Below are 42,964 nucleotides of genomic sequence, written 5' to 3' on the forward strand. Positions count from 1 at the left end.
TGGTCTTGCCCACGCCGAAGCCGCCCGCCACCACGATCTTCGCGGAGGTGGTGGAGCGAGCCGCTCCGCCGTTAGAGCTTGCGAAGTCCACTGAGAACCCTCTCGAGCAGCGTTACATCCGGCGTGCCGCCGGCCTCTCCATTGCCCGGCTGGTGGATGGCCACCATTCCGGCCTCGGCCAGGTCGGCCACGAGGATCCGGGCGACGCCGAGCGGCATCGACAGCAGTGCCGAGACCTCGGCGACCGACTTGACCTCGCGGCACAGCGTGCAGATGCGCTGGTGCTCGGGGAGCAGGCCCGACAGGTGCATCGGATCGGCCGTGGTGCTGACCAGCGCCTCGATGGCGAGCTGGTAGCGCGGCCGGGTCCGGCCACCGGTCATCGCGTAGGGACGGACCAGCGGCTGGTCGCCTTCCGCGTACGACGAATCTCCGTACGAATCGGGGTAGGCGGGGGGCGGGGTCATGAATCCTCCGGGCTGGACAGCAGTGGTCAGCGTGCCGTCTGACGGGGCCGGTGGGGGGAAGAGATGACGGCCTGGTGGTGGTACTTGGCTCCCGGGGCCAGGGGCCCGGGTCTTCCGGCCGGCAGTACCGGCCGGCCGGAAGATGGCGGTCAGATGAGCAGGCTGCCCTGCAGTTCCGCGCGCAGGTCCGGGGTGAGGACACTGCCCGCGCGGTCCACGAGGAGGGCCATCTCGTAGCCCACGAGGCCGATGTCGCATTCGGGGTGCGCGAGCACGGCCAGCGAGGACCCGTCGGAGACGGACATCAGGAACAGGAATCCCCGGTCCATCTCGACCACGGTCTGGTTGACGGCGCCGCCCTCGAAGATGCGGGAGGCTCCGGCGGTCAGCGAGGTCAGTCCGGAGGCCACGGCCGCCAGCTGATCCGCGCGGTCACGCGGGAAACCTTCGGACATCGCCAGAAGGAGGCCGTCGGCGGAGACCACCACGGTGTGGGACACCCCAGGGGTGTTGTCCACGAAGTTGGTGATCAACCAGTTCAGGTTCTGTGCCGCCTGGCTCATCGAACTCAACTATCGCTCCTGCTGGTAAGTGGGGTCGATCTGGTAACTGCCGGTCGCGGGCCCGCTGTTGCCGGCCTGGCGTCCCTGCTGGATACCCCGTCGGAGGTTGGTCAGACGGCCGCGGACGTCGTCCGGGGCACGGGAGACCTGCGGGCCGGACTGGGCGTCGGCCTGCTGCTGCGCCGTACCGGCCACGAGGTTCGCTCGCGGGACCCGGCGGGGCAGCCCCGAGGTCGTGATGCCGCCCGCGGCGGGCTGGCGCACGCGCTCGGCCTGGCGCATCAGCTCGTCGTTGGGCGAGGAGCGCCAGCTCACCGTCGGCGTGGCACCGGTGGCCTGGGTCGCGGGCTCGGCCGCGCGCTCCTGGCCGCGCTGCGGCATCATCGGCGGCTGCTGACGCTGCGGCGGCTGGGCCGTCGGCGCCTGCTGCGGCTGCTGGGGCACGCGCTGGCCACCGTCCTGGCGGGACCAGTTGGACTCCAGCGTGTCGAAGATCGGGCTGCGGGCCTCCGAGGAGCTCGGGGCCGGCGGCAGCGCCTCCGGCTGGTGGCCCTGCGGCAGCCGCGGCGTCTCCGGCCGCGCCGGTACGGGTGCCTGCGGGGCGCCCTGGCCCTGCTGGCCGTACGCACCGACACCCGGACCGCCCGGCCGCGGCGCGCCGAAGTCGGGGCGGGCGAACTGACCGGTGGACGCCGGGTCCAGCCCGCCGCGCACGTCGGTGTGCTCGAACTGGCCGGTGGTGCTGTTGCTCTGCGGGTACGGGGCGTTGAAGTCCGGGCGGGCGAACTCGGCCGTCGAACCGGGGCCCGTCAGCTCGTCGTGACCGCGCGGAACGTCCTGGCCGCCCTGGCCCGGGGCGGCACCCCAGCTGGTGGTCTGCGGCTGGCCGGCCGGAGCGCCGCCGGCGCCCGGGAGCTCCGGACGCGGCGCGCCACCGCGCGGGGGCAGCTGCGCCCGCGGGCCGCGGCCCTGCGGAGCGGCGGGCGCGGACGGCGTGGCCGGCATCGGGGGCGCCGGCTGGGGCCGCTCGAAGCCGCCCGTGCCCTGGGGGAACCCGGCCGGACCGGCCGGGGCCGACGGCGCGGGAGCCGGACGCTGCTGCGGGCCACCGGTCAGCGGCCCGGCGGGCGAGGACGCGGCCGGGCCACGGCCCGGACCGGCCGGAGCGCCGGCGCCGAAGGAGTTCTGGGTGGGACCCGCGGGCGCGCCCGGACCACGCTGCTGGCCGCGCTGCTGACCGGAGCCGTCGCGGCCCGGCAGGGCGGCACGCTGGGCGCCGCCGGGAACCTGGCCGCGCTGCGGGCCCGCGCCGACCGGCTGACGGGCACCCGGAGCGGCCATGGAGTTCTGGGCGCCGGCCTGCTGGCCGCCGGGACCGCCCGGGGTGCCGGGCGCGCCGCCCGGACCGCCCTGGCCGGGCATCGGGCCGGGCTTGCGGCCGCCCTGGGCAACGTCGACCGGGAGCATGACGAGCGCCGTCGTACCGCCCGAGTCGGAGGGACGCAGCTGGATGCGGATGCCGTGTCGCAGGGACAGGCGGCCGACCACGAACAGACCCATGCGTCGGGAGACCGACACGTCCACGGTGGGCGGCGACGCGAGCCGCTCGTTGATCGCGGCGAGGTCCTCGGGGGACAGACCGATACCGGTGTCGTGGATCTCGACCAGCACGCGGCCGTCGGGCAGCGCGTGACCGGTCACCTTGACCTTGGTCTGCGGCGAGGAGAACGAGGTCGCGTTCTCGAGCAGCTCGGCGAGGAGGTGCACGAGGTCGTTGACGACGCGCCCGGCCACATCGGTCGAGGGGACCGAGGCCAGTTCGATGCGCTCGTACTGCTCCACCTCGGACGCGGCGGCACGGAGCACGTCGACGAGCGGGACGGGGCGGGTCCACCGGCGGCCCGGCTCCTCGCCCGCGAGGACGAGGAGGTTTTCGCCGTTACGGCGCATACGGGTCGCGAGGTGGTCGAGCTTGAAGAGCGAGGACAGCTGGTCCGGGTCGGCCTCGCGCGACTCCAGCTCGGAGATGAGCGAGAGCTGGCGCTGGATGAGGCCCTGCGAACGGCGCGAGAGGTTGGTGAACATCGCGTTGACGTTGCCCCGCAGGAGGGCCTGCTCGGCGGCGAGGCGGACGGCCTCGCGGTGCACGTCGTCGAAGGCCGCGGCCACCTGGCCGATCTCGTCGCGCGAGTGCACACCGACGGACTCCACGGACGTGTCCACGTCCTGCGGGTCGGTCTCGGACAGCTGCTTGACGAGCTCGGGCAGACGTTCCTGGGCGACCCTGGTCGCGGTGTCCTGGAGCCGGCGCAGCGAGCGGATCATGGACCGGGCCATGATGAACGCGCCGACGAGGGAGACGCCGAGGACGAGGAGGATCAGCGCACCGTTGATGATGGCGTCGCGCTGCGACTCGTTCTTGAGCTCGCGGGCCTTCTGCTCCATGTCCTCGAGCAGCGTGAGCTCGATGACCTTCATGGCGACGAGCTTGGTGTCGTCCGCGTCGTACCAGTCCATCCAGGACCGGTTCTTCTCCTTGCGGAGCTGATCCGGGTTGCTGAGCACGCGGCGGGCGTAGTGGTCGGCGGTGCCGACCTCGGCGTTGCCGTCGCCGAGCGACTGCAGGAGGTCCTCGGCCTTGCCCTGGTAGACGAGCTCGAAGGTCTTCCTCGCCTGGCCCTCGCCGCGGAGCGCGGACTGGCCGTACAGACGGTTGTTCTCGTCCATGAAGCCCGGCTTGTCGCCCGTCTCGGGGAGGGCGGCGGCGATGATCGCGCGCTGGATCGAGGCGTACTCCTTGGCGGAGGAGAACGCGGCCAGGGCGCGCGTACGCTTGATCATCTCCGGGTTGGAGGTGGCCTGGGCCATGTCCTGGGAGAGCGAGAGCAGGGAGACGATCAGCGAGTTGTACTCGGTGATCGTCTGCTGGGCGCTGACCTGGTACGCCTTGTCGCGGATGGTTTCGAGGGTCTCGAGCTGGCGGGCGATCTGCAGGATGTTGTTGCGGATCGACTTGAGGGTCTCGTCGGTGTCGCTCTGGGTGTCGACCTTGTCCGTCGCGGCGTTGAAGGCCGCCACGGCCGAGTCGGTGGAGGCCTTGACGCCCTCGACGATGCTGTTGGGCTTGCCGGCCTTCTCGGGGTTGTTCTTGTCGACCGTCAGCGGACCCGCGGACTTGTCCCGCTCCTCCTGGAGCATGGCGGCCAGGTTGGTGGCCTGCCGGGTCATCGTCGTCAGGAGCTGCATGTGCTCCAGCTGATCGATGTCGTTGAGCGAGTCGTTGATACGGAAGCCACCCAGCGTGGTGGCCGCGACGACGGGCAGGGTCAGCAGCGACACCAGTCGCGTGCTGATGCGCCAGTTCTGCATGGCCAGACGGGAACCGGACCCACTGGGGGCCTTGGGTATCGCCTGGTCCTGCTCGACGGCCTCGTCCGGCGGCGTGGTGGTGCCGCGGCCCTTGCCCTTGTTCCGGCCCCTGCCCGCCTTCACGGGGGTGGGGGAGGAGGTGTCGGGGGCGCCTTGACCGGCAGCCGGCCCGCGGTTCTGGGCGTGCTGGGGCGAGGAGCCACGGTCGGTCCCGCCGCGCGGCTCCTGCTCCGCCGCAGCGCTGCCATCCCTCTTGAATCGTCCCTGCACTAGCGTCGCAACCTCTGGACCAGGCGTCCCTCCGGGTGACCGGTGGGACGGTGTCGAGTCGTGGGGCGCGAATGGCCCCATGGTGGTCGTAGGTGACCGGCGCGTCTCCCCTTCCTGCCCGCCGGGCTCGGCGCGTGGAAGCGCCCCCTGCGCGCCGGCTGATACCCGCGGCGGTCCCGCGAATTCCAGCACAGTGCTGGATCTCCAACAAGGTGCGAGGGCGACCCCGGAGCGCCGGTGACGTCGCGTGACGGCCGGGCTACGCGGCGTGGAAGCCCTTTCGGTAGGAATCGGACGTACAACACCCAAACGACGAGATCGTCAAGGTGTCCCAGTCGAGATGATCAGGAGCGGAATGGCGCATTCAGTGGCGCAATGTCCGTTTCTCCGGGTCGTTTTGACTGTCTGCAATGTCCATAATGCCCGGTCGCTGGTGAGCAAACTCACACAGCCGTGGCCATTACTTCCCGGTTCCCGCGGGGATGCCGATGTTTAGCCTGGGCCTTTACAGGGATGGCACATCCGACAACCGCCCCAGTGACCGAGGACCCGATACCCCGATGAAGACGACGATGATGTTCCGCAACATAGCCAACCCGCGCCGCACCACGCTCGCCCACCTCAAGGACGCCGAGGAGCTGCAGGCGCCGCAGGCCCCGGAGCACGCCGTCGAGCTGCCCACCCAGACCGCCAACCCGCGCCGCACCGTCCTGATGGACGCCCCGGCCACCGCCGCGCAGTAGCGGCGGGGCCCCCGCGCCGCCGCGCGAACAGCGCGGAGAGGCGCTGCCCACCGCGTTAGCCTGGAGTCCGCAGACTCCAGCCAGCGGAAACACAAGAGGGGCAGACGCAACACGTGCGCATCGCCAGGTTCTCGATCGACGGCAACGTCGCCTTCGGCGCGGTCGAGGGCGACGCCGCCCCCGGCGCCGAGGGCGAGCTCGTCCTCGACATCATCAAGGGCATCCCGTTCGCGGACTTCGAGCTCTCCGGCACGAAGGTCCCGCTGAGCAAGGTCCGCCTGCTGCCGCCCGTGCTCCCGAACAAGGTCGTGGCCATCGGCCGCAACTACGCGGAGCACGCGGCGGAGCTCGGCAACGAGGTCCCCGAGGCCCCGATCACCTTCTTCAAGCCCTCCACCTCCGTGGTGGGCCCGGGCGACCCGATCGCGTACCCCTCCTTCTCCCAGGACCTCCACCACGAGGCGGAGCTCGCCGTGGTGATCGGCCGGATGTGCCGCGAGGTCCCCCGCGAGCGGGTCAAGGACGTCATCCTCGGCTTCACCTGCGCCAACGACGTCACCGCGCGCGACGTCCAGCAGCGCGAGAAGCAGTGGGCCCGGGCCAAGGGCTTCGACAGCTCCTGCCCGCTGGGCCCCTGGATCGAGACGGACCTCGACCCGGCGGCGGTCGCCGCGGGCCTGGCCGTCCAGTGCACGGTCAACGGCGAACAGCGTCAGCTGGGCAGCACCAGCGACATGGTCCGCTCCGTCGAGGACCTGATCGTGCACATCACCGAGGCGATGACGCTGCTCCCCGGCGACGTCGTCCTCACGGGGACCCCGGCCGGAGTCGGCCCCCTCAACGTCGGCGACGAGGTCGCCGTCACCATCGAAGGCATCGGCACTCTCACCAACAAGGTGATCAAGCGTGGCTAACGGCTCCGTCCGCGTACGTTTCTGTCCCTCCCCGACCGGCAACCCCCACGTGGGCCTGGTCCGGACCGCCCTCTTCAACTGGGCGTTCGCCCGCCACCACGGTGGCACGTTCGTGTTCCGCATCGAGGACACCGACGCGGCGCGCGACTCCGAGGAGTCCTACGAGCAGCTGCTCGACTCCCTGAAGTGGCTCGGCTTCACCTGGGACGAGGGCCCCGAGGTGGGCGGCCCGCACGCCCCCTACCGCCAGTCCCAGCGGATGGACCTCTACGCGGACGTCGCCGCCAAGCTCATCGACGGCGGCTACGCGTACCACTGCTACTGCACCGCCGAGGAGCTCGACGAGCGCCGCGAGATCGCCCGCCGCGAGGGCCGCCCCTCCGGCTACGACGGCATGTGCCGCGTGGTCACCCCCGAGCAGAAGGCGGCGTACGAGGCCGAGGGCCGCACCTCGATCGTGCGCTTCCGGATGCCCGACGAGCCGATCACCTTCACCGACCTGGTGCGCGGCGAGCTGACCTTCACCCCGGAGAACGTGCCGGACTACGGCATCCTGCGGGCCAACGGCGCGCCGCTGTACACGCTGGTGAACCCGGTCGACGACGCGCTGATGGAGATCACGCACGTGCTGCGCGGCGAGGACCTGCTGTCCTCCACCCCGCGCCAGATCGCCCTCTACAAGGCGCTGATCGAGCTGGGCGTGGCCAAGGAGGTCCCGCAGTTCGGCCATCTGCCGTACGTCATGGGCGAGGGCAACAAGAAGCTCTCCAAGCGGGACCCGCAGGCCTCGCTGAACCTCTACCGCGAGCGCGGGTTCCTGCCCGCGGGCCTGCTCAACTACCTGTCGCTGCTCGGCTGGTCCTTCTCCAAGGACCAGGACATCTTCTCGATCGACGAGATGGTGGCGAAGTTCGACATCACGGACGTCAACGCCAACCCGGCGCGCTTCGACCTCAAGAAGTGCGAGTCGATCAACGGCGACCACATCCGCATGCTGGACCCGAAGGACTTCGCGGACGCCTGCGCCCCCTGGCTGCAGGCCCCGCACGCCCCCTGGGCGCCGGAGGACTTCGACCCGGCCGCCTGGGAGGCCATCGCGCCGCACGCCCAGACCCGGGTGACCGTCCTGTCCGACATCACGGACAACGTCGACTTCCTGTTCCTGAAGGAGCCGGCGTTCGACCAGGCCTCCTGGGACAAGGCGATGAAGGGCGAGCCGGCCGCGCTGCTCACCACGGCCCGCGCGCACCTGGAGGCGGCGGACTGGAGCGACCCCGAGTCGCTCAAGCAGGCCGTCCTGACCGCCGGCGAGGCCCACGGCCTCAAGCTCGGCAAGGCCCAGGCCCCGGTCCGCGTCGCCGTGACCGGCCGCACCATCGGCCTGCCGCTCTTCGAGTCCCTGGAGATCCTCGGGCAGGAGCGCACCCTGGCCCGCATCGACGCGGCCCTGGCCAAGCTCGCCGCATAGGCACCGGCGGTCGGCGCACACCCCGTCGCACCGCGTTCATCACCCGTACGTCCTGAAGCGCCCGGAAGGCCCCCCGCCGCCGGGCGCTTCGGCGTAAGGTCGGTCCCATGCCGATCCGCGCCGTGCTGTGGGACATCGACGACACGCTCTTCGACTACACGGGGGCGGACGCCGCGGGGCTGGCGCGCCACCTGGTGGACGAGGGGCTGGGGGAGAGCTACGGCACACCGCTCCAGGCGCTGGCCCGCTGGCGCGAGATCACCGACCGGAACTGGGCGCGCTTCGCCGCCGGCGAGGTGGGCTTCCAGGAGCAGCGGCGGGACCGGGTCCGGGACTTCCTGGAGCGGCCCGAGCTGGGCGACGAGGAGGCCGACGACTGGTTCGAGCGGTACGTCGCGCACTACAAGGCCGCCTGGGCGCTCTTCCCGGACGTCCTGCCGGTCCTGGGCGCCCTGGGCGCGGACTACCGCCACGGGGTGCTGTCCAACTCCAGCACGGCCAACCAGGACCCCAAGCTGCGTCACCTGGGGCTGCGCGACCGCTTCGAGGTGCTGGTGTGCGCCGCCGAGCTGGGAGTGAGCAAGCCCGAGGCCGCCGCGTTCCGGGCGGCGTGCGACGCGCTGGGGCTGCCGGCCGCCGACGTGGCGTACGTGGGGGACCAGCCGGAGATCGACGCCCGCGGCGCGCGGGACGCCGGGCTGGTCGCCGTATGGCTGGACCGGGACGGCGGACGCGGTCCCGGCCCGGACGGCGTGCACCGGATCAGGGGACTCGCCCAGCTCCCGGAGCTGCTGGCCGGGGATACCCGTTTTGGAGCACGGTCAGGCATCCGGTAATGTTCTTTCTGCGCCGCCGGAGCGGGCCGAAAGGCCGGACGGAGGCGCCACTCGAAAGAAAACCCCACAGGGGGTTGACTTTTGGTGGGGTATAGTGTAATTGGCAACACGAGGGTTTCTGGTTCCCTTATTCTAGGTTCGAGTCCTGGTACCCCAGCGCAGTGCAGTAGTAACGCAGTGCTTAGCCCCCGTTGTGTAGCGGCCTAGCACGCCGCCCTCTCAAGGCGGTAGCGCCGGTTCGAATCCGGTCGGGGGTACAGATCCTTCCCGCGAAGTCTCCTGGGTAGCTCCCGGACGCCTCGATGCAGGATCGCTAGGGCCCCCGTTGTGTAGCGGCCTAGCACGCCGCCCTCTCAAGGCGGTAGCGCCGGTTCGAATCCGGTCGGGGGTACTCGGTCTGGTATAGACCACTTTGGGCTATGGTGTAATTGGCAACACGAAGGTTTCTGGTTCCTTTGTTCTAGGTTCGAGTCCTGGTAGCCCAGCGCAGTGCAGCGCACGCTGTGATGCAGGCCCCCGTTGTGTAGCGGCCTAGCACGCCGCCCTCTCAAGGCGGTAGCGCCGGTTCGAATCCGGTCGGGGGTACGCACAGGAGAGGCCCTCCGCGATGATCGCGGAGGGCCTCTTCGTCGTTTCCGGAACGTACGCAGGGACCCGTCGGCGGGGCACAAGTGAGGGCCCGGGGGCGCGCGTTCGAACGTGTGCGGCGTCGTGCGCGCCCCGGGGCCCGGGGACGGAGGGAAGGCGGGGCGGGTCAGCCGGAGCGGCGCAGGGCCTCCGTGAGGCGGGCGGCGGCGTCGATGACCGCCTGCGCGTGCATCCGGCCCGGGTGGCGGGTCAGGCGCTCGATCGGCCCGGAGACCGACACGGCGGCCACCACGCGGTTCGAGGGCCCGCGCACCGGCGCCGAGACGGACGCCACACCGGGCTCCCGCTCGCCGATGGACTGGGCCCAGCCGCGGCGCCGTACGCCGGAGAGGGCCGTCGCCGTGAAGCGCGCCCCCTGCAGGCCGCGGTGCAGCCGCTCGGGCTCCTCCCAGGCCATCAGGATCTGGGCCGCCGAGCCGGCCTTCATCGGGAGCGTGGAGCCCACGGGCACGGTGTCCCGCAGGCCGGAGAGCCGCTCGGCGGCCGCCACGCAGATACGCATGTCGCCCTGCCGGCGGTAGAGCTGCGCGCTCTCGCCCGTCACGTCGCGCAGGTGCGTGAGCACCGGTCCCGCCGTGGCCAGCAGGCGGTCCTCGCCGGCCGCGGCGGCGAGCTCCGCCAGCCGCGGGCCGAGGATGAACCGGCCCTGCATGTCCCTCGCCACCATCCGGTGGTGTTCCAGTGCCACGGCAAGGCGATGTGCCGTGGGTCGTGCGAGCCCTGTCGCCGCGACCAGCCCGGCGAGGGTGGCCGGACCGGACTCCAGTGCGCTCAGTACCAGAGCTGCCTTGTCGAGAACGCCGACGCCGCTAGAGTTGTCCATGAAACGATATTCACGTCTCACACTGTGAAACGCAAGTTCAATTTCGCCAGGAACTTGCGAAGGTGGTTGTGCGGCCGTACAACGGCCCGCGAATCGGGCACCGAGAAGTGCCGGCGCAGCCGTCGGCCGGAGGGAAAGCGATGGGTAGGACACTCGCGGAGAAGGTCTGGGACGACCATGTCGTCCGGCGCGCAGAGGGCGAGCCCGACCTCCTCTTCATCGATCTGCACCTGCTGCACGAGGTGACCAGCCCCCAGGCCTTCGAAGGGCTGCGTCAGAACGGCCGCGCGGTCCGCCGCCTCGACCTCACCATCGCGACCGAGGACCACAACACCCCCACCCTCGACATCGACAAGCCCATCGCGGACCCGGTCTCCCGCGCGCAGCTGGAGACGCTGCGCAAGAACTGCGCCGAGTTCGGCGTACGGCTGCACCCGCTCGGCGACGTCGAGCAGGGCGTCGTCCACGTGGTGGGACCGCAGCTGGGCCTGACCCAGCCCGGCACCACCGTGGTCTGCGGCGACTCCCACACCTCCACGCACGGCGCCTTCGGCGCGCTGGCCTTCGGCATCGGCACCAGCCAGGTCGAGCACGTGCTGGCCACCCAGACGCTGCCGCTGGCCCGCCCCAAGACCATGGCGATCACGGTCACCGGCGAGCTGGCCGAGGGCGTCACCGCCAAGGACCTGATCCTGGCGATCATCGCCAAGATCGGTACCGGTGGCGGCCAGGGCTACGTCCTGGAGTACCGCGGCGAGGCCGTCGAGAAGCTCTCGATGGAAGCCCGCATGACCATCTGCAACATGTCGATCGAGGCCGGCGCCCGCGCGGGCATGATCGCCCCCGACCAGACCACCTTCGACTACCTCCAGGGGCGCGACCACGCCCCCACGGGCGAGGACTGGGATGCGGCGGTCGCGTACTGGAGGACCCTGCGCACCGACGAGGACGCGGTCTTCGACGCCGAGGTCGTCATCGACGGCGCCTCGCTCTCCCCGTTCGTCACCTGGGGCACCAACCCGGGCCAGGGCGCGCCGCTGTCCTCCCACGTCCCCGATCCGGCTTCGTACGAGGACGCTTCGGAGCGCCTGGCCGCCGAAAAGGCCCTGGAGTACATGGGGTTGACGGCCGGGCAGCCGCTGCGCGACATCAAGGTCGACACGGTCTTCGTAGGTTCGTGCACCAACGGCCGCATCGAGGACCTGCGCGCGGTCGCCGGGATCATCGAGGGCCGCAAAGTCGCCGACGGCGTACGGATGCTGGTCGTCCCCGGCTCCGTCCGGGTCGCCCTCCAGGCCGTCGAGGAGGGCCTGGACAAGGTCTTCAAGGAGGCCGGCGCCGAATGGCGGCACGCGGGCTGTTCGATGTGCCTGGGCATGAACCCCGACCAACTGGCCCCGGGCGAGCGTTCCGCCTCCACCTCCAACCGCAACTTCGAGGGCCGGCAGGGCAAGGGCGGCCGGACCCACCTGGTCTCCCCGCAGGTGGCCGCGGCCACCGCGGTCCTGGGTCACCTGGCCTCGCCCGCCGACCTGTCCGAGTCCTCCGCCGCTCCCGCCCCCTCCGGAGTCTGATCAGCCATGGAAGCCTTCACCACGCACACTGGCCGGGCCGTCCCACTGCGCCGCAGCAATGTCGACACCGACCAGATCATCCCGGCCCACTGGCTGAAGAAGATCACCCGTGACGGGTTCGAGGACGGGCTCTTCGAGGCCTGGCGCAAGGACCCCGAGTTCATCACGAACCGCCCGGAGCGCCAGGGCGCGACGGTGCTGGTCGCCGGCCCCGACTTCGGCACCGGTTCCTCCCGCGAGCACGCCGTCTGGGCCCTGCAGAACTTCGGCTTCAAGACCGTCATCTCCTCGCGGTTCGCCGACATCTTCCGCGGCAACTCCCTCAAGAACGGTCTGCTGACGGTGGTCCTGCCGCAGGCGACCGTCGACGCGCTGTGGGAGCTGACCGAGGCCGACCCCACCGCCGAGATCACCGTCGACCTGGTCGCGCGCCAGGTCCGCGCGACCGGCATCGAGGCCGAGTTCGAGCTGGACGACAACGCCCGCTGGCGTCTGCTGGAAGGCCTGGACGACATCTCGCTCACCCTTCAGAACGAAGCCGACATCGCGGCGTACGAAAGCGCCCGGCCGTCCTACAAGCCCCGCACGATGACGCTCTGATTCCGGCCTGATCAGCGCTTCTTCGCCCCTCGGGTGATCACTTCACCCGCACTGTGCCCCCCGCCCTCCGGCGGGGGGCACAGTCGTATGTTGAGGCCCCGTGAGGCGACAACTCGCCCCAGATGGCACAATCTGTGCATGGAACGCGACAGTCAACTCGAGCTCTACGAACTCGTCGCGGACCGGTTGAAAGAAGCACACGCAAGGGTGCGCTCACTGCAAGTCCCGGAGGGCGTAAGGATGGCGCTGTCCCGGAAGCTGTTGGTCGTCACAGCCGCGGCGAAGCACGATCTCGCCGATGCGGCAAGGCGCCTGGACAGGTTGATGAAGGACCTCGACGAGGGTCGATTCCCTGAAGGCGACTGATGCGAAGGAACTCCGCAACGGCCTCCATCGTTGCGGCACTAGGGTGATTAGCCCGTTTCGTGTTTGATTTGCGGTATATATCCGCCTAACGTGCGAAATAGCTTGAACACATTCGTTCTGGCGATGTCTCCGAAGGGGAAGACGTGAACAAGGCGCAGCTCGTAGAAGCGATTGCCGACAAGCTCGGCGGCCGCCAGCAGGCCGCGGACGCCGTCGACGCGGTACTCGACGCGATGGTCCGCGCGGTCGTCGCGGGCGACCGGGTCTCGGTCACGGGCTTCGGCTCGTTCGAGAAGGTGGACCGTCCGGCCCGCTACGCCCGTAACCCGCAGACGGGTGAGCGCGTCCGGGTCAAGAAGACCTCGGTTCCCCGCTTCCGCGCGGGACAGGGCTTCAAGGACCTGGTCAGCGGCACCAAGAAGCTCCCCAAGGGTGACGAGGTGGCCGTCAAGAAGGCGCCGAAGGGCAGCCTGACCGGCGGCGCTTCCGCGACGGTCAAGAAGGCCGCCGCGAAGAAGACCGCCACCGCCAAGAAGGCCGCCGCGAAGAAGGCCACGACGGCCGCCAAGAAGACCACGGCCACGGCCAAGAAGGCCGCCGTCAAGAAGACGACGGCCGCCAAGACCACCGCCGCCAAGAAGACCGCCGTCAAGAAGGCCGTCACGGCGAAGACCACGGCCGCCAAGAAGACGGCGACCGCGAAGAAGACGGCGCCGGCCAAGAAGGCCGCCGCCAAGAAGGCGCCCGCCAAGAAGGCCACGGCGCGCAAGACCACCGCGAAGAAGGCTCCCGCCCGCAAGAAGTAGGGCCGCCGTCACACACGCCGGGCCGGCTTCCCCGCTGGGGAGGCCGGCCCGCGGTGCGTCCGCACCCGCCACCCCGCGGGAATCCGCAGGTCAGGTCGCGGTCGTACGAGGCGTCAGAGCGTCTGCAGGGTGATCAGCGTGATGCGCAGGGCCTCGCCCGACCCCTCGGTCTCGATCCGCACCCGCTGTCCCGGCCGCAGCAGCCGCAGGCCGCCCGCGTCGAACGCCGGGGCCTCGAAGGGAACCGGGGTGCCGTCGTCCAGCAGCACACTGCCGCTGCGGGTCCGGGGGTCGTAGGTGTACGCGGTCGCCTGCATACCGGCACTGTATCGGGCCGTGTACGGGCCCAGGCCCAGGGCCGCCGCCGCCCGCAGGTCCTCGCCGGTGTCGACGTCCCGCCGTACGCTCACCACGTCCGCCAGCGCGATTTCCACCGCCCCCGACGCCGAATGCCGGGCCCGCGACGGACCCCCGAACGAGGGTGCCAATTCCACGCCCGGGGCCGCGGAAAGCAGTGTCGTCCCGATTCCTGCCGCATCCGCCAGAAATGCCCGGGGGAATTCCGCGGCGTTTTCGAGCACGCGTAGCAATTCCGGCGTCCGCAGGGCCGGGAGATCCGCGTTCATCGCGGCCACCGCCGCCCGCGGGCGGCCCGTCCGCACCGCCCGCGCCCCGTGGGCCAGCGCCGCGTTGAGCCCGGCCGCCGGCACGTCGGCGACGACCCGCGCCCCCAGCGCGGCCAGTTCCGCCCCGGCCACCGCGTCGTCCGTGACGACCACCACATCCGCGACCGCCGCGCAGGCCAGCGCCCCCACCACGGTGTCCTGCGCGAACGCCAGCGCGAGCCCCGCACGGTCCGCTCCCGCCGCCGCCGCGAGGCGGCTCTTGGCCACCGCGAGGGGCTTCAGCGGCACCACCAGGCTCCAGACGGCGTTCGTGGCGGCCCCCTCCCTGTCGTACGTACGTCCGTCCATTGTCGCCCCCGTACGGCGACCGGGGGTCCCGGTACCGCGAGCGGGGCGTACGGTGTTCTCGACAGAGACCGGACCTGGGGCGACACTTGTCCGGCCGACCGGGTGCCCGAGAACCGCACCGGTCCGAGAGGAAGGTGTACGCGTGTCCCGCCGCAGAATCGGCTTCTGGTACCGCCTGGCGGCGGTCATCGCAAAACCGCCGCTGGTAGTGCTGTTCAAGCGGGACTGGCGGGGAATGGAGCACATTCCGGCCGACGGCGGATTCATCACCGCGGTCAATCACAACTCGTATCTGGACCCGCTCTCCTACGCGCACTTCCAGTACAACACCGGCCGGGTGCCCCGCCTGCTCGCCAAGGCCGCCCTCTTCAAGGCGCCCGTCGTCGGGTCGATCCTGCACGGCACCGGCCAGATCCCCGTGTACCGCGAGACCACCAACGCCCTGGACGCGTTCCGGGCCGCCGTGGACGCCATCGAGCGCGGCGAGTGCGTGGCCTTCTACCCCGAGGGCACCCTCACCCGCGACCCGGACCAGTGGCCGATGGCCGGGAAGACCGGCGCCGCCCGGGTCGCCCTGATCACCAGGGCGCCCGTCATCCCGGTGGCCCAGTGGGGCGCCAACCTGGCGATGCCGCCGTACGCCCAGGAGAACAAGCTCAGCCTGTTCCCCCGCAAGACGCTCAAGGTGCTCGCCGGACCGCCCGTGGACCTCTCCGAGTTCTACGACCGCGAGCCCACCCCGGAGGTCCTCAAGGCCGCCACCGAGGTCATCATGGCGGCCATCACCGAACTGCTGGAGGAACTGCGCGGCGAGAAGGCCCCCGCGCAGCCGTACGACCACCGCAGGGCCAGGGCGGAACAGCGGCGCAAGGCCGCGGGAGAGGGCAGCAAGTGACACGTCCCGTGAAGGTCGCCGTCTTCGGAACGGGCTCCTGGGGCACCGCCTTCGGCATGGTCCTGGCCGACGCCGGCTGCGAGGTGACCCTGTGGGGCCGCCGCCCCGAGCTCGCCGACGCCGTCAACACCGGCCGGACCAACCCCGACTACCTGCCCGGCGTCGAGCTCCCGGAGGGCCTCAGGGCCACCACCGACCCGGCCGAGGCCGCGCACGGCGCCGACTTCACCGTGCTGGCCATCCCCTCGCAGACCCTGCGCGGCAACCTCGCCGAGTGGGCTCCGCTGCTGGCCCCCGACACCGTCCTCGTCTCCCTGATGAAGGGCATCGAACTCGGCACCGCCAAGCGGATGAGCGAGGTCATCGAGGAGGTCGCCAAGGTCCCCGCGCACCGGGTCGCCGTCGTCACCGGCCCCAACCTGGCCCGCGAGATCGCCGCCCGGCAGCCCGCCGCCTCCGTCGTCGCCTGCGTCGACGAGGCCGTCGCCCAGCGCCTCCAGGCGGCCTGCCACACCCCGTACTTCCGCCCCTACACCAACACCGACGTGGTCGGCTGCGAGCTCGGCGGCGCCGTCAAGAACGTCATCGGCCTCGCCGTCGGCATCGCGGACGGCATGGGCCTGGGCGACAACACCAAGGGCTCCCTCATCACCCGGGGCCTGGCCGAAACCACGCGGCTGGGCCTGGCGATGGGTGCCGACCCGCTCACCTTCTCCGGCCTCGCCGGCCTCGGCGACCTCGTCGCGACCTGCTCCTCGCCGCTCTCCCGGAACCACACCTTCGGCACGAACCTGGGCCGCGGGATGACCCTGGAGGAGACCATCGCGGTCACCAAGCAGACCGCCGAGGGCGTCAAGTCCTGCGAGTCCGTGGCCGATCTGGCCCGCCGGCACGGGGTGGACATGCCCATCACCGACACCGTCGTGGACATCGTCCACAACGGCAAGCCGCCGCTCCTCGCGCTCAAGGACCTGATGTCCCGCAGTGCGAAACCGGAACGCCGCTGACACCTTCCCGTGCCACCGAGCGGGTAGTCTCAAGCCGATATGAGCAGCGAGAACTCCTCCCAGAGCCCTGAGCAGCAGGGTCGCAAGCCGCGTGTGGCCGTCGTGTTCGGCGGCCGCAGCTCCGAACATGCCATCTCGGTGGTCACCGCGGGCGCCGTCCTGCGCTCCATCGACCGCACCAAGTACGAGGTGCTGCCCATCGGCATCACCACGGACGGCCGGTGGGCGCTGACCGCCGACGCGCCCGAGCGCATGGCCATCACCGACGGCAGGCTCCCGAACGTCGACGAGCTCGCCGACTCCGACGGCGGTGTGATCCTCCCCGTCGACCCGGCCAGCCGCGAGGTCGTCTACACCGAACCCGGCGCCATCCCCAAGGCCCTGGGCGAGGTCGACGTGGTCTTCCCGGTGCTGCACGGCCCGTACGGCGAGGACGGCACCCTGCAGGGCCTCCTGGAACTCTCCGGCATCCCGTACGTCGGCTCCGGCGTCCTGGCCTCGGCCGTCGGCCAGGACAAGGACTACATGAAGCGGGTGTTCACCTCCTTCGGGCTGCCCGTCGGCCCGTACGTGACCATCCGCCCCCGCGAGTGGGAGCAGGACGCCGCCGGCGCCCGCCGCCGGATCGTGGACTTCGCCGGCGAGCACGGCTGGCCGCTGTTCGTGAAGCCCGCCCGCGCCGGCTCCTCCATCGGCATCACCAAGGTCGAGGACGTCACCGGCCTGGAGGACGCGATCGAGGAGGCCCGCCGCCACGATCCGAAGATCATCGTGGAGGCGCTGCTGCGCGGCCGCGAGATCGAGTGCGGCGTCCTGGAGTTCGAGGACGGGCCGCGCGCCAGCGTCCCCGCCGAGATCCCGCCGGTCTCCAGCCACGACTTCTACGACTTCGAGGCCAAGTACATCGACTCCGCCTCCGGGATCGTGCCCGCCCCGCTCACCCCGGAGCAGACCGCCGAGGTCCAGCGGCTGGCGGTCGAGGCCTTCGACGCCGCCTCCTGCGAGGGCCTGGTGCGTGCCGACTTCTTCCTCACCGAGGACGGCACCTTCGTGATCAACGAGATCAACACCATGCCCGGGTTCACCCCGATCTCCATGTACCCGCGGATGTGGCAGGAGACCGGCATCGGCTACCCCGAGCTGGTCGACCGCCTCGTCCAGGCCGCCCTGCGCCGCTCCACCGGGCTGCGCTAGAGCGGTACCGGCACCCGACGGCGCCGCGTACGGGACCCCGCCACGGGGTCCCGTACGCGGCTTCCGTACGCCGCCTCAGTACGAGGCGATGCCCTCGGGCACGGTCTTCGCGATCGCGTCCGAGAGACCGACCAGCATCCCGGCGTCCTTGGCGTGCTCCTTGTCCACCGTCACCTGGACATAGGCCATCCGGCCCCCGGTCGTGAACCGGAAACCGCCGCCCTCGGCCGCGGGGAGCTGCTCCAGCAGCCAGGCGACGCCGTTGACGTGGACGCCCTCCTGCTTCGGATCGGCCATCTCGCGGGGCCGGGGGATCCCGCACCACAGTACGATCGCCGAGCCGCCCCACGCGGCGGTCAGGTCCGAGCGCGGAGCGGTCTCGCCGCGCGCGAGGCCCGCCACCCGGTCCGGGAGCTCCTCGTGCAGCGCGGCACAGAGCCCCGCGACCGCGGCGGGCGGCGTGGGCGGCGGTTCCACCCGCGCCTCGCGGTCGCCGGGCGCGCAGCCCGCGAGGACCAGCGCGGCGACCAGGGCGGGCAGACGGCGGGACCGGCGGTGCAGGGACATCACCGGCCAAGAGTAGACGGGGGCTACAGATGGACCACGGGGCAGGTCAGGGTGCGGGTGATCCCTTCCACCTGCTGGACCTTGGCGACCACCATGCGGCCGAGCTCGTCCACGGTGTCGGCCTGGGCGCGCACGATCACGTCGTACGGCCCGGTCACGTCCTCGGCCTGGATCACCCCCTGGATCTTGCCGATGGCCTCGGCGACCACCGACGCCTTGCCCACCTCGGTCTGGATGAGGATGTACGCCTGTACCACGGAACCTCCAGGGCGGCCACGAGGATCATTTCCCCTACCCTTCGGATGGGCCCAGGGAAATCGGGTGGGCCCGGGGGAGAAGGGACGCCACGGTACCGCGTCGTCGCATGCCGCGGGGAGACCCGCGGGTCCGGCGCCGCGCGCAGCGGGGCGTACGCAGAGCAGAAGTTGACGTATCTGTTGACGGTACCCAGAGCTGTGACGGCTCGCGACCGCAAGCGGACTGGGCCAGAAGGAGCACAGCGATGAAGGGCACTGTGGGCGAGCTCGGGGAGTTCGGGCTCATCAGGGAGCTCACCTCCCGGCTCACCAGCACCCCGGCGGTCCGGCTCGGGCCCGGTGACGACGCCGCGGTGGTGTCGGCCCCGGACCGGCGCGTGGTGGCCAGCACGGACATCCTGCTGGAGGGCCGGCACTTCCGGCGCGACTGGTCCACCGCCTACGACGTCGGCCGCAAGGCCGCCGCCCAGAACCTGGCCGACATCGCGGCCATGGGCGCCGTCCCGACCGCGCTGCTGCTCGGTCTCGTGGTGCCCGCCGAGCTGCCGGTCACCTGGCCCACCGAGCTGATGGACGGCATCCGCGACGAGTGCCAGGTCGCGGGCGCGGCCGTGGTCGGCGGGGACGTCGTACGGGGCGACACCATCACCGTCGCCATCACCGCCCTCGGCGATCTGCGCAACCACGAGCCGGTCACGCGCTCCGGCGCCCAGCCCGGCGACGTCGTCGCCGTCACCGGCTGGCTGGGCTGGTCCGCCGCCGGCTTCGCGGTGCTCTCCCGGGGCTTCCGCTCCCCGCGGGCCTTCGTCGAGGCGCACCGGCGCCCCGAGCCGCCGTACCACGCGGGCCCCGCGGCCGCCGGACTCGGCGCCACCGCCATGACGGACGTCAGCGACGGCCTGATCGCCGACCTCGGGCACATCGCCGAGGCCAGCAAGGTCCGCATCGACATCCGGTCCGGCGCCGTGGACATCCCCACGCAGATGCACGACATCGGCCAGGCCGTCGGCGTGGACCCGCTCCAGTGGGTGCTCACCGGGGGAGAGGACCACGCCATCGTCGCCACCTTCCCGCCGGACGTGAAGCTGCCGGCCCGCTGGAAGGTCATCGGAGAGGTGCTCAACCCCTCCGCCCAGCCCCAGGTGACCGTCGACGGCGCCCCCTGGACCAGCACCGGCGGCTGGGACCACTTCGGCGGCGACGTCACCGAGGAGCCGCTGCGATGAGCGCGGCACCCGCGCTGTGCCTGACCGTCGCCGGATCCGACTCCGGCGGCGGCGCGGGCATCCAGGCCGACCTCAAGACCATGCAGGCGCTCGGCGTGCACGGGATGAGCGTGGTGACCGCCGTGACCGCCCAGAACTCGACGGGCGTACAGGGAGCCTGGGAGCTGCCCGCCGAGGCCGTCACGGCCCAGTACCGGGCCGTCGTGGACGACATCGGCGTCCACGCGGTCAAGACGGGGATGCTCTCCTCCGCCGCGCTCGTGGAGACCGTGGCGGAGCTGCTGGCCGGCACCGGCGCCCCGGTCGTGGTCGACCCCGTGGGGGTCTCCAAGCACGGGGACACCCTGCTCGCCGCGTCCGCGCTGGACGCCGTCCGCACCGCCCTGCTGCCGCGGGCCACCGTGGCCACGCCCAACCTCGACGAGGTGCGGCAGCTCACCGGCGTGGCCGTGGAGAGCGAGGACGACATGTACCGGGCCGCCGAGGCGGTGCTCGGGTACGGGCCGCGCTGGGCGCTGGTCAAGGGCGGGCACCTCGCGGCGCACGGCGGCGAGGCCGCGGACCTGCTCACCGACGGCGAGCGCCGGCTGTGGCTGCGCTCGCCCCGCTACGACAACCGGCACACCCACGGCACCGGGTGCACGCTGGCCGCCGCGCTGGCCGCGGGGCTGGCCCGGGGCCTGGACGTGCCGGAGGCCGCCACGGCGGCCAAGGAGTACGTCACCGGAGCGATCAAGGGCGGCTTCGCGCTGGGCGGCGGCATCGGCCCGGTCGACCACGCCTGGCGCTGGCGCGCGTAGCCCCGCCCGCCCCGCCAGGCTCTTCGGGGCAAGGCAAAAGGCCGGTCCACCGAGGTGGACCGGCCTTCTTGGCAACCGGAAGGGCTGCGCTACGACGGGAGCGTCAGCGCGAGACCTTGCCGGCCTTGATGCACGAGGTGCAGGCGTTGAGGCGCTTCGGCGTCCCATTGACCACGGCACGAACGCGCTGGATGTTCGGGTTCCAGCGACGCGAGGTGCGGCGGTGCGAGTGGGAGATGTTGTTGCCGAAGCTCGGCCCCTTGGCGCAAACGTCGCAGTTGGCAGCCACAGGTCACTCCAAAGACTTCAGGTGCAATTACAGTGAATCCGGCGCACCGGAATCGATAAGTCCGAAGTGGTTTGCCGGGGGAATGGCCCAGCTTTCGCTGGGCAACCGGAGCAGCATACAACGGCTGCTCCCGTACAGGAAAACTACCATGGACCCCGCAGCGGCCGCCCCGCCCTTCGTTACCCTGCGGTGAACCCCAGCCCGCACGAGGAGGAACGCCCGGTGCCGCACGAGTCGCACACCCTCGACGCCGATGTGGTGCGCACCTGGAGCTCCCTGGCCCTGACCGCCCTGGGCCGGGCCCGCGAGGACATCGACGCGATCAACGTCTACCCGGTCGCCGACGCCGACACCGGCACCAACCTCTACCTGACCGCCGAATCGGCCGCCCGCGAGGTCGAGGCGGCCTGCGACGCCGGGCACGTGAGCGGGACCACGGCCGCCGCCTCCCTCGCCGAGGCCGTGACGGCCTACGCGCACGGCGCCCTCATAGGCGCACGCGGCAACTCGGGCACCATCCTCGCGCAGCTGCTGCGCGGCATGGCCGACGTGCTCGGCGTCCCGGAGACCGCCGGCCAGGAGCCGGGCGCGCGGCTCGCCCACGCCCTGACCCGGGCCGCCGAATCCGCCTACAAGGCGGTCGCCCACCCCGTCGAGGGCACCATGCTCACCGTCGCCGGCGCCGCCGCGCGGGCCGCCGAGACCACCGCCGGGGCGCCGGCCGCCGTGGCCCGGGCCGCCTACGACGCGGCCCGCACCGCCCTGGAGAAGACCCCCGCCCAGCTCGCCGTCCTCGGCAGGGCCGGGGTCGTCGACGCGGGCGGCTGCGGCCTGGTCGCCGTCCTCGGGGCGCTGTGGCAGGCGCTGTCCGGACAGGAACCGGCCGCCGATCCGGTCCCCGGACGGTCGGTGCCCCTGCCGCGCCCCGCCGAGTCCTGCGCACACGAACTCGGGGGCGGGCCCGCGTACGAGGTGATCTACCTGCTGGAGGCCGCGGAGCCGGCCGTGGACACCCTGCGCGCCCGGCTGGACGGGCTCGGGGACTCCCTGGTCGTGGTCGGCGGCGACGGGCTGTGGAACGTCCACGTCCACGTCGACGACCCCGGGGCCGCCGTGGAGGCCGGCGTGGAGGCCGGGCGGCCGTACCGGATCCGCATCACGCACTTCGCCGACGACGCCCGGCAGCGGGCCCGCGCCGAACGCGCCCAGCGGGCCGTCGTCGCCGTGGTCCCCGGCGAGGGCCTGGCCGGGCTCTGCGGGGAGGCGGGCGCGACCACCGTGCTCGCCCGCCCCGGCGAGCCGCCGAGCGCCGCCGAGGTCGCCGACGCCGTACGCCGCGCACACGCCCGCGAGGTGGTGCTGCTGCCCCACGACGCCGAATGGCGCCGGGCCGCCACCGAGGCCGCCGAAGCGGCCCGCGCCGAGGGCGTACGGGTCGCCGTCATCCCCACCCGCTCCGCGGTCCAGGGGCTGGCCGCCCTCGCCGTGCACGACCCCGACGGCAGCTTCGACGAGGACGTGGTCGCCATGACCGCGGCGGCCGGGGCCACCCGCTACGCGGAACTGGCCGTCGCCGAACGGCAGTCCTTCACCTCCGCCGGCATCTGCCAGGCCGGCGACGTCCTCGGCCTCATCGACGGCGACGTCGCGGTGATCGGTGCCGGGCTGCCGGAGACCGCCGAGGCGGTCCTGGACCGCATGCTGGGCTCCGGCGGCGAACTGGTCACCCTGGTCCTGGGCCCCGAGGTGCCGGACGCGCTCGCCGACCGGCTGGCGGCGTACGTACGAGGCGGGCACCTGGCCGTGGACACCGTCACCTACCGCGGCGGCCGCTACTCGGCCCCCCTGCTCATCGGGGTGGAGTAGCCGCCCTGTCACACCCATGGTGTGCAATGGAGCACGTGCCCGCGCTCGACGAACCACTGAAGAAGACGCTCGGCCCCGCCACCGCCAAGGTGCTGGCCGAGCAGCTCGGCCTGCACACGGTCGGCGACCTGCTGCACCACTACCCCCGGCGGTACGCCGAACGCGGCGAGCTGACCCCGCTCGCCGAGCTCGCCGACCAGCTGGACGAACACGTGACGGTCGTCGCGCAGGTCGCCGACGCCCGCGTGCTGACCTTCAACGGCGGCCGCGGCCGCCGCCTGGAAGTCACGATCACCGACGGCGCCGGCCGGCTCCAGCTGGTCTTCTTCGGCTCCGGCGTCCACAAGCCGCACAAAGAACTGCTGCCGGGCACCCGCGCGATGTTCGCGGGCAAGGTGGGCATGTTCAACCGCAGGCTCCAGCTCTCGCACCCCGCGTACGAGCTGCTCGGCGGCGACGGCGGCGACGGCACGGACCGCGACGCGGTGGACGCCTTCGCCAACCAGCTCATCCCGATCTACCCGGCCTGCGGGAAGCTGGAGACCTGGAAGATCTCCAAGGCCGTCGACGCGGTGCTCCCCGGCGCCGCGGACGCCCTCGACCCGCTGCCGCCCGCCCTGCGCGAGGGCCGCGGCATGCTCACCCTCCCCGAGGCCCTGCACCAGATCCACCGTCCGCGCACCAAGGCCGACATCGCCCGCGCCCGCGACCGCCTCAAGTGGGACGAGGCCTTCGTCCTCCAGGTCGCCCTGGCCCGCCGCCGGCACGCCGACACCCAGCTGCCCGCCGTCCCGCGCCGCCCCGCCCCCGGCGGACTGCTCGACGCCTTCGACGCCAAGCTCCCCTTCACCCTGACCGACGGCCAGCAGAAGGTCTCCCGCGAGATCTTCGACGACCTGGCCACCGACCACCCCATGCACCGCCTCCTCCAGGGCGAGGTCGGTTCCGGCAAGACCATGGTGGCCCTGCGGGCGATGCTCGCCGTCGTCGACTGCGGCGGCCAGGCGGCCATGCTCGCGCCCACCGAGGTGCTCGCCCAGCAGCACCACCGCTCCATCACCGAGATGATGGGCGAGCTCGCCGAAGGCGGCATGCTCGGCGGCTCGGAGCAGGGCACCAAGGTGGTCCTGCTGACCGGCTCGATGGGCACGGCCGCGCGCCGGCAGGCACTTCTCGACCTGGTCACCGGCGAGGCCGGGATCGTCATCGGCACGCACGCCCTGATCGAGGACAAGGTGCAGTTCCACGACCTCGGCCTGGTCGTCGTCGACGAACAGCACCGCTTCGGCGTGGAGCAGCGCGACGCCCTGCGCTCGAAGGGCAAGCAGCCCCCGCACCTGCTGGTGATGACCGCCACCCCCATCCCGCGCACGGTCGCGATGACCGTGTTCGGCGATCTGGAGACCTCGGTCCTGGACCAGCTGCCCGCCGGGCGCTCCCCGATCGTCACCCACGTGGTGCCCGCCAAGGACAAGCCGCACTTCCTCACCCGCGCCTGGGAGCGGGTCCGCGAGGAGGTCGAGGGCGGCCACCAGGCGTACGTGGTGTGCCCGCGCATCGGCGACGACGAGGAGGAGACCAAGGGCGGGAAGAAGAAGGCCTCCGCCGAGGACGAGGCCGAGAAGCGGCCGCCGCTCGCCGTCCTCGACATCGCCGCGCAGCTCACCGCCGGCCCGCTCGCCGGGCTGTCCGTCGAGGTGCTGCACGGCCGGATGGACCCGGCCGACAAGGACGACGTCATGCGCCGCTTCGCTGCCGGCGAGGTCACGGTGCTGGTCGCCACCACCGTCATCGAGGTCGGCGTCAACGTCCCGAACTCCACCGTGATGGTGATCATGGACGCGGACCGGTTCGGCGTCTCCCAGCTGCACCAGCTGCGCGGCCGGGTCGGGCGCGGCTCGGCGGCCGGGCTGTGCCTGCTGGTCAGCGAGATGCCCGAGGCCAGCCCCGCCCGGGCGCGGCTGGCCGCCGTCGCCGCCACCCTCGACGGCTTCGAGCTCTCCCGTATCGACCTCGAACAGCGCCGCGAGGGCGACGTGCTGGGCCAGGCCCAGTCGGGCGTGCGGTCCTCGCTGCGCGTGCTGTCCGTCATCGAGGACGAGGAGGTCATCGCCCAGGCCCGGGAGGAGGCCACCCGCGTGGTCGACGCCGACCCCGAGCTCGCCGACCTGCCCGGGCTGCGCACGGCGCTGGACGCCCTGCTGGACACCGAGCGGGAGCGGTTCCTGGAGAAGGGCTGACAATGGGGGCGGGCCGTCCCCCGACGGGACGGCCCGGCCCGACCCGACCCCGCAGACGACAAGGACCCCAGATGACCCGCGTGATCGCCGGCACCGCCGGCGGGCGACGCCTGGCCGTGCCGCCCGGCACCGGCACCCGGCCCACCTCGGACCGGGCGCGCGAGGGCCTGTTCTCCACCTGGGAGTCGCTGCACGGCCTCGACGGGGCCCGCGTCCTCGACCTGTACGGCGGCTCCGGCGCGGTCGGCCTGGAGGCGCTCTCCCGGGGCGCGGCCCACACCCTGCTCGTCGAGGCGGACGCCAAGGCCGCCCGCGCCATCCGGGAGAACATCAAGGCCCTGGGCCTGCCCGGCGCCGAGTTCCGGGCCGGCAAGGCCGAGCAGATCGTGGCGGCCGCGGCCTCCGGGGAGCCGTACGACATCGTCTTCCTGGACCCGCCGTACGTCGTCAGCCATGACGATCTTCGGGAGATCCTGCTCACACTCCGGTCCAATGGCTGGCTCACGGACGACGCGCTCGTCACCGTGGAGCGCAGCACCCGGAGCGGCGCCTTCCCGTGGCCCGAGGGCTTCGAGCCGCTCCGGTCGCGCAAGTACGGCGAGGGCACCCTGTGGTACGGCCGCGCCGCCTTCACCAGCGAAGACTCATGAACGAGGGGGTTCAGTTGCGCCGCGCCGTCTGTCCGGGGTCCTTCGATCCCATCCACAACGGTCACCTCGACGTCATCGGACGCGCCTCCAGGCTGTACGACGTCGTGCACGTGGCCGTGGGGATCAACGAGACGAAGCAGGGCCTGTTCACCGTCGAGGAGCGGATCGAACTGATCCGCGAGGCGACGGCCGAGTACGGGAACGTCCAGGTCGAGGCCTTCCGCGGGCTGCTCGTCGACTTCTGCAAGCAGCGGGAGATCCCGGCCATCGTCAAGGGCCTGCGCGCCGTCAGCGACTTCGACTACGAGCTCCAGATGGCCCAGATGAACATGGGCCTGTCGGGCGTCGAGACGCTGTTCGTGCCGACCATCCCCACCTACAGCTTCCTGTCCTCCTCGCTGGTCAAGGAGGTCGCGTCCTGGGGCGGCGACGTGGCCCACCTGCTGCCGCCGCACGTGCACGCCGCACTGATGGAACGTTTGGCCAGTCGCTGACCCCGGAGACCGGTGTCCCGGGGCCGGCCGGCGGCCGTACAGTCGTCCCGTCCGTCCCGGGAAACCAGCCGGGGCCGAGAGAGTGCGAGCACCCCATGGACGTGCAGAAGAAGCTCGACGAGATCGTGACGGCGGTCGACCGGGCGCGCTCCATGCCGATGTCGGCCTCCTGCGTGATCAACCGTGCGGAGCTGCTCGCCCTGCTCGACGAGGTGCGCCGGGCACTGCCCGGCTCGCTCGCCCAGGCCCAGGAGCTGATCGGCGGCCGTGAGCGGATGGTGGAGGACGCCCGCCGGGAGGCGGAGCGGATCATCGAGTCGGCGCACGCCCAGCGCGGCTCGCTGGTCTCCGACACCGAGGTCGCCCGCCGCTCGCAACAGGAGGCGGACCGGATCCTGGCGCAGGCCCGCCGCGAGGCCGCCGAGATCAGGGCCGAGGCCGACGACTACGTCGACAGCAAGCTGGCGAACTTCGAGGTCGTCCTCACCAAGACCATCGGTTCGGTCGACCGCGGCCGCGAGAAGCTCCTCGGCCGCGGCCCGGGTACGGACGAGCACGGCCACGCGGACGCCGAGGCGCCCGAGCGCAGCCACGACCCCGAGACCCGCACCCGGCAGGCCGACGCGTACGTGGACGCCAAGCTCGCGACCTTCGAGGCGGTGCTCTCCAAGACCCTGGAGGCCGTCGGGCGGGGCCGGCAGAAGCTGCTGGGCCGGCTGCCCGACGAGGACCTCGGGGCGCACATCGCGGCGCAGGACGCGGCGGGCGGCCCGGCGTCGTCGCGCTCGGGCAGCGACGCGGACTTCCTGGCGGGGCTGGCCGAGCCGGGGGCCCCGGTGGCGATCCCGGCCCAGGGCGCACCGGAGCCGGAACCCGTGTACGAGACGTACTCCTACCAGCAGCCGGTGTACCAGGACCCGTACGGGGGATACCCGCAGCCGGACCCGTACGCGGCGGCCGCCTACGCGCAGGCGCCCCAGCAACCCCCGCAGCAGCAGTACGCCCAGCAGGGCGACCCGTACGCCGCCTACCAGCAGCAGCCGCACCAGCAGCAGCCGCACCAGCAGCAGCCGCACCAGCCGCAGCCGCACCCGTACCCGCAGGTGCCGCAGCAGGGGCTCGACGAGACCAGCTTCTTCGACACGAGCATGATCGACCTCGACCGGCTGCGGGCGTACGAGCAGGGCCGCTAGCAGCGCGACCGGCCCGGATTGGGCTCAGAGCGAAGCGCCGGGTATCCTGGCTGTTCGGTCGCGCGGATGCGACCCCCTCCATGCTGCCCGCAGGCGGCAATCTGAGCGATTTCACGAAAGCAGGAACGGCCCTGAACGCCCGCCTCGACCACCGCAACCCCCTCGTGTTCGACACGCACGAGCTGGGACGGCGTCCTGGTGCCATGCAGCGGCTGTCCCGCGAGATCGCGGCTCCGGCGGACCTCGGTCTCGAAGGAGTCATCGGGGTGCCGGAGGGCGCCCCCGTCCAGCTCGACCTCCGCCTGGAGTCGGTCATGGAAGGGGTGCTTGTCACAGGCACCGCCCGTGCATCGGCCGTGGGGGAGTGCGTAAGGTGTCTGGAGGCCGTGGAGCGTGAGCTCGACACGGACTTCCAGGAGATGTTCTCGTACCCTGACGCCGACGACCGGGGCCGCGTGAAGGCGGAGCCGGGCGACGACGCCGAGGACGACGAGGACAGGCTCTTCCTCGAGGACGGCTTGTTCGACCTCGAACCCGTGCTGCGCGACGCGGTGGTGCTCGCACTGCCGCTGCAGCCGGTGTGCCGGGAGGACTGTCTCGGACTGTGCCCCGAATGCGGGCTCAGCCTGAACGACGACCCGGACCACCACCATGAAGCCGTCGACATCCGTTGGGCGGCATTGCAGGGACTCGTCGTGACCGATCAGGACGACGAGAAGGACAACATGAGCGGCACTGCATCTGACGACGTTCAGAGCGCCGCCGAGAAGCAGGAGAAGTAGCCGTGGCTGTTCCGAAGCGGAAGATGTCGCGCAGCAACACGCGCCACCGCCGGTCGCAGTGGAAGGCTGCGGTCCCCACCCTGGTTTCGTGTGAGCGTTGCCAGGAGCCGAAGCTCCAGCACATCGCGTGCCCGAGCTGCGGCACCTACAACAAGCGCCAGGTCCTCGAGGTCTGAGCGGCTGGTGAGAGGCGCAATGTCTGAGCTTGCCGGCGACAAGAAGCAGGCAGACAGCAGCAACGCGGCCTCGTCCCACACGCTTCTGGAAGGGCGGCTCGGCTACAAGCTCGAGTCCGCCCTTCTGGTGCGTGCGCTGACGCACCGTTCGTACGCGTACGAGAACGGCGGCCTGCCCACCAACGAGCGTCTGGAGTTCCTCGGGGACTCCGTGCTCGGCCTGGTGGTCACGGACACGCTGTACCGCACCCACCCCGACCTGCCCGAAGGCCAGCTGGCCAAGCTGCGGGCCGCGGTGGTCAATTCGCGTGCGCTGGCGGAGGTCGGACGTGGCCTCGAACTGGGTTCCTTCATCCGGCTCGGCCGGGGCGAAGAGGGAACGGGCGGCCGGGACAAGGCGTCCATCCTCGCCGACACCCTGGAAGCGGTGATCGGCGCGGTCTATCTCGACCAGGGACTCGACGCGGCCTCGGAGCTGGTGCACCGGCTCTTCGACCCGCTGATCGAGAAGTCCTCGAACCTCGGAGCCGGCCTGGACTGGAAGACCAGTCTCCAGGAGCTCACGGCGGCCGAGGGCCTTGGCGTACCCGAGTACCTGGTCACCGAGACGGGTCCGGACCACGAGAAGACCTTCACTGCTGCCGCCCGCGTCGGTGGTGTCTCGTACGGCACCGGCACCGGCCGCAGCAAGAAGGAAGCGGAACAGCAGGCGGCGGAGTCCGCGTGGCGCGCGATCCGCGCGGCCGCGGACGAGCGGATCGCGGCCCAGGCCGCGGCGGCGTCCGCCGGAGGAAGTGAGGACGGCGGGACGCCGACCCCCGCCGACACTTCTTCCGCCTGACCCGCCCTTCCTTCGGGCAATCCCGCCCGCCCCCTCGCTCCGAGGGGGCGGGCGGCCCCGTTTTCCGGGCCCGCGGGCGGGCTCGGTAGGCTCGACCACGACCGACCCGCGCCCTTTTCCCCAGGAGAGACCGTGCCCGAGCTGCCCGAGGTGGAAGTCGTACGGCGCGGGCTGGAGCGCTGGGTGGCCGGCCGGACCGTCGACTCCGTCGAGGTGCTGCACCCGCGGGCCGTACGGCGCCACCCCGCCGGCGGGGCCGACTTCGCCGCCCGGCTGGCCGGGCGGACCATCGGCGTGCCGATGCGCCGGGGCAAGTACCTGTGGCTGCCCCTCGAAGGACAGGGCATGTCGGTGCTCGGGCACCTCGGCATGAGCGGTCAGCTGCTCGTCCAGCCCGAGGAGGCCGCGGACGAGAAGCACCTGCGGATCCGGGTCAGGTTCCGCGACGACCTCGGCACCGAGCTGCGCTTCGTGGACCAGCGCACGTTCGGCGGGCTCTCGCTGCACGAGAGCGCCGCCGGCAGTGCGGACGGCCTGCCCGACGTCATCGCCCACATCGCCCGGGACCCGCTGGACCCGCTGTTCGACGAGACGGCGTACCACCTCGCCCTGCGCGCCAAGCGCAGCACCGTCAAGCGGGCGCTGCTCGACCAGTCGCTCATCAGCGGTGTCGGCAACATCTACGCCGACGAGGCCCTGTGGCGGGCCCGGCTGCACTACGACCGCCCGACCGACCGGCTGACCCGGCCCCGGAGCGTGGAACTCCTCGGCCACGTACGCGACGTGATGAACGCGGCCCTCGCCGTCGGCGGGACCAGCTTCGACAGCCTGTACGTCAACGTCAACGGCGAGTCGGGCTACTTCGACCGCTCGCTCGACGCGTACGGCCGCGAGGACGAGCCGTGCCGGCGCTGCGGGACCCCGATGCGGCGCCGGCCCTGGATGAACCGGTCCAGCTATTTCTGCCCGCGTTGTCAGAGGGCGCCGCGCGCCTCGTCGTAGGCCTCCCGGGCGGCCAGCACCTGCGGCATGCCCTCCTCCAGGAAGCGGATCAGCGTGAGCAGCCGGGTGGCGACCTCGCGCCCCATCGGCGTGAGCTCGTAGTCCACCCGCGGCGGGTTCGTCGGCTGTGCCTCCCGGTGCACCAGTCCGTCGCGCTCCAGCGCGTGCAGGGTCTGGGACAGCATCTTCTCGCTCACGCCGTCGACGCGCCGGCGCAGTTCGTTGAACCGGCACGAGCCCTCGTACAGCGCGCCCAGGGTCAGGCCGCCCCAGCGGCCGGTGACGTGTTCCAGCGTTTCGCGGGACGGGCACGCGCGCGCGAAGACATCGAACGCCAGTTCGCAGGCCGTCGCGGTTCCGGTGCGGGCGGGAGTCTCCATGGGGCAAGCGTACCCCTGGGTAGCGCTAACTCGTAGATTGCGCTTTCAAAAAGAAAGTGCTTTCCTGTGGGTGTCGCCGCCGGGGGAGCCCCCCCACCGCCGCGCCGACACCCCCGCCCGCTGTGCCCCGAGGGAAGGTCCCCGCCATGTCCGCCACCGCTCACACCCCCGTCGTCTCGATCGCCTACCACTCCGGCTACGGCCACACCGCCGTCGTCGCCGAAGCCGTACGCGACGGGGCCGTCGACGGCGGCGCCATCGTGCACCTGATCAAGGTCGACGAGATCGACGACACCCAGTGGGCGCTGCTCGACGCGTCCGACGCGATCGTCTTCGGCTCGCCCACGTACATGGGCACCGCCTCCGGCGCCTTCCACGTCTTCGCAGAGGCCAGCTCCAAGCGCTGGTTCCAGGACGCCTGGCAGGACAAGCTCGCCGCCGGCTTCTCCAACTCCGCCTCCAAGAGCGGCGACAAGCTGCACACGCTGCAGTTCTTCCAGACGCTGGCCGCCCAGCACGGGATGAACTGGGTCAACCTGGGCCTCAAGCCGGGCTGGAACAGCTCCACGGGATCCGAGAACGACCTCAACCGCCTCGGCTTCTTCTCGGGTGCCGCCGCCCAGACCAACTCCGACGAGGGTCCGGAGGGCGTGCACAAGGCCGACCTCGCCACCGCCCGGCACCTGGGCCGCCGGGTCGCCGAGCAGGCGGCCGTCGTCCTGGCCGGCCGTGCGGCACTGGCCGCCGTCGCCGCCTGAGGCACGGCCCCCGGACGCGACCGCGCCCCCTGTGGTGGTGACAGGGGGCGCGGTCGCGTCGTTTCGTGCGCGGGTGGGCCGGAAGCCGACGTCGCGGGTGGGTTAGAACCCGAAGTCCTGCGTCCACCACGGGCCGCCGGCGGCGACGTGGACACCGACGCCGAGGGTGCGGAACTCGCAGTTGAGGATGTTCGCCTTGTGGTCGGGGCTGTTCATCCAGGCGGTCATGACGGCCTGGGCGTCGCCCTGGCCGCGGGCGATGTTCTCGCCGCCCATCCCCGCCAGGCCGGCCTTGTCGGCGCGGTCCCACGGCGTGTTGCCGTCGGGGTCGGTGTGGGAGAAGAAGCCCCGGGTGGCCATGTCCTTGCTGAACGCGGCGGCCAGAGCGGCCAGCGGCGGGTTCGCGCGGACGGCAGGGCAGCCCGCCTTGGCGCGCTCCGCGTTGACCAGTTCCAGTACGGCCTTCTCCTCGGCGTCGTGCCCGGTCGCGACCGTGGGCACCACGTTCTTCGGGGGCTCGGGGGCCTTGGTGGGCGCCGGGGCCTTCGGGGTCTTCGGGGTCTTCGGGGCCGGGGGAGCCACGGGCGCCGCGGGCGCGGCCGTGCGCGGTGCGGGCTTCACGTCCGGCAGGGCCGGCTTGCCGAGTTTCTCGGACTGCTCCGACTTCTCGGACTGCTCAGGCTTCCCGGGCTTCCCGGGCCGCTCCGCTTCCTTCGCGGCGGGAGCGGACGGGGTCGGCGTCGGCGCGGCGGAGGCCGGGGCCGAGGGGGAGGCCGAGGGGGAGGCCGAGGGGGACGGGGACGCGGAGGCCGACGGGGTCGGGGAACCGCTCGCGACGGCATCGGCCGTGGCGCGGGCGGAGAGGTTCGCCAGCCCGCCCTGCTGCTCCACCTCGGACGCGGTCGCGCGCGGGGTGCGCGCCTCCGCCCCGGCCTCGGTCTTCTTGGCCTCGGTGCCCACGTACGGGAAGGAGTCGCCGACCGGGACCACGCCGGTGGTCACGGCCGCGGTGCCCAGGGCCACGGCCACCGAGATCCCCAGCAGCCCATTGCGCACGACGGAACCGCGCGGGGAGCGCGGAGCGGGAAGTCGGTGGCGTCCCATCGGCGAGCCTTCCAAGATCAACCATTACCCACCCAAATGGGTGAGTTCATTGGTGGGGGACACTACGCCATGGAACGCGGGGGGTGACGTGGCCCGGAGGTGTCCGTCCCGTTAGCGTTCACGCATGAACGAAGACGTCCGGCTGACCGCATGGGTGCGCGGCCGTGTACAGGGAGTGGGCTTCCGCTGGTTCACCAGGGAGAACGCTCTGGAGATCGGCGGTCTGCAGGGCTTCGCGCTGAACCTCGACGACGGCCGAGTGCAGGTGGTGGCCGAAGGTCAACGTGAGAATTGCCACCGGCTGCTCGAATGGCTGCGATCTTCCGACACGCCGGGACGGGTCGACGGAGTCACCGAGATTTGGGGGACGCCGCGCGGCGGCTACGAGGGCTTCGCGATTCGCTGATCATGTACCGATCACATCTCCATACCGCCGGAACTGCGGTTACGTCCCCGAAATGCGACCGCGCGGCTTTCCGCGACGGGCTCACGGGGGCGCGGACGATCACCACGACCCTTGTGCGGACAGGGTTGCCCGCCGATACGGGGCGTGATCGTGTTGACCGTCAAACTTTTTGGTGAGACGCTGGAAGTCCCCGCGCACCTGAGCTGTTTGGCCGTGTTGGCAGTAGTAGCGCAGAGACTGACAGGCGCTGCCAGACACCGCGGGTGCGATTCCCTCACGACCCACACCGCTTCGGTCGGTCACTCAGTGTGGAGGACCATCCATCATGGCAAAGGCGCTTCTCGGTTACGTCGGCGGTTCCGACCCGCGACTCCTCGCCGAGATGCGACGGCTTCAGCAGCGCGTCCAGGACCTCGAGTCCGAGCTTGTACGGATTCAGTCCGAGAACGACGCGCTGAACGCGGCCGCCGCTCAGCACGGAGACTCGCTGCTGGACAGCATCGACCTCGACGTACCCAAGGCGGAGCCTGCGCTCACCTGATTCGCGCCATCTCGTCGCTCGACTCCAGCCCCGCATGATCTGCAAGGGACGCTCCGGCGTCCCTTCTTTCTTTGCGCCGTCCTTCGCGTCGTCCTCGCACCGGATCTTTTGACGTCTGTTGTGCCCTGCACCTTCATGGGCGAAACCGACCGTGAGAGGTAGAGTCCGGCGGCGTGCACCTCAAGTCCCTGACCCTGCGTGGCTTCAAATCGTTCGCTTCCGCGACCACCTTGCGTTTCGAGCCGGGCATCACCTGCGTGGTGGGCCCCAACGGCTCGGGCAAGTCCAACGTGGTCGACGCGTTGTCCTGGGTCATGGGCGAACAGGGGGCCAAGTCCCTGCGCGGCGGGAAGATGGAGGACGTCATCTTCGCCGGCACCACCGGGCGGCCGCCGCTGGGCCGCGCGGAGGTCTCGCTGACCATCGACAACTCCGACGGCGCCCTGCCGATCGACTACGCCGAGGTCACCATCACGCGGATCATGTTCCGCGGAGGCAGCAGCGAGTACCAGATCAACGGTGACACCTGCCGGCTGCTCGACATCCAGGAGCTGCTCTCCGACTCCGGCATCGGCCGCGAGATGCACGTCATCGTCGGCCAGGGCCAGCTGGACTCCGTCCTGCACGCCGATCCGACGGGGCGGCGCGCCTTCATCGAGGAGGCGGCCGGCGTCCTGAAACACCGCAAGCGCAAAGAGAAGGCGCTGCGGAAGCTGGACGCGATGCAGGCCAACCTCGCCCGGGTGCAGGACCTGACGGAGGAGTTGCGGCGGCAGCTGAAGCCGCTGGGCCGGCAGGCCGCGGTCGCCCGGCGGGCGGCGGTCATCCAGGCGGACCTGCGCGACGCGCGGCTGCGGCTGCTCGCCGACGACCTGGTGACGCTGCGCGGGGCGCTGGCGGCGGAGGTCGCGGACGAGGCGGCGCTGAAGGAGCGCAAGGAGGCCGCCGAGGCCGACCTGGCCCAGGCACTGCGGCGCGAGGCCGAGCTGGAGGCGGCCGTACGGGAACTGGCGCCGCGTCTGGCCCGGGCCCAGCAGACCTGGTACGAGCTGTCGCAGCTCGCCGAGCGGGTACGGGGCACGGTGTCGCTGGCGGACGCCCGCGTGAAGAGCGCGACGGCCCCGCAGGAGGAGGAACGCCGTGGCCGCGACCCCGAGGACATGGAGCGGGAGGCCGCCCGGATCCGCGAGCAGGAGGCGGAACTGACGGCGGCTCTGGAAGCGGCGTCCCGGGCCCTGGAGGACACCGTCGCCCACCGGGCGGAGCTGGAACGGGCGCTGGCGCAGGAGGAACGGCGGCTGCGGGACGCCGCGCGGGCCATCGCCGACCGGCGCGAGGGCCTGGCCCGGCTGACCGGACGGCTGGCCGCCGCGCGGTCCCGAGCCGGGGCCGCGCAGGCGGAGATCGACCGGCTGGTGGCGGCGAGCGACGAGGCGCGCTCCCGCGCGGAACTGGCCCAGGAGGAGTACGAGGCGCTGGCCGCCGAGGTCGAGGACCTGGACGGCGCCGGCGCCGGCGCCGAGACCGAACTCGACGGCGCGCGCACGGCGCTGAGGGCCGCGGAGGCGGACCTGGCGGCGGCCCGGGACGCACTGGGCGCGGCCGAACGCGCGCGGGCGGCGGCCACGGCCCGCCGCGACGCGCTGGCCCTCGGCCTGCGGCGCAAGGACGGCACGGGCGCGGTCCTCGCCGCCCGGGAACGGCTGGCGGGCCTGCTGGGCCCGGCGGCGGAACGTCTCTCCGTCACCCCCGGCCACGAGATCCCGGTCGCCGCCGCGCTCGGGTCGGCGGCGGACGCGCTGGCGGTGACCTCACCGGGCTCGGCCGCCGACGCCATCCGGCACCTGCGCGCGAGCGACGCGGGCCGCGCCACGTTCCTGATCACCCCATCGGCCCCCGCGGTCCTCCCGCCCCGGGCCCAGCTGCCCACGGCGGCGCCGACGCCGACGCCGACACCCTCCGAGGGTGGCGTCCCGCACCCCGCGGCGCCCCCGGGCGGGGCAGCCGTCCCGGGCCCGGCTCCCACGCCGGCGTCCGCGCCCGCCGACGCAGCCGCTGCGTACGTCGCGGCGGCCCGGTCCGAGGGCTCCGCCCCGGTCCCACCGCCCGCAACCGCTCCCGTCGGCGGCACCGTTGGGCACCCGGCCCCGGCCCCGGCCGCCACCGCCGGGCCCGCCGACGGCGGGGCCCGGTACCCGGCCGGGGCGGAGACCGAGGGGTGCGCGCCGGTGCCGGCGTCCGCGGTGGCGGTCGGCGGGGGCGCAGACCCGTCGGCCGTGGCCCCGGGCGGGGGTTGCGCCTCGTCGGGTGCGGCCGGGCGGGGGATCCCCGCCGTGGAGCTGGTGCACGGGGATGCCGGGGTCTTGCGGGCGCTGGCGTGGGTGCTGCGGGATCACGTCGTCGTCGGGAGCCTCGACGAGGCCGAGGCCCTCGTACGCGAGCGGGCGGACCTGGTGGCCGTGACCGCCGACGGCGACGTGCTCGGGGGACACCTCGCGCAGGGCGGTTCGGCCGGGGCGCCGAGCCTGATCGAGGTGCAGGCCGCCGTCGACGAGGCCGGGCGCGAGCTCGCGGAACTCGACGTGCGGTGCGGCGAGCTGGCCGGCGTACAGGCGGACGCCGAGGCGCGGCGCCGGGAACTGGCCGCCGCCGTCGAGACGCTGGCGGAGCGGCAGCGGGCCGGGGAGCGGGCCCGGGCCGGGGTGGCCCAGCAGCTCGGCAGGCTGGCCGGGCAGGCCAAGGGGGCCGCCGGCGAGGCCGAGCGCAGCGCCGCGGCCGCGGCCAAGGCGCAGGACGCGCTGGAGCAGGCGCAGACCGACGTCGAGGAGTGCGCCGAACGGCTGGCCGTGGCCGAGGACATGCCCCTCGAGGAGGAGCCGGACACCGCCGTCCGCGACCGGCTGGCCGCCGACGGGGCCAACGCCCGCCAGACCGAGATGGAGGCCCGCCTCCAGCTGCGCACCCACGAGGAGCGGGTCAAGGGGCTGGCCGGGCGGGCCGACGCCCTGGACCGGGGTGCCCGCGCCGAGCGGGAGGCCCGGGCGCGTGCCGAGCGCCGCCGTGCCCGGCTGCGCCACGAGGCCGAGGTGGCGACCGCGGTCGCCGACGGCGCCCGCCAGCTCCTCGTCCACATCGAGGTGTCGCTGGCCCGGGCGGAGCAGGAGAAGGTGGCCGCCGAACACGCCAAGGGCCGCCGCGAGCAGGCCCTGGGCGAGGCGCGCACCCGCGGCCGCGACCTGAAGAGCGAGCTCGACAAGCTGACCGACTCCGTGCACCGCGGCGAGGTGCTGGGCGCCGAGAAGCGGCTGCGCATCGAGGCGCTGGAGACCAAGGCCCTGGAGGAACTCGGCGTCGAGCCCGCCGGCCTGATCGCCGAGTACGGGCCCGGCCAGCCCGTACCGCCCTCGCTCCCGGCCGACGGGGAGGAGCTGCCCGAGGACCCCGGGCATCCGCGCAACCTGCCCGGGCCGTTCGTCCGTGCGCAGCAGGAGAAGCGGCTCAGGGCCGCCGAGCGCGCCTACCAGCAGCTCGGCAAGGTGAACCCGCTGGCCCTGGAGGAGTTCGCCGCCCTGGAGGAACGGCACAAGTTCCTGAGCGAGCAGCTCGAGGACCTGCGCAAGACCCGGGCGGACCTCCTTCAGGTCGTGAAGGAGGTCGACCAGCGCGTCGAACAGGTCTTCACCGAGGCCTACCGGGACACCGCCCGGGAGTTCGAGGGGGTCTTCTCCCGGCTCTTCCCCGGTGGCGAGGGCCGGCTGATCCTGACCGATCCCGACAACATGCTCACCACCGGAGTGGACGTCGAGGCCCGCCCGCCGGGCAAGAAGGTCAAGCGGCTGTCCCTGCTCTCCGGCGGCGAGCGCTCGCTCACGGCGGTGGCGCTGCTGGTCTCCATCTTCAAGGCGCGGCCCAGCCCGTTCTACGTGATGGACGAGGTCGAGGCCGCCCTCGACGACACCAACCTCCAGCGGCTGATCCGGATCATGGAGGAGCTCCAGGAGAGCTCCCAGCTGATCGTCATCACCCATCAGAAGCGCACGATGGAGGTCGCCGACGCGCTGTACGGCGTATCGATGCAGGGTGACGGGGTGTCGAAGGTGATCAGCCAGCGGCTGCGCTGACCCCCTCGCTGGGCTGCCGCCCCTCATTTCTTCAAGTCTTGAACGATGCCTCTCGATCGGGTGCGCTCTTCGCCGGATTCTGTGGACTTGATCCGAAGTCTTGACTTCATGAAATGAAGACATAGGCTCACCCCTGCCGTCTTCCCTCTTCGGGTGGTGTCCGATCTTGAACTGTGCGCCACTAGGAGAACGGACAAATCCCCCACGGAGTACACCTTGACCAGCACAGCGAAGGCGCCCACGCCGGGCGGCGGGCCCCGGCCCGAACACCTCGGCCACGTCATCTTCATCGCGGCGGCGGCCGCCCTCGGCGGCTTCCTCTTCGGCTACGACTCCGCCGTGATCAATGGCGCCAGCGTCGCGATCAAGGAGCGGTTCGGGATCTCCGAGACCGAGCTCGGCACGGTCGTCGCGATCACCCTGCTCGGCTGCGCGGTCGGCGCCGCGGTCGCCGGCCGCCTCGCCGACCGGCTCGGCCGGATCCTGGTCATGCGGATCGCCGCCCTCCTGTTCACCGCCAGCGCCATCGGCTCGGCCCTCCCCTTCGCCGTCTGGGACCTGGGCGTGTGGCGGGCCATCGGCGGCTTCGGCATCGGCATGGCCTCCGTGATCGGCCCGGCGTACATCGCCGAGGTCGCACCGCCCGCCTACCGCGGCCGCCTCGCCTCCTTCCAGCAGGCCGCCATCGTGCTCGGCATCGCCGTCTCCCAGCTCGTGAACTGGGCGATCCTCAACATGGCCGACGGCGAACAGCGCGGCGTCCTCGCCGGCCTGGAGGCCTGGCAGTGGATGCTCGGCGTCATGGTCGTACCGGCCGTGCTCTACGGCCTGATGTCCTTCGTGATCCCCGAGTCGCCGCGCTACCTCATCGCGGTCGGCCGGGAGGAGGAGGCCAAGAAGATCCTGGCAGAGGTCGAGGGCCCGGCCGCCGACCCCGAGGCGCGGGCGGCCGAGATCCGCCTCGCCATGCACAGCGAGACCAAGTCGACGTTCAAGGACCTGCTCGGCGGCCGGTTCGGCTTCCTGCCGATCGTCTGGATCGGCATCGGCCTGTCGGTCTTCCAGCAGCTGGTCGGCATCAACGTGATCTTCTACTACAGCAACGCGCTGTGGCAGTCGGTCGGCATCGACCCGGCGAGCTCGTTCTTCTACTCGTTCGAGACCTCGATCGTGAACATCATCGGCACCGTCATCGCGATGATCTTCGTCGACCGGATCGGCCGCAAGCCGCTCGCCCTGATCGGCTCGGTCGGCATGACGCTGGCGCTCGCCACCTGTGCCTGGGCCTTCTCGTACAAGACCGGCACCGGTGACGACATCTCGCTGCCCGACCTCCAGGGCACCGTCGCGATCGTCGCCGCCAACGTCTTCGTGCTCTTCTTCGCCCTCTCCTGGGGCGTGGTGGTCTGGGTGCTGCTCGGCGAGATGTTCCCCAACCGGATCCGCGCGGCGGCCCTCGGTGTCGCGGCCTCCGCGCAGTGGCTCGCCAACTGGGCGATCACCGTGTCCTTCCCGGACCTGTCCGCCTGGAACCTCTCCGGCGCGTACGTGATCTACGCCGGCTTCGCCCTGCTCTCGATCCCCTTCATCCTCAAGTGGGTGCCGGAGACCAAGGGCAAGGCGCTGGAGGAGATGGGGTAACCACCCCCGCCAACACCCCTCTCCTCGACCACGGGTACTGCCCCGGCTCAGTCCACGAGCCGGGGCAGCACCTGTTCGCACAGCAGGCGCAGACTGCGCCAGCCCTCCTCGACCGGCATCCCGCCGCACAGCGGGTGCAGGACGAGGTTGCCCGCCTCGCCCGCCTCGCGCGCGTACGCCACCGCCTCCTGGGGCGACAGGATCCGGTAGACGCCCTCCGCCCGCAGTTCCTCGACGGTGCGGGCGCCGGAGCGCACCGCCGAGCGGATGTCCTTGGACTGCCAGGACGCGTACATGCCGGCCTCGTGCAGGAAATGCTCCCCGTACAGAGCCCAGGCCCGGTCCGGGTCCTCGGCGATGTGCAGCAACGGGGTCCGCGCGGCCGGCATCATGCAGAACCCCTCGGTGCCGTGCTCGGCCAGCTGCTCCTCGTAGTACGCCTGGAGCTCCGGCAGGTGGGCGCTCGGGAAGAACGGCAGCCCCAGCCGGGCCGCGCGGCGGGCCGCCGCCCGCGAGCTGCCGCCCACCAGCAGCAGCGGGTGCGGCCGGGTGAACGGCACCGGCGTGACCCGCACCGTCCGGCCGCGGAACATGAACGGCTCGCCCGTCCAGGCCTGCAGCAGCGTCTCCAGCAGCTCGTCCTGGAGGCGGCTGCGCCGGCCCCACTCGACGCCGTGCTGCTCGTACTCCTCCGGCCGGTAGCCGATGCCGGCGACCGTGATCAGCCGGCCGCCGCTGAGCAGGTCCAGGACGGCGATGTCCTCGGCGACCTTCAGCGGGTCGTGGAGCGGGCCGATGATCGCCGAGACGGTGACGGAGATCCGGCGGGTGGCGCCGAAGAGCGCACCGGCGAAGGCCAGGGGAGAGGGCAGCCAGTTGTTCCCGGTGCCGTGGTGCTCCTCGGTCTGGAGGGTGTCGATGCCGTGCTCGTCGGCGTACGCCGCCATCTCCAGCGCGCACCGGTAGCGGGCCGAGAGGGTCTCGGGCGTACCGTCGGGGTCGACGAGGTTGAACCGGGCCACGGTGATGGGCATGGAGAAGTCCCCCTCCGCCGGGTGTGGGTGGCGAGGGGGGACGTTAGCTGACGTAGCGTCAGTTGGACAGGGATCCGGTCGGCACGCGCGCGTCGGTGCCACCGGCGGCGGCACCGGCCTCCGGGGCCGTACCACCGGCCCCGGCCGCCGGCGCCGCCGCGCGCGGCAGGACGGCGTACAGCACGCCGGAGGTGAGGATGCCGGCCACCCAGCCCAGGCCGTTGCGCCCGATCCAGGTCCCGGCCAGCGGACCGCTGAACCAGTCCACGGAGGTGAACAGCAGCCCCACCGCCAGCGCCACGCCCCAGGCGGTCATGGCCTGCCAGGCGAAACCGCCCCGGTACCAGTAGGCGCTGGTGCGCGTGGTGTCCAGCAGCGCCGCCCCGTCGTAGACCCGCCCGCGCAGCATGTCCACGCCGAACACGCCGATCCACGCCGAGAAGGCCACGGCCAGCAGCGTCAGGAAGGAGATGAACGACCCGAAGAAGCTCGTCGCCACCACCATCAGCAGGAAACCGAAGACCAGGCTGATGACCGCGTTCACACTGACGGCCCAGGCGCGCGGCACCGTGATGCCCAGTGTCTGCGCGGTGAACCCGGCCGAGTACATCGACATCGAATTGATCAGCAGCATGCCGATCAGGGCGATCAGCAGGTACGGGACCGCCAGCCACGTCGGCAGCAGCTCGCCGATGAAGGAGACCGGGTCCTGCGCCTTCGCCAGGTCCGGGGTGCCCACCGCCATGACTGCGCCCATCAGCACCATCGGGACCACGACCACACCGGCCCCGCCGATGGTCGCGCCCACCATGCCCCGCGAGGAGGCGGTACGCGGCAGATAACGCGTGAAGTCCGGCCCCGACGGCACCCAGCTGATACCGCCCGCCGCGATCGTGCCGATGCCCGCGATCATCATCGCCGTCGACCCCGCGGGCTTGCCGAAGACCGCCGACCAGTCGGTGGTGGCGACCAGGTAGCCGAGCACCAGCACGCTGAAGCCGCCGAAGAGGTACGTGGACCACGTCGAGCAGACCCGCAGCGCGTTGATGCCCAGGCCCGAGACGGCGAACGTGCAGCCGACGAAGAACACCAGCGTGACGACGATCAGCGCGGTGTTGCTCTTGATCCCGAAGAGCAGGTCGAGCACCGTCAGGACGGCGTAGGCGCCGCTGACCGCGTTGATCGTCTCCCAGCCCCACCGGGCCACCCAGATCAGCGAGCCCGGGAACAGGTTGCCGCGCTGGCCGAACACCGCCCGCGACAGCGCCATGCCCGGCGCGCCCCCGCGCTTGCCCGCGATCGAGATCAGACCCACCAGCCCGTACGAGAGGACCGGCGCGGCGAAGGCGACGAGGAGCACCTGCCAGAAGTTCAGCCCGTTGAAGATCACCAGACCGGCGCCCATGGTCAGCAGCAGCACGCTGATGTTGGCGGCGACCCAGGTCGGCACGAGCTCCCGGACACGGCCGGTGCGCTCACGGTCCGGCACGGGCTCCAGGCCGCGGGTCTCTATCGCGCCGTCGGCGGACTCGGCAGGCATGCGCTACTCCGATGGGGACGAGGAGGGGGGAGTCGCCCATCATCGTAGGTGTCGGCCGAAATACCCAAATAGGGGCTTCGGTCCCGGTGCGCAGCGCGGCCGGTCCGGTCGGTTCGGCCCGCCGGCGGTCCGGTGGCCGATACTGGGTGCGTTATGGACATCCTCATCCTTGCTGTAGTCATCGCCCTGGTCGCGGTCGGTGCCATCAGCGGTCTCGTGGTCAGCAGCCGCAAGAAGAAGCAGCTGCCGCCCCCGCCGCCGAGCGCGCCGACCATCACTGCCCCGCCCGCCGAACCGCAGGTGGGGGAGGACGCCGCTCCGACGGTCGCCGAGCCGCGCCGGACCATCGAGGAGGTCGTGCTCCCCGAGGCGGAGGCCGCCGCTCCCGAGGCCCCCGCCGCGGCCGAGCCCGAGGCTCCGGCCGCGCCCGAGATCGAGGTGCCCGAGCCCACCGCCGGCCGCCTGGTCCGGCTGCGCGCGCGCCTGGCCCGCTCGCAGAACTCCCTCGGCAAGGGGCTGCTCACGCTGCTCTCGCGCGAGCACCTCGACGAGGACACCTGGGAGGAGATCGAGGAGACCCTCCTCACCGCCGACGTCGGCGTCAAGCCCACGCAGGAGCTCGTCGACCGGCTCCGCGAGCGGGTCCGGGTGCTCGGCACCCGCACCCCCGACGAGCTGCGCGCCCTGCTCCGCGAGGAGCTGCTGCACCTGATCGGCACCGACGTCGACCGCGCCGTGAAGACCGAGTCCGGGGTCGACACGCCCGGCGTCGTGATGGTCGTCGGCGTCAACGGCACCGGCAAGACCACCACCACCGGCAAGCTCGCCCGGGTCCTGGTCGCCGACGGCCGCTCCGTGGTCCTCGGCGCCGCCGACACCTTCCGCGCCGCCGCCGCCGACCAGCTCCAGACCTGGGGCGAGCGCGTCGGCGCCCGCACCGTGCGCGGCCCCGAGGGCGGCGACCCGGCGTCCATCGCCTTCGACGCCGTCAAGGAGGGGATCGCCGAGGGCGCCGACGTCGTCCTGATCGACACCGCCGGCCGCCTGCACACCAAGACCGGCCTCATGGACGAGCTCGGCAAGGTCAAGCGCGTCGTGGAGAAGCACGGCCCGCTGGACGAGATCCTCCTCGTCCTCGACGCCACCACCGGCCAGAACGGCCTCACGCAGGCCCGTGTCTTCGCCGAGGTCGTCGACATCACCGGCATCGTGCTCACCAAGCTCGACGGCACCGCCAAGGGCGGCATCGTCGTCGCCGTCCAGCGCGAGCTCGGCGTCCCGGTCAAGCTCGTCGGCCTCGGCGAGGGCCCCGACGACCTGGCGCCGTTCGAGCCGGAGGCGTTCGTCGACGCCCTCATCGGCGACTGACGCAGGCGCGCGTACCGCGTGCGTGCACCGCGCCCGCACCGCACCCGTACGGCCAACAGGGGCCCCGCGATCCGCACCGGATGCTGTTGGTCAATTCGGGGTCGTCTGCTTCGCCCCGTCGATCGAGTTCTGGTCGGCGGGGCGAAGTCGTGCGAAGTGGCTGGTGCGGGT

39 protein-coding genes, 5 tRNA genes and 2 pseudogenes are annotated in these 42,964 nt (G+C 72.0%); 33 read left to right on the forward strand and 13 right to left on the reverse strand.

Features of this window, described 5'->3' with window-relative positions; all coding sequences use genetic code 11:
* From ACIPXB_RS35980 to ACIPXB_RS35995, 4 genes and pseudogenes are all read right to left on the reverse strand, one after another.
* A pseudogene (locus ACIPXB_RS35980) lies at positions 1–91 on the reverse strand (ATP-binding protein); the annotation flags it as partial.
* Positions 72–467, reverse strand: coding sequence for a DUF742 domain-containing protein (locus ACIPXB_RS35985; RefSeq protein ID WP_401457033.1), 396 nt, complete (start codon positions 465–467; stop codon positions 72–74). The pseudogene ACIPXB_RS35980 and the gene ACIPXB_RS35985, both read right to left, overlap by 20 nt.
* Before the next feature lie 149 nt (positions 468–616).
* On the reverse strand, positions 617–1,030 hold the full coding sequence (locus ACIPXB_RS35990; RefSeq protein ID WP_008739864.1) for a roadblock/LC7 domain-containing protein: 414 nt from the start codon (positions 1,028–1,030) through the stop codon (positions 617–619).
* A gap of 9 nt (positions 1,031–1,039) precedes the next feature.
* Positions 1,040–4,669, reverse strand: coding sequence for a nitrate- and nitrite sensing domain-containing protein (locus ACIPXB_RS35995; RefSeq protein ID WP_401457034.1), 3,630 nt, complete (start codon positions 4,667–4,669; stop codon positions 1,040–1,042).
* Between the two features lie 560 nt (positions 4,670–5,229).
* Between ACIPXB_RS35995 and ACIPXB_RS36000 the strand changes: the two genes are divergently transcribed.
* From ACIPXB_RS36000 to ACIPXB_RS36040, 9 genes are all read left to right on the forward strand, one after another.
* Positions 5,230–5,412 (forward strand): hypothetical protein, encoded by a 183-nt coding sequence (locus tag ACIPXB_RS36000; protein ID WP_401457036.1) that lies wholly within the window; start codon positions 5,230–5,232, stop codon positions 5,410–5,412.
* A 113-nt stretch (positions 5,413–5,525) separates the two neighbouring features.
* Positions 5,526–6,326, forward strand: coding sequence for a fumarylacetoacetate hydrolase family protein (locus tag ACIPXB_RS36005; RefSeq protein ID WP_401457038.1), 801 nt, complete (start codon positions 5,526–5,528; stop codon positions 6,324–6,326).
* Positions 6,319–7,794, forward strand: coding sequence for a glutamate--tRNA ligase (gltX, locus tag ACIPXB_RS36010; RefSeq protein ID WP_401457040.1), 1,476 nt, complete (start codon positions 6,319–6,321; stop codon positions 7,792–7,794). Before ACIPXB_RS36005 ends, gltX begins: the two co-directional genes overlap by 8 nt.
* Positions 7,795–7,901: 107 nt before the next feature.
* Positions 7,902–8,630 carry an HAD family hydrolase gene (locus tag ACIPXB_RS36015; protein ID WP_401457042.1) on the forward strand — a complete coding sequence of 243 codons (729 nt, stop codon included), beginning with the start codon at positions 7,902–7,904 and terminating at the stop codon, positions 8,628–8,630.
* An 85-nt stretch (positions 8,631–8,715) separates the two neighbouring features.
* Positions 8,716–8,787: transfer RNA gene (locus ACIPXB_RS36020), tRNA-Gln, on the forward strand.
* A 27-nt stretch (positions 8,788–8,814) separates the two neighbouring features.
* Positions 8,815–8,887: transfer RNA gene (locus ACIPXB_RS36025), tRNA-Glu, on the forward strand.
* Positions 8,888–8,948: 61 nt separating this feature from the next.
* A tRNA-Glu gene (locus ACIPXB_RS36030) sits at positions 8,949–9,021 on the forward strand.
* A gap of 22 nt (positions 9,022–9,043) precedes the next feature.
* Positions 9,044–9,115, forward strand: a tRNA-Gln gene (locus tag ACIPXB_RS36035).
* A gap of 27 nt (positions 9,116–9,142) precedes the next feature.
* Positions 9,143–9,215, forward strand: a tRNA-Glu gene (locus ACIPXB_RS36040).
* A 169-nt stretch (positions 9,216–9,384) separates the two neighbouring features.
* On the opposite strand, the gene ndgR is transcribed toward ACIPXB_RS36040, so the two are convergent.
* Positions 9,385–10,101: an IclR family transcriptional regulator NdgR gene (ndgR, locus tag ACIPXB_RS36045; RefSeq protein ID WP_030304142.1), complete on the reverse strand. Its 717-nt coding sequence runs from the start codon at positions 10,099–10,101 to the stop codon at positions 9,385–9,387.
* Between the two features lie 140 nt (positions 10,102–10,241).
* Here ndgR and leuC point away from each other — a divergent pair, with 140 nt between their 5' ends.
* The 4 genes from leuC (at position 10,242) to ACIPXB_RS36065 (ending at position 13,447) form a co-directional block, all read left to right on the forward strand.
* Positions 10,242–11,675, forward strand: coding sequence for a 3-isopropylmalate dehydratase large subunit (gene leuC, locus ACIPXB_RS36050; protein ID WP_401457045.1), 1,434 nt, complete (start codon positions 10,242–10,244; stop codon positions 11,673–11,675).
* A gap of 6 nt (positions 11,676–11,681) precedes the next feature.
* The gene (leuD, locus tag ACIPXB_RS36055; protein WP_401457048.1) at positions 11,682–12,275 is read left to right on the forward strand and encodes a 3-isopropylmalate dehydratase small subunit; all 594 of its coding nucleotides are present in this window, start codon (positions 11,682–11,684) and stop codon (positions 12,273–12,275) included.
* 138 nt (positions 12,276–12,413) lie between these two features.
* Complete coding sequence (locus tag ACIPXB_RS36060) at positions 12,414–12,641, forward strand: hypothetical protein (protein ID WP_219667952.1); 228 nt, start codon at positions 12,414–12,416, stop codon at positions 12,639–12,641.
* A 143-nt stretch (positions 12,642–12,784) separates the two neighbouring features.
* Entirely contained in the window at positions 12,785–13,447 is a 663-nt protein-coding gene (locus tag ACIPXB_RS36065) for an HU family DNA-binding protein (protein ID WP_401457051.1), read from the forward strand.
* Between the two features lie 317 nt (positions 13,448–13,764).
* Here the strand turns inward: ACIPXB_RS36065 and cofC are convergent.
* Positions 13,765–14,421 (reverse strand): annotated as a pseudogene (gene cofC / locus ACIPXB_RS36070) (2-phospho-L-lactate guanylyltransferase); the annotation flags it as partial.
* Between the two features lie 142 nt (positions 14,422–14,563).
* Here cofC and ACIPXB_RS36075 point away from each other — a divergent pair.
* Genes ACIPXB_RS36075 through ACIPXB_RS36085 form a run of 3 tightly spaced genes read left to right on the forward strand, consistent with a single transcriptional unit; the run spans position 14,564 to position 17,517 of the window.
* On the forward strand, positions 14,564–15,316 hold the full coding sequence (locus tag ACIPXB_RS36075) for a lysophospholipid acyltransferase family protein (protein ID WP_401457053.1): 753 nt from the start codon (positions 14,564–14,566) through the stop codon (positions 15,314–15,316).
* The gene (locus ACIPXB_RS36080; protein ID WP_401457056.1) at positions 15,313–16,323 is read left to right on the forward strand and encodes an NAD(P)H-dependent glycerol-3-phosphate dehydrogenase; all 1,011 of its coding nucleotides are present in this window, start codon (positions 15,313–15,315) and stop codon (positions 16,321–16,323) included. Before ACIPXB_RS36075 ends, ACIPXB_RS36080 begins: the two co-directional genes overlap by 4 nt.
* Before the next feature lie 39 nt (positions 16,324–16,362).
* On the forward strand, positions 16,363–17,517 hold the full coding sequence (locus ACIPXB_RS36085; protein ID WP_401457057.1) for a D-alanine--D-alanine ligase family protein: 1,155 nt from the start codon (positions 16,363–16,365) through the stop codon (positions 17,515–17,517).
* 75 nt (positions 17,518–17,592) lie between these two features.
* Here ACIPXB_RS36085 and ACIPXB_RS36090 read toward each other — a convergent pair whose 3' ends face one another.
* Both ACIPXB_RS36090 and ACIPXB_RS36095 read right to left on the reverse strand, forming a co-directional pair.
* On the reverse strand, positions 17,593–18,084 hold the full coding sequence (locus ACIPXB_RS36090; protein WP_401457059.1) for a DUF3515 family protein: 492 nt from the start codon (positions 18,082–18,084) through the stop codon (positions 17,593–17,595).
* A 23-nt stretch (positions 18,085–18,107) separates the two neighbouring features.
* Positions 18,108–18,341, reverse strand: coding sequence for an Lrp/AsnC ligand binding domain-containing protein (locus ACIPXB_RS36095; RefSeq protein ID WP_401457061.1), 234 nt, complete (start codon positions 18,339–18,341; stop codon positions 18,108–18,110).
* A gap of 245 nt (positions 18,342–18,586) precedes the next feature.
* On the opposite strand from ACIPXB_RS36095, the gene ACIPXB_RS36100 reads away from it, so the two are divergent.
* Both ACIPXB_RS36100 and thiD read left to right on the forward strand, forming a co-directional pair.
* Positions 18,587–19,567: a thiamine-phosphate kinase gene (locus tag ACIPXB_RS36100; RefSeq protein ID WP_401457063.1), complete on the forward strand. Its 981-nt coding sequence runs from the start codon at positions 18,587–18,589 to the stop codon at positions 19,565–19,567.
* On the forward strand, positions 19,564–20,367 hold the full coding sequence (thiD, locus tag ACIPXB_RS36105) for a bifunctional hydroxymethylpyrimidine kinase/phosphomethylpyrimidine kinase (protein WP_401457064.1): 804 nt from the start codon (positions 19,564–19,566) through the stop codon (positions 20,365–20,367). Before ACIPXB_RS36100 ends, thiD begins: the two co-directional genes overlap by 4 nt.
* A 103-nt stretch (positions 20,368–20,470) precedes the next feature.
* On the opposite strand, the gene rpmB is transcribed toward thiD, so the two are convergent.
* Positions 20,471–20,656, reverse strand: a complete 186-nt coding sequence (gene rpmB / locus ACIPXB_RS36110; RefSeq protein WP_007266795.1) for a 50S ribosomal protein L28 — start codon at positions 20,654–20,656, stop codon at positions 20,471–20,473.
* Between the two features lie 222 nt (positions 20,657–20,878).
* Here rpmB and ACIPXB_RS36115 point away from each other — a divergent pair, with 222 nt between their 5' ends.
* The 9 genes from ACIPXB_RS36115 (at position 20,879) to mutM (ending at position 29,900) form a co-directional block, all read left to right on the forward strand.
* Positions 20,879–22,522 carry a DAK2 domain-containing protein gene (locus ACIPXB_RS36115; protein ID WP_401457093.1) on the forward strand — a complete coding sequence of 548 codons (1,644 nt, stop codon included), beginning with the start codon at positions 20,879–20,881 and terminating at the stop codon, positions 22,520–22,522.
* Positions 22,523–22,548: 26 nt separating this feature from the next.
* A complete protein-coding gene (gene recG / locus ACIPXB_RS36120; protein ID WP_401457067.1) occupies positions 22,549–24,762 on the forward strand; it encodes an ATP-dependent DNA helicase RecG in 2,214 nt (737 codons plus the stop codon).
* A gap of 71 nt (positions 24,763–24,833) precedes the next feature.
* On the forward strand, positions 24,834–25,412 hold the full coding sequence (gene rsmD, locus ACIPXB_RS36125; protein WP_401457068.1) for a 16S rRNA (guanine(966)-N(2))-methyltransferase RsmD: 579 nt from the start codon (positions 24,834–24,836) through the stop codon (positions 25,410–25,412).
* Between the two features lie 14 nt (positions 25,413–25,426).
* Entirely contained in the window at positions 25,427–25,906 is a 480-nt protein-coding gene (gene coaD / locus ACIPXB_RS36130) for a pantetheine-phosphate adenylyltransferase (RefSeq protein WP_401457095.1), read from the forward strand.
* A gap of 95 nt (positions 25,907–26,001) precedes the next feature.
* Positions 26,002–27,099 carry a cell division initiation protein gene (locus ACIPXB_RS36135; RefSeq protein ID WP_401457070.1) on the forward strand — a complete coding sequence of 366 codons (1,098 nt, stop codon included), beginning with the start codon at positions 26,002–26,004 and terminating at the stop codon, positions 27,097–27,099.
* 80 nt (positions 27,100–27,179) lie between these two features.
* Positions 27,180–27,881, forward strand: a complete 702-nt coding sequence (locus ACIPXB_RS36140; RefSeq protein WP_401457072.1) for a YceD family protein — start codon at positions 27,180–27,182, stop codon at positions 27,879–27,881.
* Positions 27,882–27,883: 2 nt separating this feature from the next.
* Positions 27,884–28,057, forward strand: a complete 174-nt coding sequence (gene rpmF, locus ACIPXB_RS36145) for a 50S ribosomal protein L32 (RefSeq protein ID WP_003965982.1) — start codon at positions 27,884–27,886, stop codon at positions 28,055–28,057.
* A 19-nt stretch (positions 28,058–28,076) separates the two neighbouring features.
* Positions 28,077–28,898: a ribonuclease III gene (gene rnc, locus ACIPXB_RS36150; protein WP_401457074.1), complete on the forward strand. Its 822-nt coding sequence runs from the start codon at positions 28,077–28,079 to the stop codon at positions 28,896–28,898.
* 132 nt (positions 28,899–29,030) lie between these two features.
* Positions 29,031–29,900, forward strand: coding sequence for a bifunctional DNA-formamidopyrimidine glycosylase/DNA-(apurinic or apyrimidinic site) lyase (mutM, locus tag ACIPXB_RS36155; RefSeq protein ID WP_401457076.1), 870 nt, complete (start codon positions 29,031–29,033; stop codon positions 29,898–29,900).
* Here mutM and ACIPXB_RS36160 read toward each other — a convergent pair.
* Positions 29,873–30,280 (reverse strand): winged helix-turn-helix transcriptional regulator, encoded by a 408-nt coding sequence (locus ACIPXB_RS36160; protein ID WP_401457077.1) that lies wholly within the window; start codon positions 30,278–30,280, stop codon positions 29,873–29,875. The two genes, mutM and ACIPXB_RS36160, sit on opposite strands and share 28 nt — an antisense overlap.
* 146 nt (positions 30,281–30,426) lie before the next feature.
* Here ACIPXB_RS36160 and ACIPXB_RS36165 point away from each other — a divergent pair, with 146 nt between their 5' ends.
* A complete protein-coding gene (locus tag ACIPXB_RS36165) occupies positions 30,427–31,038 on the forward strand; it encodes a flavodoxin family protein (protein ID WP_401457078.1) in 612 nt (203 codons plus the stop codon).
* A gap of 102 nt (positions 31,039–31,140) precedes the next feature.
* Here the strand turns inward: ACIPXB_RS36165 and ACIPXB_RS36170 are convergent, their stop codons facing one another.
* Positions 31,141–32,094 (reverse strand): CAP domain-containing protein, encoded by a 954-nt coding sequence (locus ACIPXB_RS36170; RefSeq protein WP_401457079.1) that lies wholly within the window; start codon positions 32,092–32,094, stop codon positions 31,141–31,143.
* A gap of 172 nt (positions 32,095–32,266) precedes the next feature.
* Here ACIPXB_RS36170 and ACIPXB_RS36175 point away from each other — a divergent pair, with 172 nt between their 5' ends.
* The 4 genes from ACIPXB_RS36175 (at position 32,267) to ACIPXB_RS36190 (ending at position 38,851) form a co-directional block, all read left to right on the forward strand.
* Positions 32,267–32,548: an acylphosphatase gene (locus ACIPXB_RS36175; RefSeq protein ID WP_401457081.1), complete on the forward strand. Its 282-nt coding sequence runs from the start codon at positions 32,267–32,269 to the stop codon at positions 32,546–32,548.
* Between the two features lie 325 nt (positions 32,549–32,873).
* On the forward strand, positions 32,874–33,089 hold the full coding sequence (locus ACIPXB_RS36180; RefSeq protein ID WP_401457083.1) for a hypothetical protein: 216 nt from the start codon (positions 32,874–32,876) through the stop codon (positions 33,087–33,089).
* A gap of 173 nt (positions 33,090–33,262) precedes the next feature.
* Positions 33,263–37,210 carry an AAA family ATPase gene (locus ACIPXB_RS36185; protein ID WP_401457085.1) on the forward strand — a complete coding sequence of 1,316 codons (3,948 nt, stop codon included), beginning with the start codon at positions 33,263–33,265 and terminating at the stop codon, positions 37,208–37,210.
* A gap of 216 nt (positions 37,211–37,426) precedes the next feature.
* Entirely contained in the window at positions 37,427–38,851 is a 1,425-nt protein-coding gene (locus ACIPXB_RS36190; protein WP_401457087.1) for a sugar porter family MFS transporter, read from the forward strand.
* A 47-nt stretch (positions 38,852–38,898) separates the two neighbouring features.
* Here ACIPXB_RS36190 and ACIPXB_RS36195 read toward each other — a convergent pair whose 3' ends face one another.
* Positions 38,899–39,885, reverse strand: a complete 987-nt coding sequence (locus ACIPXB_RS36195) for an LLM class flavin-dependent oxidoreductase (protein ID WP_401457089.1) — start codon at positions 39,883–39,885, stop codon at positions 38,899–38,901.
* Between the two features lie 58 nt (positions 39,886–39,943).
* Positions 39,944–41,425, reverse strand: coding sequence for a cytosine permease (locus tag ACIPXB_RS36200; protein ID WP_401457090.1), 1,482 nt, complete (start codon positions 41,423–41,425; stop codon positions 39,944–39,946).
* A gap of 153 nt (positions 41,426–41,578) precedes the next feature.
* Between ACIPXB_RS36200 and ftsY the strand changes: the two genes are divergently transcribed.
* Positions 41,579–42,793, forward strand: coding sequence for a signal recognition particle-docking protein FtsY (gene ftsY / locus ACIPXB_RS36205; protein WP_401457091.1), 1,215 nt, complete (start codon positions 41,579–41,581; stop codon positions 42,791–42,793).
* The last annotated feature ends 171 nt before the right edge of the window (positions 42,794–42,964 follow it).

This window comes from Streptomyces sp. NPDC090022 (assembly GCF_044748145.1).
GTDB lineage: Bacteria > Actinomycetota > Actinomycetes > Streptomycetales > Streptomycetaceae > Streptomyces.

Bases quoted from the DNA above. Each gene is read 5' to 3' on its own strand.
- ACIPXB_RS36200 (WP_401457090.1), bottom strand. From the start codon at position 41,425: ATGCCTGCCGAGTCCGCCGACGGCGCGATAGAGACCCGCGGCCTGGAG.
- ACIPXB_RS36090 (WP_401457059.1), bottom strand. From the start codon at position 18,084: ATGTCCCTGCACCGCCGGTCCCGCCGTCTGCCCGCCCTGGTCGCCGCG.
- ACIPXB_RS36195 (WP_401457089.1), bottom strand. From the start codon at position 39,885: ATGCCCATCACCGTGGCCCGGTTCAACCTCGTCGACCCCGACGGTACG.
- ftsY (WP_401457091.1), top strand. From the start codon at position 41,579: ATGGACATCCTCATCCTTGCTGTAGTCATCGCCCTGGTCGCGGTCGGT.
- leuD (WP_401457048.1), top strand. From the start codon at position 11,682: ATGGAAGCCTTCACCACGCACACTGGCCGGGCCGTCCCACTGCGCCGC.
- ACIPXB_RS36165 (WP_401457078.1), top strand. From the start codon at position 30,427: ATGTCCGCCACCGCTCACACCCCCGTCGTCTCGATCGCCTACCACTCC.
- ACIPXB_RS36100 (WP_401457063.1), top strand. From the start codon at position 18,587: ATGAAGGGCACTGTGGGCGAGCTCGGGGAGTTCGGGCTCATCAGGGAG.
- ACIPXB_RS36160 (WP_401457077.1), bottom strand. From the start codon at position 30,280: ATGGAGACTCCCGCCCGCACCGGAACCGCGACGGCCTGCGAACTGGCG.
- ACIPXB_RS36060 (WP_219667952.1), top strand. From the start codon at position 12,414: ATGGAACGCGACAGTCAACTCGAGCTCTACGAACTCGTCGCGGACCGG.
- ndgR (WP_030304142.1), bottom strand. From the start codon at position 10,101: ATGGACAACTCTAGCGGCGTCGGCGTTCTCGACAAGGCAGCTCTGGTA.
- ACIPXB_RS36175 (WP_401457081.1), top strand. From the start codon at position 32,267: ATGAACGAAGACGTCCGGCTGACCGCATGGGTGCGCGGCCGTGTACAG.
- ACIPXB_RS36140 (WP_401457072.1), top strand. From the start codon at position 27,180: ATGCTGCCCGCAGGCGGCAATCTGAGCGATTTCACGAAAGCAGGAACG.
- ACIPXB_RS36085 (WP_401457057.1), top strand. From the start codon at position 16,363: ATGAGCAGCGAGAACTCCTCCCAGAGCCCTGAGCAGCAGGGTCGCAAG.
- ACIPXB_RS35990 (WP_008739864.1), bottom strand. From the start codon at position 1,030: ATGAGCCAGGCGGCACAGAACCTGAACTGGTTGATCACCAACTTCGTG.
- ACIPXB_RS35985 (WP_401457033.1), bottom strand. From the start codon at position 467: ATGACCCCGCCCCCCGCCTACCCCGATTCGTACGGAGATTCGTCGTAC.
- ACIPXB_RS36180 (WP_401457083.1), top strand. From the start codon at position 32,874: ATGGCAAAGGCGCTTCTCGGTTACGTCGGCGGTTCCGACCCGCGACTC.
- ACIPXB_RS36000 (WP_401457036.1), top strand. From the start codon at position 5,230: ATGAAGACGACGATGATGTTCCGCAACATAGCCAACCCGCGCCGCACC.
- ACIPXB_RS36135 (WP_401457070.1), top strand. From the start codon at position 26,002: ATGGACGTGCAGAAGAAGCTCGACGAGATCGTGACGGCGGTCGACCGG.
- thiD (WP_401457064.1), top strand. From the start codon at position 19,564: ATGAGCGCGGCACCCGCGCTGTGCCTGACCGTCGCCGGATCCGACTCC.
- rsmD (WP_401457068.1), top strand. From the start codon at position 24,834: ATGACCCGCGTGATCGCCGGCACCGCCGGCGGGCGACGCCTGGCCGTG.
- ACIPXB_RS36015 (WP_401457042.1), top strand. From the start codon at position 7,902: ATGCCGATCCGCGCCGTGCTGTGGGACATCGACGACACGCTCTTCGAC.
- recG (WP_401457067.1), top strand. From the start codon at position 22,549: ATGGAGCACGTGCCCGCGCTCGACGAACCACTGAAGAAGACGCTCGGC.
- rnc (WP_401457074.1), top strand. From the start codon at position 28,077: ATGTCTGAGCTTGCCGGCGACAAGAAGCAGGCAGACAGCAGCAACGCG.
- leuC (WP_401457045.1), top strand. From the start codon at position 10,242: ATGGGTAGGACACTCGCGGAGAAGGTCTGGGACGACCATGTCGTCCGG.